54 protein-coding genes are annotated in these 56642 nt (G+C 64.0%); 35 read left to right on the top strand and 19 right to left on the bottom strand.

Features of this window, described 5'->3' with window-relative positions:
- Positions 1-172: 172 nt before the first annotated feature.
- From I6F35_RS35085 to I6F35_RS35095, 3 genes are all read right to left on the bottom strand, one after another.
- The gene (locus I6F35_RS35085) at positions 173-1114 is read right to left on the bottom strand and encodes an aldo/keto reductase (RefSeq protein ID WP_225122205.1); all 942 of its coding nucleotides are present in this window, start codon (positions 1112-1114) and stop codon (positions 173-175) included.
- 298 nt (positions 1115-1412) lie between these two features.
- A complete protein-coding gene (locus tag I6F35_RS35090) occupies positions 1413-1874 on the bottom strand; it encodes a GNAT family N-acetyltransferase (protein WP_225122206.1) in 462 nt (153 codons plus the stop codon).
- Positions 1875-1967: 93 nt separating this feature from the next.
- A complete protein-coding gene (locus tag I6F35_RS35095) occupies positions 1968-2792 on the bottom strand; it encodes a PAS-domain containing protein (protein ID WP_225122207.1) in 825 nt (274 codons plus the stop codon).
- Between the two features lie 227 nt (positions 2793-3019).
- On the opposite strand from I6F35_RS35095, the gene I6F35_RS35100 reads away from it, so the two are divergent.
- Together I6F35_RS35100 and I6F35_RS35105 are read left to right on the top strand one after the other, a co-directional pair.
- Entirely contained in the window at positions 3020-3373 is a 354-nt protein-coding gene (locus I6F35_RS35100; RefSeq protein WP_225122208.1) for a DMT family protein, read from the top strand.
- 239 nt (positions 3374-3612) lie between these two features.
- Entirely contained in the window at positions 3613-4053 is a 441-nt protein-coding gene (locus tag I6F35_RS35105; protein WP_225122209.1) for a hypothetical protein, read from the top strand.
- A gap of 50 nt (positions 4054-4103) precedes the next feature.
- Here the strand turns inward: I6F35_RS35105 and I6F35_RS35110 are convergent, their stop codons facing one another.
- The gene (locus I6F35_RS35110; RefSeq protein WP_225122210.1) at positions 4104-4757 is read right to left on the bottom strand and encodes a glutathione S-transferase family protein; all 654 of its coding nucleotides are present in this window, start codon (positions 4755-4757) and stop codon (positions 4104-4106) included.
- Between the two features lie 99 nt (positions 4758-4856).
- Here I6F35_RS35110 and I6F35_RS35115 point away from each other — a divergent pair, with 99 nt between their 5' ends.
- From I6F35_RS35115 to I6F35_RS35150, 8 genes are all read left to right on the top strand, one after another.
- Positions 4857-5054, top strand: coding sequence for a hypothetical protein (locus tag I6F35_RS35115; protein ID WP_225122211.1), 198 nt, complete (start codon positions 4857-4859; stop codon positions 5052-5054).
- 51 nt (positions 5055-5105) lie between these two features.
- The gene (locus I6F35_RS35120) at positions 5106-6308 is read left to right on the top strand and encodes a pyridoxal phosphate-dependent aminotransferase (RefSeq protein WP_225122212.1); all 1203 of its coding nucleotides are present in this window, start codon (positions 5106-5108) and stop codon (positions 6306-6308) included.
- A 676-nt stretch (positions 6309-6984) separates the two neighbouring features.
- Positions 6985-7467 carry a DUF992 domain-containing protein gene (locus tag I6F35_RS35125; protein WP_225122213.1) on the top strand — a complete coding sequence of 161 codons (483 nt, stop codon included), beginning with the start codon at positions 6985-6987 and terminating at the stop codon, positions 7465-7467.
- A 238-nt stretch (positions 7468-7705) separates the two neighbouring features.
- On the top strand, positions 7706-9754 hold the full coding sequence (locus I6F35_RS35130; RefSeq protein ID WP_225122214.1) for an elongation factor G: 2049 nt from the start codon (positions 7706-7708) through the stop codon (positions 9752-9754).
- 52 nt (positions 9755-9806) lie between these two features.
- A complete protein-coding gene (locus I6F35_RS35135; protein ID WP_225122215.1) occupies positions 9807-10595 on the top strand; it encodes a GNAT family N-acetyltransferase in 789 nt (262 codons plus the stop codon).
- 3 nt (positions 10596-10598) lie between these two features.
- Positions 10599-11231, top strand: a complete 633-nt coding sequence (locus I6F35_RS35140) for a YoaK family protein (RefSeq protein WP_225122216.1) — start codon at positions 10599-10601, stop codon at positions 11229-11231.
- A gap of 38 nt (positions 11232-11269) precedes the next feature.
- A complete protein-coding gene (locus tag I6F35_RS35145) occupies positions 11270-12112 on the top strand; it encodes a shikimate dehydrogenase (protein ID WP_225122217.1) in 843 nt (280 codons plus the stop codon).
- Positions 12113-12174: 62 nt separating this feature from the next.
- Complete coding sequence (locus I6F35_RS35150; RefSeq protein WP_225122218.1) at positions 12175-12801, top strand: hypothetical protein; 627 nt, start codon at positions 12175-12177, stop codon at positions 12799-12801.
- A gap of 78 nt (positions 12802-12879) precedes the next feature.
- On the opposite strand, the gene I6F35_RS35155 is transcribed toward I6F35_RS35150, so the two are convergent.
- Positions 12880-14016, bottom strand: a complete 1137-nt coding sequence (locus I6F35_RS35155) for an alpha-hydroxy acid oxidase (protein WP_225122219.1) — start codon at positions 14014-14016, stop codon at positions 12880-12882.
- A 105-nt stretch (positions 14017-14121) separates the two neighbouring features.
- Between I6F35_RS35155 and I6F35_RS35160 the strand changes: the two genes are divergently transcribed.
- The 12 genes from I6F35_RS35160 (at position 14122) to I6F35_RS35215 (ending at position 27815) form a co-directional block, all read left to right on the top strand.
- Positions 14122-14286 carry a hypothetical protein gene (locus I6F35_RS35160; RefSeq protein WP_225122220.1) on the top strand — a complete coding sequence of 55 codons (165 nt, stop codon included), beginning with the start codon at positions 14122-14124 and terminating at the stop codon, positions 14284-14286.
- A gap of 217 nt (positions 14287-14503) precedes the next feature.
- On the top strand, positions 14504-15856 hold the full coding sequence (gene glmM / locus I6F35_RS35165; protein ID WP_225122221.1) for a phosphoglucosamine mutase: 1353 nt from the start codon (positions 14504-14506) through the stop codon (positions 15854-15856).
- Between the two features lie 311 nt (positions 15857-16167).
- Entirely contained in the window at positions 16168-17415 is a 1248-nt protein-coding gene (locus I6F35_RS35170) for an MFS transporter (RefSeq protein ID WP_225122222.1), read from the top strand.
- Between the two features lie 278 nt (positions 17416-17693).
- A complete protein-coding gene (locus tag I6F35_RS35175; RefSeq protein ID WP_225122223.1) occupies positions 17694-18548 on the top strand; it encodes an outer membrane beta-barrel protein in 855 nt (284 codons plus the stop codon).
- Positions 18549-18734: 186 nt separating this feature from the next.
- The gene (locus I6F35_RS35180) at positions 18735-19562 is read left to right on the top strand and encodes an outer membrane beta-barrel protein (RefSeq protein ID WP_225122224.1); all 828 of its coding nucleotides are present in this window, start codon (positions 18735-18737) and stop codon (positions 19560-19562) included.
- A gap of 76 nt (positions 19563-19638) precedes the next feature.
- The gene (locus I6F35_RS35185; RefSeq protein ID WP_225122225.1) at positions 19639-20229 is read left to right on the top strand and encodes a glutathione S-transferase family protein; all 591 of its coding nucleotides are present in this window, start codon (positions 19639-19641) and stop codon (positions 20227-20229) included.
- Between the two features lie 108 nt (positions 20230-20337).
- Positions 20338-20808 (top strand): GNAT family N-acetyltransferase, encoded by a 471-nt coding sequence (locus I6F35_RS35190; protein WP_225122226.1) that lies wholly within the window; start codon positions 20338-20340, stop codon positions 20806-20808.
- Between the two features lie 237 nt (positions 20809-21045).
- Positions 21046-21240: a hypothetical protein gene (locus I6F35_RS35195; protein WP_225122227.1), complete on the top strand. Its 195-nt coding sequence runs from the start codon at positions 21046-21048 to the stop codon at positions 21238-21240.
- Positions 21241-21318: 78 nt separating this feature from the next.
- A complete protein-coding gene (locus I6F35_RS35200) occupies positions 21319-22491 on the top strand; it encodes a phosphoserine transaminase (RefSeq protein ID WP_225122228.1) in 1173 nt (390 codons plus the stop codon).
- A 209-nt stretch (positions 22492-22700) separates the two neighbouring features.
- On the top strand, positions 22701-24290 hold the full coding sequence (gene serA, locus I6F35_RS35205) for a phosphoglycerate dehydrogenase (RefSeq protein WP_225122229.1): 1590 nt from the start codon (positions 22701-22703) through the stop codon (positions 24288-24290).
- Between the two features lie 333 nt (positions 24291-24623).
- Positions 24624-25796 (top strand): acetyl-CoA C-acyltransferase, encoded by a 1173-nt coding sequence (locus I6F35_RS35210; protein WP_225122230.1) that lies wholly within the window; start codon positions 24624-24626, stop codon positions 25794-25796.
- A gap of 345 nt (positions 25797-26141) precedes the next feature.
- Entirely contained in the window at positions 26142-27815 is a 1674-nt protein-coding gene (locus tag I6F35_RS35215; protein ID WP_225122231.1) for a mucoidy inhibitor MuiA family protein, read from the top strand.
- Between the two features lie 134 nt (positions 27816-27949).
- Here the strand turns inward: I6F35_RS35215 and I6F35_RS35220 are convergent, their stop codons facing one another.
- The 5 genes from I6F35_RS35220 to I6F35_RS35240 all read right to left on the bottom strand — a co-directional run bounded on the left by I6F35_RS35220 (position 27950) and on the right by I6F35_RS35240 (position 32468).
- Positions 27950-29305: an esterase-like activity of phytase family protein gene (locus I6F35_RS35220; protein ID WP_225122232.1), complete on the bottom strand. Its 1356-nt coding sequence runs from the start codon at positions 29303-29305 to the stop codon at positions 27950-27952.
- A gap of 107 nt (positions 29306-29412) precedes the next feature.
- The gene (locus I6F35_RS35225; RefSeq protein ID WP_225122233.1) at positions 29413-30207 is read right to left on the bottom strand and encodes a heme ABC transporter ATP-binding protein; all 795 of its coding nucleotides are present in this window, start codon (positions 30205-30207) and stop codon (positions 29413-29415) included.
- Entirely contained in the window at positions 30204-31307 is a 1104-nt protein-coding gene (locus I6F35_RS35230; protein ID WP_225122234.1) for an iron chelate uptake ABC transporter family permease subunit, read from the bottom strand. The genes I6F35_RS35225 and I6F35_RS35230 overlap by 4 nt, the downstream gene beginning before the upstream one ends.
- On the bottom strand, positions 31304-32254 hold the full coding sequence (locus tag I6F35_RS35235; RefSeq protein ID WP_225122235.1) for a hemin ABC transporter substrate-binding protein: 951 nt from the start codon (positions 32252-32254) through the stop codon (positions 31304-31306). Before I6F35_RS35235 ends, I6F35_RS35230 begins: the two co-directional genes overlap by 4 nt.
- Positions 32255-32261: 7 nt before the next feature.
- On the bottom strand, positions 32262-32468 hold the full coding sequence (locus tag I6F35_RS35240; RefSeq protein WP_225122236.1) for a hemin uptake protein HemP: 207 nt from the start codon (positions 32466-32468) through the stop codon (positions 32262-32264).
- Between the two features lie 259 nt (positions 32469-32727).
- On the opposite strand from I6F35_RS35240, the gene I6F35_RS35245 reads away from it, so the two are divergent.
- From I6F35_RS35245 to I6F35_RS35270, 6 genes are all read left to right on the top strand, one after another.
- Positions 32728-35121, top strand: coding sequence for a TonB-dependent hemoglobin/transferrin/lactoferrin family receptor (locus I6F35_RS35245; RefSeq protein WP_225122237.1), 2394 nt, complete (start codon positions 32728-32730; stop codon positions 35119-35121).
- A 185-nt stretch (positions 35122-35306) separates the two neighbouring features.
- Positions 35307-35642, top strand: coding sequence for an antibiotic biosynthesis monooxygenase (locus tag I6F35_RS35250; protein WP_225122238.1), 336 nt, complete (start codon positions 35307-35309; stop codon positions 35640-35642).
- A 10-nt stretch (positions 35643-35652) separates the two neighbouring features.
- Positions 35653-36168: a heme utilization cystosolic carrier protein HutX gene (gene hutX, locus I6F35_RS35255; protein WP_225122239.1), complete on the top strand. Its 516-nt coding sequence runs from the start codon at positions 35653-35655 to the stop codon at positions 36166-36168.
- An 89-nt stretch (positions 36169-36257) separates the two neighbouring features.
- Entirely contained in the window at positions 36258-36989 is a 732-nt protein-coding gene (gene exbB / locus I6F35_RS35260) for a tonB-system energizer ExbB (RefSeq protein ID WP_225122255.1), read from the top strand.
- Between the two features lie 3 nt (positions 36990-36992).
- Positions 36993-37439 (top strand): TonB system transport protein ExbD, encoded by a 447-nt coding sequence (exbD, locus tag I6F35_RS35265; protein WP_225122240.1) that lies wholly within the window; start codon positions 36993-36995, stop codon positions 37437-37439.
- Between the two features lie 220 nt (positions 37440-37659).
- Positions 37660-38430: an energy transducer TonB gene (locus I6F35_RS35270; RefSeq protein WP_225122256.1), complete on the top strand. Its 771-nt coding sequence runs from the start codon at positions 37660-37662 to the stop codon at positions 38428-38430.
- A 3-nt stretch (positions 38431-38433) separates the two neighbouring features.
- Here the strand turns inward: I6F35_RS35270 and I6F35_RS35275 are convergent, their stop codons facing one another.
- From I6F35_RS35275 to I6F35_RS35290, 4 genes are all read right to left on the bottom strand, one after another.
- Positions 38434-39330 carry a carbohydrate ABC transporter permease gene (locus tag I6F35_RS35275; protein ID WP_225122241.1) on the bottom strand — a complete coding sequence of 299 codons (897 nt, stop codon included), beginning with the start codon at positions 39328-39330 and terminating at the stop codon, positions 38434-38436.
- The gene (locus I6F35_RS35280) at positions 39323-40279 is read right to left on the bottom strand and encodes a sugar ABC transporter permease (RefSeq protein ID WP_225122242.1); all 957 of its coding nucleotides are present in this window, start codon (positions 40277-40279) and stop codon (positions 39323-39325) included. The genes I6F35_RS35275 and I6F35_RS35280 overlap by 8 nt, the downstream gene beginning before the upstream one ends.
- A gap of 139 nt (positions 40280-40418) precedes the next feature.
- Positions 40419-41759, bottom strand: coding sequence for an extracellular solute-binding protein (locus I6F35_RS35285; protein ID WP_225122243.1), 1341 nt, complete (start codon positions 41757-41759; stop codon positions 40419-40421).
- Between the two features lie 141 nt (positions 41760-41900).
- Positions 41901-42944 carry a C-terminal binding protein gene (locus I6F35_RS35290; protein ID WP_225122244.1) on the bottom strand — a complete coding sequence of 348 codons (1044 nt, stop codon included), beginning with the start codon at positions 42942-42944 and terminating at the stop codon, positions 41901-41903.
- 243 nt (positions 42945-43187) lie between these two features.
- On the opposite strand from I6F35_RS35290, the gene I6F35_RS35295 reads away from it, so the two are divergent.
- Complete coding sequence (locus tag I6F35_RS35295) at positions 43188-44873, top strand: methyl-accepting chemotaxis protein (protein ID WP_225122245.1); 1686 nt, start codon at positions 43188-43190, stop codon at positions 44871-44873.
- 133 nt (positions 44874-45006) lie between these two features.
- Here I6F35_RS35295 and I6F35_RS35300 read toward each other — a convergent pair whose 3' ends face one another.
- Positions 45007-45942: a tripartite tricarboxylate transporter substrate binding protein gene (locus I6F35_RS35300; RefSeq protein ID WP_225122257.1), complete on the bottom strand. Its 936-nt coding sequence runs from the start codon at positions 45940-45942 to the stop codon at positions 45007-45009.
- Between the two features lie 136 nt (positions 45943-46078).
- Positions 46079-47029 (bottom strand): DMT family transporter, encoded by a 951-nt coding sequence (locus tag I6F35_RS35305; protein ID WP_225122246.1) that lies wholly within the window; start codon positions 47027-47029, stop codon positions 46079-46081.
- Between the two features lie 134 nt (positions 47030-47163).
- On the opposite strand from I6F35_RS35305, the gene I6F35_RS35310 reads away from it, so the two are divergent.
- Positions 47164-47565 carry a DUF1330 domain-containing protein gene (locus tag I6F35_RS35310; protein WP_225122247.1) on the top strand — a complete coding sequence of 134 codons (402 nt, stop codon included), beginning with the start codon at positions 47164-47166 and terminating at the stop codon, positions 47563-47565.
- Positions 47566-47668: 103 nt separating this feature from the next.
- Here the strand turns inward: I6F35_RS35310 and I6F35_RS35315 are convergent, their stop codons facing one another.
- Positions 47669-48886: an alpha-hydroxy acid oxidase gene (locus I6F35_RS35315; RefSeq protein WP_225122248.1), complete on the bottom strand. Its 1218-nt coding sequence runs from the start codon at positions 48884-48886 to the stop codon at positions 47669-47671.
- Between the two features lie 142 nt (positions 48887-49028).
- The gene (locus tag I6F35_RS35320) at positions 49029-49892 is read right to left on the bottom strand and encodes an MlaD family protein (protein WP_225122249.1); all 864 of its coding nucleotides are present in this window, start codon (positions 49890-49892) and stop codon (positions 49029-49031) included.
- A gap of 204 nt (positions 49893-50096) precedes the next feature.
- Here I6F35_RS35320 and I6F35_RS35325 point away from each other — a divergent pair, with 204 nt between their 5' ends.
- On the top strand, positions 50097-51737 hold the full coding sequence (locus I6F35_RS35325; RefSeq protein WP_225122258.1) for a GMC family oxidoreductase N-terminal domain-containing protein: 1641 nt from the start codon (positions 50097-50099) through the stop codon (positions 51735-51737).
- Between the two features lie 110 nt (positions 51738-51847).
- Positions 51848-53215: a squalene monooxygenase gene (locus I6F35_RS35330; protein ID WP_225122250.1), complete on the top strand. Its 1368-nt coding sequence runs from the start codon at positions 51848-51850 to the stop codon at positions 53213-53215.
- 180 nt (positions 53216-53395) lie between these two features.
- On the opposite strand, the gene I6F35_RS35335 is transcribed toward I6F35_RS35330, so the two are convergent.
- The gene (locus tag I6F35_RS35335; RefSeq protein ID WP_225122251.1) at positions 53396-53614 is read right to left on the bottom strand and encodes a hypothetical protein; all 219 of its coding nucleotides are present in this window, start codon (positions 53612-53614) and stop codon (positions 53396-53398) included.
- Between the two features lie 204 nt (positions 53615-53818).
- On the opposite strand from I6F35_RS35335, the gene I6F35_RS35340 reads away from it, so the two are divergent.
- The 3 genes from I6F35_RS35340 (at position 53819) to I6F35_RS35350 (ending at position 56545) form a co-directional block, all read left to right on the top strand.
- Positions 53819-54484 carry a sensor histidine kinase gene (locus I6F35_RS35340; protein WP_225122252.1) on the top strand — a complete coding sequence of 222 codons (666 nt, stop codon included), beginning with the start codon at positions 53819-53821 and terminating at the stop codon, positions 54482-54484.
- Positions 54466-55218, top strand: coding sequence for a Crp/Fnr family transcriptional regulator (locus tag I6F35_RS35345; RefSeq protein ID WP_225122253.1), 753 nt, complete (start codon positions 54466-54468; stop codon positions 55216-55218). The genes I6F35_RS35340 and I6F35_RS35345 overlap by 19 nt, the downstream gene beginning before the upstream one ends.
- Positions 55219-55456: 238 nt before the next feature.
- A complete protein-coding gene (locus I6F35_RS35350) occupies positions 55457-56545 on the top strand; it encodes a substrate-binding domain-containing protein (protein WP_225122254.1) in 1089 nt (362 codons plus the stop codon).
- Positions 56546-56642 lie beyond the last annotated feature (97 nt).

Here is a 56642-nt window from a genome sequence, read left to right on the forward strand (position 1 = left end):
CAAAGAGAAAATGGTCATTCGCATTGCCTTGGCGCGCAAGCTCCTCGTCAGACTCAATGCAAAAGCTCGCGATGCGCGAGCCCAATACGCCAATGCAACTTGACAATCCAGATAGTCGCTCACCCCACCCTCTCCCCGTGAAGGACGGGGAGAGGGAGTGAGAGAGTCCCGCTTACCCCTTCGTGATCTCGTCTATCTGCGCCAGCTCTTCCGCGCTCAGCGTCCAGCCGATGGCGTTGACGTTCTGCTCGACCTGCTTGACGCGGGTCGCGCCGGCGATCACGCTTGAGACCTGGGGGCGGGCGGCGAGCCAGGAGAAGGCGAGCTCGAGCAAGGTGTGGCCGCGGTCCCTGGCGAACGCGTGGAGCTTGTCGACGATGTCCTCGTTGCGTGGCGTGACGTAGCGGTCGCGCAGCGCCGGCATCTTGCCGAAGCGCGTGTCCGCCGGTGCCGTGGCGCCGCGCTGGTATTTGCCGGTCAACAATCCGCTTGCGAGCGGGAAGAACGGCAACAGCCCGAGATTGTATTCCTGCGCCGCCGGCAGCAGGTCCTTTTCGATGTCGCGCACCAAAAGGCTGTATTCGTCCTGGCAGGAGACGAAGCGGCTCACATTCAGCGCGCGCGCGACATATTCGGCTTCCGCGATACGCCAGGCGGGGAAATTCGAATTGCCGATGTAGCGCACCTTGCCCTGGCGCACGAGATCATCGAGCGCGCGCAGGGTTTCATCGATCGGCGTCAGCGGGTCGTAATCGTGCTGCTGGTAGAGATCGATGTAGTCGGTCTTCAATCGCTTCAAGCTCGCCTCGACCGCCGACATGATGTAGCGCCGCGAAGCGCCCTGCTTGGTGCCGTCGGTCGCCATCGGCTTGGAATATTTTGTCGCCAGCACGATGTCCTTGCGGCGATCGCCGAGCACGGTGCCGAGCACGGTTTCCGAGCCGCCCATGCCGGCATAGATGTCGGCGGTGTCGAACAAGGTGATGCCGAGGTCGAGCGCGCGGTGGATCACCTGGCGCGAGGTTTCGAGGTCGGTGCGCTGGCCGAAATTGTTGCAGCCGAGGCCGACGGCGGAAACGCGTAAGCCCGAGCCGCCAAGATTGCGAATTTGCATGAGACGATCCGAAAAAGAGAAAGACGCGCGCGCATTGTGGTCCGCGCGCATCAGCGTCGCAAGGCGGCGCTCGGCCTGCGCGCCATCATTCATTGCAGTGCAGCCATGAGCGGATGCGCACAAAAAAAGCGGCCCCGGTCAGACGCGGCGACTGACGGGGACCGCTCGGGGGGCGTGTGATCTGAGACGGGGGCCTGATCAAACGCACAAGAAAGCCTAGTCGTGCTTTGTAACGCCCCGGTGACAGGCAAGTTATCCACAGCCGGCCGCGTGACTGACAGCTCCACGCAGCGATCGATCAGAGCAGCTTGCGATAGACGATGAAGCCGGATTTCTCGGCGACCTTGTCGTAGAGCTGCATCGCGGTGTGATTGGTCTCGTGCGTCAGCCAATAGACACGCGCGGCGCCGGCGCGTCTCGCCTGCTCGTAGACAGCCGTGATGAGCGCGCGGCCGATGCCCTGGCCGCGCGCCGTCTCGCTGGTGAACAGATCCTGCAAGTAACAGACCGGCTCGATCGCCGTGGTCGAGCGATGAAACAGATAGTGCGTGAGGCCGCGCAGCGTGCCGTCCTGTTCGGCGACCAGCGCATGCACCGGCTCATAGGCATCGAAGAAGCGCGACCAGGTCATGCGGGTGATCTCAGGCGCCAGCGCCGTCGCGCCCGAGCGGCCATAGAACGCGTTGTAGCCGTCCCACAGCGGCAGCCACTGTTCGTAGTCCTGCCGGGTGACAAAGCGGATATTGACGTCGTCGGACATGAGGGAAGCCGTAACGAAGCGGGAGTTGGCGCAGCGATGAGCTGCATGGTGCACGTCGTTATTATCGGCAGCGTGGGGGCGGATCAATCGGTCCTATTCGGCGGCGCGCAAAGGCGAGCCGAGGCCGTGATGAAGGGCGCGACCGATGCCGCGCAGGGAGCGATAATAGTCGGCCTTCTCAGGGTCGTCGGTGCGGCGCACCAAGTCGGTCACCGGCGTGTAGCTCAGCATGCGGCCGCCGTCGGGCAGCGCGGTGCAACTGAAGCGCAGCACCTGGCCGTCGGCGAGGTTGATGTTGATCGGGGTGGAATCGCCGATCCGCATCAGCTCGATGCGCCGCGCGATGAAGTCGTTCAATTCGTCCTTTGGCAATTCATAGGCGCCGGTATCGCGGCCGTGATACATCAGCGCGATGAACGGCGGCCTGCTTTCGGCCTGCTCGTCCGACAGCGCGAAATAGTCGCGGAAGGCGCGGTTGATGAATTCTGCTCGCGTATCGGAATCCAGGAGCACGATGCCGATATCGACCTGGTCGAGCGCGGACTTCAGCCGCTCGGCGGTGGCATGGTGCTTCTGCTCCCAGGCGAAGGCATTGATCCACTTTCGCCTGAGCAGGCCAGTGATGATAGCGGTTGCCGCGGCGGTCGCCGCCAGCATCGCCATACGTGTCAGATCCGAAAGGTCGTAGCCCGGCGCCGCGCGATGGTTGAGGAAGAACATTGCCGAGCCCGCCACCGCAATGGTCGCGCTCAACAGGCCCGATGCGGTGCCGCCGATCGAGCTCGCCAGCGCGACGATGCAAACGAACAAGGGCGCCGGATTGGGCACGGCGGCGAGATGACGGTCGATGGCGAAGGCGGAGAGCGCGGTCGCCACCGTCAGGGCAGGGCCCAGAATTGTGCGCCAGTTGAACTGCATGATTGCGCCTCGTTGCAACCGAGGATAGTCGCGCAGTTTGACGCCTGATTTCAGTCACGCCGGGATTTCGCGCGTCACGCTTAAGACGAGTTTGATCGCGCGCGATAAGCTTTCGCATTGTTGGAATCAAATGCTATGCGAATTGGCTGGAACCAGTTCCGTGGCATGGATCGCTCGCGAGGATCTTGCTCGGTCATGCTGTCGCGGACCATTGCTAGAGGACGTCGATGCCCACCATTTCTCCCACGATCCTGCCGATCCTGATGCTGTTCGCCTCCAACGTCTTCATGACCTTCGCCTGGTACGGACATTTGAAGTTCAAGGCGAGTCCGCTGCCGGTGGTGATCATCGCGAGCTGGGGTATTGCGTTCTTTGAGTATTGGCTCGCCGTGCCGGCCAACCGATGGGGCAGCGCGGTCTATTCGGCGGCGCAGCTCAAGACCATGCAGGAGGTGATCACGCTGGTCGTGTTCGCGGGCTTTTCCGTGCTCTATCTGAAGGAGCCGCTCGCCTGGAACCACGCGCTCGGCTTCGCGCTGATCGCCGCCGGGGCGTTTCTGATCTTCCACAAGTTCGCGTAGTGGCGAGTGACCTGTGCTCGCTGCACCTCCCCTTGAAAAGGGGAGGTCGGTTTGCGCGCAAGCGCAAAGCGGGTGGAGTTCAACTCTCTCCACACGCACCTGCGCCCGCGGCAGACCCCCCTCCCAACCTTCTCCCTTTCAGGGGAAAGGAGCGCAGCGGGGCGCAAGCTGCGGCGCATCACCTCTCGTGAGAAGGCAGGACTCGCACCACGGGCGCACCATCCTCGCCACGAGTGCCCGTGACGATCAGCAGCGAGGCCGCGAGCAGGATCGCGACGGTCAGTCCGATCGTTACCAGTCCGACAGGTGTCTTCAACATGCTCTGGTCGCGATATCGGTCATCGCGCCTTGCGTGGGTGACGATTTTAAAAAAGAAACCACCGGATCAGGTCGAAAGCTGCATCGCCATCGTGACCTTGATCGGCGGCACTGCCAGCGCGATCACAACACACAGCGATAACGCGCCGATCGTGACCGAGGTGGCGGTCGCGCTCGCCAGTCGGGACGGGACTGCGGGCGCGGAGCGGCTGTCGAAGCCCGCCGTGCCGGGCGACCATGTCATGGTCCAAATCCTCGCATGCGCAGGCGAATCACCCACGTTGTCAGTCTGGAGGATTCGCAGTCGTCGCCGGCAATATTGCGGCCGCGATCGCGCGAAAAATGGCAAAACCGCGGCATAGCGAGGGGTTTTGCCCGTAATTCTACGGGCTATGCCCGCAATTCCCGCTGTTCAGGCCCCTGCGGCGAAGCCGGCGGCATCGTCGAATTCGGCTTCCGGCCGCCAGTCCATCGCGATGAACCCGGGGGTCTGCTCGACCCGCCTGAGCCAGGCGCGGATCGCGGGAAAGGTGGTGAGGTCGAAGTCGCAGCGGTCGGCGAGGTGGGTGTAGCCGTAGAGCGCGATGTCGGCGACCGTGAGCTGGTCGGCGGCGAAGAAGCGCGCGATCTTGAGATGGTTTTCCATCACCTGCAGCGCGGCATAGCCCCGCTCCATCCAGTCCTCCAGTGCGTGCGTCTGGAGGTCGCGGCCGCCCTTCACCAGCGACAGCCAGAAATAGGCGGCGCCGATATTGGGCTCCAGCGCATGCTGTTCGAAGAACATCCACTGCAGCGCTTCGGCCCGCTCGATTTCCGACTGCGGCGCGAGCGGCGTACCGCCGGCAACATACCAGAGGATGGCGTTGGATTCGGCGAGATAGCGTCCTTCCTCGACTTCGAGCAGCGGCACCTGGCCGCTCGGGTTCTTGGCCAGAAACTCCGGCGTGCGGCTCTCGCCGCGCAGGATGTCGACCTCGACCGCCTCATAGGGCGTGTTGAGCAGTGCCAGCGCAAGGCGAACCTTGTAGCTGTTGCCGGAGCGCTGCATCGAATAGAGCTTGTACATCTGCCCAAGTTCACCAAACCGAAGGACGTTAGCGGCAATTGGCGCCGCAAACGCAACCCCACAATGATGCCGATGAGGGTGCGTCGCAAGACCTGCGGGATGGAAAAAGTCGAAAACCGCTCCCGCACCGCACGCGTGCAGAATGATTCCATTGGCGCAAGCACGATCACGCCTCTGCTATCCGGTGATCGCGGCGCGATCCCCTGGGACACGATCGAGTGCGAACAAAGTGAAGCTGCGGCAAAAGTGCCGAGGAAACCCTGCTTTTCGCTTGCCGCTGCACCGCAACAGTCCTAGAAACAGGCGTGCGCCGTTGTGCGTTCTTTCCATCAAAATCCGGAGACGATGATGTCCTTCCTGTCCGCTGCGCTTGACCGTGTGAAGCCGTCCGCGACGATCGCGGTCACGGATAAAGCACGCGCGCTGAAAGCGGCGGGCCGCAACGTCATCGGCCTCGGCGCCGGCGAGCCGGATTTCGATACGCCCGCCAACATCAAGCTGGCGGCGATCCATGCGATCGAAGCCGGCAAGACCAAGTACACCGATGTCGGCGGCATTCCCGAGCTGAAGGAGGCGATCATCGCCAAGTTCCAGCGCGAGAACGGCCTCACCTACAAGCCGAACCAGGTGATCGTCGGCACCGGCGGCAAGCAGGTGCTCTACAACGCGCTGATGGCGACCATCAATCCGGGCGACGAGGTCATCATTCCCGCGCCCTATTGGGTGAGCTATCCGGAAATGGTCGCGCTCGCCGGCGGTGAATCGGTGCCGGTGGTGTGCACGGCCGAGCGCGGCTTCAAGCTCAGCGCGGAGGATCTGGAAAAGGCGATCACGCCGAAGACCAAATGGATCATCCTCAACTCGCCGTCGAACCCGACCGGCGCCGCCTATACCCGCGCCGAACTGAAGGCGATCACGGACGTGCTGGTGAAGCATCCGCATGTCTGGGTGATGACCGACGACATGTACGAGCATCTGGTCTATGACGACTTCGCCTTCACGACGCCGGCGCAGATCGAGCCGAAACTCTACGATCGCACGCTGACGGTGAACGGCGTCTCCAAGGCCTATTGCATGACCGGCTGGCGCATCGGCTATGCCGGCGGCCCTGCGCAGCTCATCAAGGCGATGGCGACGATCCAGTCGCAGTCGACCTCGAACCCGTCGTCGATCTCGCAGTGGGCCGCCGTTGAAGCGCTCAACGGCCCGCAGGATTTCATCCCCGTGAACAACAAGGTGTTCAAGGAGCGGCGCGATCTCGTGGTTTCGATGCTGAACCAGGCCACCGGCATCGACTGCCCGCGGCCGGAGGGTGCGTTCTACGTCTATCCGTCCTGCGCCGGCACCATCGGCAAGACATCGCCGGGCGGCAAGGTGATCGAGAACGACGAGGACTTCGTCACCGAGCTCCTGGAGAGCGAGGGCGTCGCGGTCGTGCACGGCTCCGCCTTCGGCCTCGGCCCGGCGTTCCGTATCTCCTACGCCACCAAGACCTCCGATCTCGAAGATGCCTGCAAGCGCATCCAGCGCTTTTGCGGCAATCTGCGCTAGTCAATTTGGTCGAGCGAGAATGCGAGAGGCCCGCGCAAGCGGGCTTTTTTCTTGGAGCATGTCCGATGAGGTCGAGTTGCAGCCGCGATCGATGCGGCGCTCCCTCGCCCGCTTGCGGGAGAGGGCTCTCTCCACGACGGGACTCTTGGTGCGGAGAGAGCCCTCACCCGGCGCTGTGCGCCGACCTCTCCCGCAAGCGGGCGAGGTGACTCTCAAGGCCCCTCCGCGGCGAGATTGCCGAGCGGGAGATGTTCTCCCTCTCCCGCTTGCGGGAGAGGGCTGGGGAGAGGGTTCTCTCCACGACGGGGCTCTTGGTGCGGAGAGAGCCCTCACCCGGCGCTGCGCGCCGACCTCTCCCGCAAGCGGGCGAGGTGACTCTCAAGGCCGCTCCGCGGCGAGATTGCCGAGCGGGAGATGTTCTCCCTCTTCCGCTTGCGGGAGAGGGCAGGGGAGAGGGCTCTCTCCACAATGGGACTCTTGGTGCCAAGAGAGCGCTCGTCTCACGCGTGAGAGATGAAGTTGCTGTTGCATGGAGATCACGTTGCAAACGCGGGCATCGTTGCGCACCAAGCTGGTACTGCCGTGAAGCTTGTGGCATAGACGAGCACGCGCCACGGGCAGGGCGCGGTTCTTCCGTCTCACTTCTCGTCACAACTTTTCAGTCGGAGATATCTTCATGCGTCGCTTCGTCCTTCGCGCCGGCACGACCATCGTCATGCTCGCATCAGTCATCGCCGGCGCCAACGCGCAACAGCCGGAGCGCGTGCGAGTTGGCGTTCTGGAATGCCGCGGCGGCGCCAGCGTCGGCTTCATCGTGGGGTCGGTCACCCATCTCGGCTGCGTGCTGCGCGCCGAGGGCGTGCCGGAAGACCGCTACATCGCAACCATCCAGAAAGTGGGCCTCGATATCGGCATCACCGAGGAGACGGCGCTGGCCTGGGGCGTCTACGCGCCAGTCTCGCGGATCGGGCCTGGCGACCTCGCCGGCAACTACGCCGGCGCGCAGGGCAGCGCGACGCTCGGCGTCGGTGTCGGCGGCAATGTGCTGGTCGGCGGCTCCAACAACTCGATCGCGTTGCAGCCGCTGAGTCTGCAAGGCCAGGTCGGCCTCAATGTCGCTGCGGGCCTCGCGAGCCTGGAACTCCGGCCGGGTCGGTAACGGACCAGTTTTTCGTCATTGCGGCCCAGGCGAAGCAATCCACATCGCCGTGAGTGGCAAGAATGGATTGCTTCGTCGCTACCGCTCCTCGCAATGACGGCACGGCGAAGCTCTGCCTGCTTCATTACATTACATCGCAACGCAGCGACGTTTTCCCGCTTGCCAAATCCACGGGACGGGCGGAGCATCAGAGATTGCCGACCCAATCAAGGGCCGAGCTCCAGACGAGGAGACGGCAATGGGACAAGACGTCAGAAGTCCCCGAGGTCCACGGTGCATTGCACTGGTGGGCCCTTTCCAAAGCGGTAAGACCACACTTCTCGAAGCGATCCTGGCGCGAACCGGTGCGATCCGCACAGCCGGCAGCGTCGATGCCGGAACTTCCGTCGGCGACGCCAGTTCCGAAGCACGCAATCACAAGATGAGCGTCGGGCTTACCGCTGCCACCACGACCTTCATGGGCGACAGCTACACCTTCCTCGATTGTCCCGGCTCGGTCGAATTCGCGCATGACATGCGCATGGCGCTTCCCGCCGTCGACGCCGCGGTCGTGGTCTGCGAGGCCGATGAGAAGAAGCTGCCGCAATTGCAGCTCATCCTCCGCGAACTGGAAGAGCTCAACATTCCCCGTTTCCTGTTCCTGAACAAGATCGATCGCGCGAGCAAGCGCGTCCGCGAGACGCTCGCGACGCTACAGCCAGCCTCGCGCGTGCCGCTGGTGCTGCGGCAAATTCCGATCTGGAACGGCGACCTGATCGAGGGTTTCGTCGATCTGGCGCTGGAACGCGCCTTCGTCTATCGCGAGCACAAGCCGTCGGAGGTGGTCGCGCTCGAAGGCGGCAATCTCGATCGCGAGAAGGAAGCGCGCTTCTCCATGCTGGAGAAGCTCGCCGATCATGACGACGCGCTGATGGAGCAGTTGCTCGAGGACATCCAGCCGCCGCGCGATGCCGTGTTCGACGATCTCGCCCGCGAGCTGCGCGAAGGCGTGATCTGCCCGGTGCTGCTCGGCTCGGCGCTGCGCGAGAACGGTGTGCTGCGCCTGATGAAGGCGCTGCGCCATGAATCGCCGGGAATCGCCGAGACCGCCAGGCGGCTCGGCGCGCCCGCAACGAAGGATGCGCTCGCCTATGTGTTCAAAACCGTGCATTTGCAGCACGGCGGCAAACTCTCGCTGGCGCGGCTGCTCGCCGGCCACCTCGAGGATGGCGCGACGCTGACCTCTTCCTCCGGCGAGACCGGCCGTGTCTCGGGCATCCTCGCCGTGAACGGCGCGTTCGACACCAAGCGCCCTGTCGCGGAAGCTGGCGATACGGTTGCGCTCGGCAAGCTCGATGCGATCAAGACCGCCGATACCATCGCGAGCGGCAAGACCGCGCCGCCTTCGCTGGTGAAGGTCGAGCCGACGTCGCCGGTGCTCGCGATGTCGGTCGCGGCCGTCGACCGCAAGGACGACGTCAAGCTCGGCCAGGCGCTGTTGCGACTGAACGAGGAGGATCCCTCGCTGACCCAGGTCCAGAACCCACGTACCCACGACACCGTGCTGTGGGGCCAGGGCGAGATGCACCTGCGCGTTGCCGTGGAACGGCTGCGCGACCGCTTCGGCGTCAACGTCAGATCGCAGGCGCCGGCGATCGGCTATCAGGAAACCATCCGGAAACCGATCACCCAGCGCGGCCGGCACAAGAAGCAGTCCGGCGGCCACGGCCAGTTCGGCGACGTGGTGCTGGAAATAAAGCCGTTGCCGCGCGGCACCGGCTTCACCTTCGATGAGACCGTGGTCGGCGGCGCCGTGCCGCGGAACTATATCGGCGCGGTGGAAGAGGGGGTGGTCGACGGCCTGCAGAAGGGCCCGCTCGGTTTTCCCGTGGTCGATGTCCATGTGCGCCTGACCGACGGTTCCTACCACAGCGTCGATTCCTCCGATCTCGCATTCCGCACCGCGGCACGGATCGGCGTCAGCGAGGCGCTGCCCAACTGCCAGCCGGTGCTGTTGGAACCGATCCATATGGTCGAAATCGTCTGTCCGACCGACGCCACCGCCAAAATCAACGCGATTCTGTCGGCGCGGCGCGGCCAGATCCTCGGTTTCGACACCCGCGATGGGTGGAGCGGCTGGGATTGCGTCCGCGCCACCATGCCGGAAGCCGAAATCGGCGACCTGATCGTGGAACTCCGTTCCGCGACCGCCGGCGCCGGCAGCTTCACCCGGCAGTTCGACCGCATGGCTGAGGTAACCGGGCGCGCTGCCGATCAAATTATTGCGGCGCATCGCGTGGCGGCATAAGTGTTGCTAGGATCATGATCCCGGGTCGGAGGGTCATGATCCCCGCATCGCCATGGAAGTTGTCGATCTCTCCTTGAAAATGCGGCGGCTGACGCAATGGCTGGACGGCCGTTGTCAGCCCTATCGCCTTGTGCGCCGCCAGTTCGACGGTCCGCCGTTCGGTCAGTGCTACGTCACGATCGATCCCGAGCGCCAGGCGCCGTTTCCATCCGCCAATCTCAATCGCGTCTATCTCTGCGGCGCCGATCCCGCGATGACGGACGATGCGGTCGTGCGCTTCATCGATCTGTTCACGGCGGAGGGTGTGAAAAGATTCTTTGTCTGGCTGAGCCCGGGTCCCGACATGGACGTGATGCGGGCGCGGCTCGAGGCGGCCGGGCTGTCGCGCGCGCGCCGCACCGGCTATCCGACCCTGTGGCGCACGGCATATTCGCCGCTTCACTTCAGGACCGATCTCAACATCCGCGAAGTGACCACCGATGAGATCGACGCCGCGCGCGATCAGCTCGGCGACACCCTGTGGCCGGAATATGCACGCTCGGCCGGCCGCAGGGGTTTCGTCCACTACATGGCGTTCGACGGCGATCAGCCGGTGGCGATCGCCGCACTCTGCCTGTTCGAGGACATCGGCTATCTCCTGGCCGCGACCACCGCCGAAAGCCACCGCAAGCGCGGCGCGCAGCAGGCGCTCATTGCAAAGCGGGTCGAACGCGCCGAACAGATGGGCTGCCGGGTGCAGGTCTCCGAGACCATGTATATGCTGGAACATTCCTACCGCAATCTGTGGCGCGCCGGTTTCACCGAAGCCTACGAGAAAGAGGTCTACGAGTGGACGGCGTGACGCATGCTTGATTCGCGCCGCAACATGACGCTGGCCTGCGCGCTGAGCGCGCTCGCCGGTTATCTCGACGGCATCGGTTATCTGCATCTCGGCGGCCTGTTCGTCTCCTTCATGAGCGGCAACTCGACGCGGCTCGGCGTCGACTTGACCGAGGCGAACTGGTTCGCCGCGGCGCAAACCATCGGCATCATCGTGACCTTCGTGTTCGGCGCGGCCGCCGGCAGCCTGATCGCGCTTGGTCGCGGCGGCCGTCGCCAGACCTGGCTCTTGCTGACGGAAAGCCTGCTGCTCATCGGCGCTGCGCTGGCCTATGCGTTCGGCTGGCCGACGGTTGCGGTCGGCGCGATCGTGTTCGCGATGGGGCTGGAGAACGCGGTGTTCGAGGTTGGCGGCGGCTCCTCGCTCGGCCTCACCTATGTCACCGGCGCGCTGGTCAAGGCCGGCCAGCTCCTTGGCGCGGCGCTGACGGGCGGTGCGCGCTGGGCCTGGCTGCCGAACCTGGTGCTTTGGGGCTCGCTGGTGCTGGGCTCGACCGTCGGCGCGCTCGCTTATCTCCGCCTCAATCTTTCCGCGGTCTGGTTTGCCGCCGGAGCAGCCGTGTTGCTCACTGCCATCGTTGCGGTGCGTGATAAGTGAGGATTGACACTCGTCACCGCTTGTCCGATTGGACTGAAATGACCGAACCGACCAAAGCCCGAGCCGCATGCCTGATCGGATGGCCGGCGGCGCATTCGCGCTCGCCGCTGATCCATCACTACTGGCTGCGGAAGCTCGGCATCGAGGGCGGCTACAACATCGAGGCGATCCCGCCGGAGGGCTTTGCCGAGTTCGTGTTGCATCTCGCGTCACACGGTTTCGTCGGCGCCAATGTCACGATCCCGCACAAGGAGCGCGCGCTGGCGCTGACGTTGCCTGATGAGCGCGCCCGCGCGGTCGGCGCCGCCAATACGCTGTGGTACGAAGCCGGCGAGCTGCGCTCGACCAACACCGACGTCGAAGGCTTCATCAACAATCTCGACGCCTCCGCGCCCGGCTGGGACCAGGCGAGCGACGCGCTGGTGCTGGGCGCCGGCGGCTCGGCGCGCGCGGTGGTGTTTGGATTGCTCGATCGCGGCATCAAGCGCATTCATCTCGTCAATCGCAGCACCGAGCGCGCCCGCGCGCTTGCCGATCAGTTCGGTGCTCGCGTCGAGCCGGCCACCTGGGATGCGCTTACCGAGTTGTTGCCGCGCGCCGGGCTGCTGGTGAACACCACCTCGCTCGGCATGCACGGCCAGCCGGCGCTTGCGCTTGACGTCGGCTTGCTGCCGCCAAATGCCGTTGTCGCCGACCTCGTCTATGTTCCCTTGAGGACGCCGCTGCTTGTGGCCGCCGAGGCCCGCGGATTGAAGACGGCCGACGGGCTCGGCATGCTCCTGCATCAGGCGGTGCGCGGCTTCGAATTGTGGTTCGGCCAGCGCCCGCAGGTGACGCCGGAACTGCGGGCGCTGGTCGAGGACGATCTCACAAAGGCTTGAGCGCGCGAAATATCGCCGCGCGCGTGGGGTCTCTGCACAGGTGATCCACCCGGAGCTCCCCGATGCGCCCTTATCGTTCCACGCTCGTCCGCCCGCTGTTCGCCGCCGCCATGGTTGCGGCATCGACACTCTATGCGATCGCGCAGCAGCCGCCGGTGCCGTCGCGCCTGCGCGGCACCATCGAAAGCGTCGATGGCGACACGCTCGCGGTGAAGTCACGCAGCGGTGAGGAGGTCAAGCTGCATCTGACGGGCGACGCGCGCGTCGCCGGCATCGTCAAGATCGCGCTCTCCGACATCAAGGTCGGTTCCTTCATCGGCGCCACCACCGTGCCGGGTTCCGACGGCACGCCGAAAGCAGTGGAAGTCCATGTCTTCTCCGAGGAGATGCGCGGCACGGGCGAGGGTTCGCGACCCTGGGACACGCGCCCCAACAGCAGCATGACCAATGCAACGGTCGCCGAATCCGTGGTGAGCAATGATGGCCACACGCTGCTGGTCAAATACAAGGACGGCGAGAAGAAAGTGCTGGTCTCCCCCGACACGCCTGTCGTGACCTACGTCCCCGGCGACAAGTCCGAGCTCAAGGCCGGCGCCAAGATCATCGCATTCACGAAGAAGTCGCCCGACGGCTCGCTCGAGACCAACCGCATCAGCGTCGGCCGCGATGGCATCACGCCGCCGATGTAAGTGCTCGTTGCCGATGCCGGAGCTGCCCTCTCCCACAAGGGGCGAGGGCACATCAATCGGCATCGCGTCTGTGTTGACCTAAACCGCCAGCACCTTGTCGTCGATCTCGGCGATCGTGTTGACGCCGCACAGGCCCATGGTGGTGAGTAGCTCCTTCGCCAGTACGTTGATCGCTTCGGTGACGCCGGCCTGTCCGCCGGCGCCGAGACCGTAGGCGTAGGCGCGGCCGATCATGCAGGATTTCGCGCCGAGCGCGAGCGCGCGCATCACGTCCATGCCGGTGCGGATGCCGCCGTCGAACATGACTTCGACCTGCGAGCCGACCGCGTCCACGATCTCCGGCAGCACCTCGATCGAGGAGGGCGCGCCGTCGAGCTGGCGGCCGCCATGGTTAGAGACCACGATCGCCTGCGCCCCGGTCTTGGCCGCGATCTCCGCGTCCTCGACGTCGAGGATGCCTTTGAGGATCAGCTTGCCCGGCCAGATGCTGCGGATCCAGTCGATGTCCTTCCAGTTCAGCGAAGTGTCGAACTGCGAATTGATCCAGGTCGATAGCGAGGTGATGTCCTGGTCGACCTTCAGATGGCCGGCGAGATTGCCGAAGGTGCGGCGCTTGCCGCGCAGCACGCCGGAGACCCAGGCCGGCTTGGTGGCGAAATCGATCAGCTTCGACAGCGACCATTCCGGCGGCACGGTCATGCCGTTCTTGATGTCCTGGTGCCGCTGGCCGATCACCTGCAGGTCGACGGTCAGGACCAGCGCGCTGCACTTGGCCGCGATCGCGCGTTCGATCAGTGCCTTGATGAAGCCGCGGTCCTTCATGACGTAGAGCTGGAACCAGAACGGTTTTGTCACCGCCGCCGCGATATCTTCGATCGAGCAGATCGACATCGTGCTCTGCGTGAATGGGATTCCCGCCGCCTGCGCGGCGCGGCAGGCGTGGATCTCGCCGTCGCCATGCTGCATGCCGAGCAGGCCGACAGGGGCGAGGATCAGCGGCATCGCCGCAGGCTCGCCCAGGATCGTGGTCTTGAGGTCGCGCTTGGAGACGTCGACCAGGATGCGCTGGCGGAATTTGATCTGCTGAAGATCCTCCGAGTTGGCGCGCAGCGTGTCCTCGGTATAGGAGCCGCGGTCGGCATAGTCGAAAAATGCCTTCGGCACGCGGCGCTTGTGCAGCTGGCGCAGATCTTCGATGCAGGTGATGTGCTTCATGGACGCTCCCGGCCCGTCTTGTATTTCGCGAATGCGCCGTCATCTAGCATGGTTGGATCATCTGCCAAATCGCTGCCGCGACATCCGCCCGACAGGAGGCCACCCATGACCGGATCGACCCCCAAGCCGAAGGACGCCGACGCCGAAAAGCGCGCGCTTGAACAGTCCCTGGAGGAGGGGCTTGAGGAAACCTTTCCGGCGTCCGACCCGGTCAACGTGACCCAGCCGCCGCCTTCCAAGGACGACAACCACGTCCTCCGCAAACGCTAGAATCGAGCAGGGCCGCAGCCCGTTAAACTACGGTCCCTAAGAATTATACATTATTTTACAATATATTAACCTAGACTCTTGCCATCGCGCGGCGGTAATGATTCATCATATATTTTGAAGCTGCCTTGGCGGCTGAAGCATTATAAGGCCTGCATCGATGGCGTTTCGGGTTTCTCGCCAACGTGGTTGGAGAAGCCCTTGCCTAGCTGGGGGTGATATGAGCCGTAAATATTTCGGGACCGACGGGATCCGTGGCCGTGCCAACGGTCTGATTACGCCGGAACTCGCGCTCAAGGTGGGGCAGGCCGCCGGCCTGGTGTTTCAGCGCGGCGATCATCGCCATCGCGTGGTGATCGGCAAGGATACCCGCCTCTCCGGCTACATGATCGAATACGCCATGGTCGCCGGCTTTACCTCGGTCGGCATGGACGTGCTGCTGCTCGGCCCGATGCCGACGCCGGCGGTCGCGATGCTCACCAAATCGATGCGCGCCGATCTCGGCGTGATGATCTCCGCCTCCCACAATCTGTTCGAGGACAACGGCATCAAGCTGTTCGGGCCGCAGGGCTTCAAGCTGTCCGACGACGTCGAGAAGCAGATCGAGCAACTGCTCGACGAACCGATCGAGCGCCGGCTTGCGCAGAGCGCGAGCCTCGGCCGCGCCCGCCGCATCGACGGCGTCCATGACCGCTACATCGAATTCGCCAAGCGCACGTTGCCGCGCGAATTGAGCCTCGACGGCCTGCGCGTGGTGATCGATTGCGCCAACGGCGCAGCCTACAAGGTGGTGCCGGAAGCGCTGTGGGAGCTTGGCGCCGACGTGGTGCCGATCGGGGTCGAGCCCGACGGCTTCAACATCAACAAGGAATGCGGCTCCACCGCGCCGGAAGCGCTGGCCAAGAAGGTGCGCGAGATGCGCGCCGATATCGGTATTGCCCTCGATGGCGACGCCGACCGCGTGATCCTGGTCGACGAGCGCGGCCATCTGGTCGATGGCGACCAACTCCTCGCCGTCATCGCGCAGAGCTGGAAGGAAGAGGGCCGGCTCGCCAAGCCCGGCATCGTCACCACGGTGATGTCCAATCTCGGGCTCGAACGGTTCCTGCAGGGCATCGGGCTCGACATGGTGCGCACGCCGGTCGGCGACCGCTATGTGCTCGAGCGGATGCTGAGCGACGGTTACAATCTCGGCGGCGAGCCGTCCGGCCATATCATCCTCTCCGACTATGCCACTACGGGCGACGGCTTCGTTGCCGCGCTGCAGGTGCTTGCCGTTGTGCAAAAGCTCCGCCGCCCGGTGTCGGAAGTCTGCCACCGCTTCGATCCGCTGCCGCAGATCCTGAAGAACGTGCGCTATCGCAGCGGCAAGCCGCTTGACGATGCCGAGGTCAAGTCCGCCATCGTCGACGGCGAGAAACGGCTCAACGGCCACGGCCGCCTCCTGGTTCGCTCATCCGGCACCGAGCCGGTGATCCGCGTGATGGGCGAGGGCGACGATCGCCTGCTGGTCGAGGAAGTCGTCGACCACATCGTCTCGGCACTCGGCCACGCTGCGGCCGCGGCTGCGTAACGCGCGATATTTTGTTGTCCTCAAGAAGCGGACCTTGTGCACCTCTCCCGCTTGCGGGAGAGGTCGGCGCGTAGCGCCGGGTGAGGGCTCTCGCCACTTGGGGGAATCCCGATGCGGAGATACCCTCACCCCAACCCTCTCCCGCAAGCAGGAGAGGGAGCGCAGCTTCGCCAAGCCTTGCATTTCAACCTGATTGCTCCAGCGCGCGCCGGTTGCATCGCAGCCATTATCTAATCGCGCTGGTCGCGATGGCTCATGCGGCGTAAGCACGGCTTATTGCCGCTTTCGCGAATCCCGCCGGGAATTCTCTCTTGAACAAGGCCGCTGCCGTCTCGGAAGAAGCGCTGGGTGAACCGGTGCTGGTGAAGGATGTCGCGCCGCGCACGGCCGCGATGGGGCCGGCCTATATCGTGCTTGCGGGCATCAGCTTCTCGCACTTCCTCAACGACACCATGCAGTCGTTGATCGCCTCGGTCTATCCGATCCTGAAGGATGCCTACGCGCTGGACTACGGGCAGATCGGCATGATCACGCTGGCGTTCCAGTTCACCGCATCGCTGCTGCAGCCGCTGGTCGGGCATTTCACCGACAAGAAGGCGCAGCCGTTCTCGCTCGCGATCGGCATGGGCTTCACCTTCTTCGGCCTGCTGCTGCTCTCCGGCGCGCATCACTACGGCATCATCCTGATTGCGGCGGCGCTGGTCGGCCTCGGCTCGGCGGTGTTCCATCCGGAATCGGCGCGGATCGCGCGGCTCGCCTCGGGCGGTCGTTACGGCTTTGCGCTATCGGTGTTCCAGCTTGGCGGCAGCTTCGGCACCTCGATGGGCCCGGTGCTCGCGGCCTTGATCGTGGTGCCGTTCGGCCAGCCCTCGATCGCATGGTTCTCCTCGATCGCGGGCCTTGCGATCCTGATCTTGTGGCGCATCGGCGACTGGTACAAGCCGCAGATCGTCACCAGGAAGACCGCGGTCGTCGAGCGGCATCCGGACGCGCCGGCCGGGCGGCGGGTGATGACCGCGCTCATCGTGCTGGTTGCGCTGCTGTTCTCCAAGCAGCTCTACGTCTCGAGCCTGTCGAGCTACTACATCTTCTATCTGATTGAGCGGTTCGACGTCTCGACGCAGGCGGCCCAGTTCTATCTCTTCATCTTCCTTGCGGCGAACGCGGTCGGTGCGTTCCTGGGCGGACCGCTCGGCGATCGCTTCGGCCGCAAATACGTGATCTGGTTCTCGATCGTCGGCGCGCTGCCGTTCACGCTGGCGCTGCCCTATGCCGGTCTCGTCACCAGCGCCGTGCTCAGCGTGTTCATCGGCCTGATCATCTCGTCGGCGACCGCTTCGATCATCGTGTTCGCGCAGGAACTGATGCCGCATCGTTTCGGCATGATCTCCGGCCTGTTCTTCGGCTTCGCCTTCGGCATCGGCGGTCTCGGCGCGGCGGTGCTCGGCAAGCTTGCCGACCACACCGACATCGCCTTCGTCTATCAGCTCTGCGCGTTCCTGCCGGCGATCGGGCTGCTCGCGGTGTTCCTGCCGAAAATGCCGAACCACGCGCGCTGAAGCGTTTTCGAACGAAGTGGACTCAGGTTCGCGTAAAGAAACGCCTCAAGACAAGGCTGGGACTTTGTCAACGCATCGTTAGCATTTGTGGCGTGACCGCTATCTGTTCGATAGCGGGAATAGCGCAATACCCGCGAGCTTTCGGAAAAATCGTCAGACGTCGTCAACCTTAATAATTAGGGTTAAGCGCCGCTTAAGCATTTAGTGCCATCGTCCGGCCGTGGGTTTTCAGACGTGAGGCTTCCCTGCTCGCCTCACTGGCCAAAAGGACGAAGCCAATGCGTAGCGTTAAGCCTTTCATTGCCGCTGGTGCGGCCTCCCTGATTTCCTCGGCGGTGTTCGCCGCCGATTTGCCGATCGCGCCGCCACCGAGCTACGCACCGCCGCCGGTGGAAGATTTCGGCGGCTGGTATCTGCGCGGCGACATCGGCTTCAGCAATCAGAGCGTGAAGGAAGTGCGCAACGGCAACGAAGCCCTGTACGCGCCGCTGCTCTCCTTGAATCAGCAGACCGGGTTCGATACCGGCGGCATCTTCGGTCTCGGCGTCGGTTACCAGTTCAACAGCTGGTTCCGCGGCGACATCACCGGCCAGTACCGCGGCAGGACGAACTTTCACGGACAGGATCTCATAACCTATCCGCTTGGCGGCGGCCTTGTTGGCGCCGGCGTCGACAACTACACCGCAAGCAAGTCGGAATGGCTTGTCCTTGCCAACGCCTATGTCGATCTTGGAACCTGGTGGTGCGTGACGCCATTCATCGGCGCCGGTGTGGGTGCAGCGCGCGTGACCGTCTCCAATTTCACCGATCAGGGTCTTGCGGACGTTTCTCCGGGCGTGATCGGGCCCGGCTTTGCGACCGCCACGTCGGCCTCCAAGTGGAATTTCGCGTGGGCGGCGCATGCGGGTCTCGCTTACAAGGTCAATCCGAACCTGACGCTAGAAGTCGCCTATAGCTACGTCGACCTCGGTTCGGGGCTGACCGGACCAGTGACCACGTTCCAGGGCTTCACGACCAACAATCCGATGAACTTCAAGGATATCACCTCGCATGATCTGAAGATCGGTGTGCGCTGGAATCTCGACAGCCCGCAGCCGGTCTACGCACCGCCGCCGCTGGTGCGCAAAGGTTAATACGAACCTTCATTGGTTAACGCTTGCGACGGCGCGGGATGGTCCCGCGCCGTTTCCTTTTTCGGCAAGCATGGTGCTCATCACGCAGAAGATTGTGGCGAACGCGACACGCGACAACCATTGGTTAAGGTTAACGAGCGATGATCGTCACCGGGTTTGGTTAAGTCGATTTGGGGGCGTGGGGCGATGCGCAGGTTTCTGCTGGCGGTAGTGATGTGTGGCGCAGTGACGAACGCGCGGGCCGCCGATCTTCCCGATCTGCCAATCCTTCGCGGCAGTTTCACCGATGGGCTGAGCACTTCCCGAACGTATTGGGACGGTCTCTACATTGGCGGCCAAGCCGGTTACGGATCATCCGACGAGAATTTCGACAGCAAGCCGTCACCTTTGATCGCCTCGCTGATTTCCGACAACGTCATCCAGCAGATGGGCGTCGACCAGTGGAATCTCGGTCTCGGAAAGCAGTCGGCGCGTTCGTCCGCATACGGGGCGTTCGTCGGATATAACTGGCAGTGGACCGACGTCGTGCTTGGCCTGGAGGCGAGCTACATGCACGGCAGCTTTGGCGGCTCGGCCAGCGCCAGCAAGGAGCTTGTGAGTGGTTCGCCTCTCTCTGACGGCAACTACCACGATGTCGCAGTCACCAAGACATCCTCGATCTCGATCTCGGACATGGCGACGTTCCGGGGACGCGCAGCTTATGCATTCGGATGTTTCCTGCCTTATGCGTTTGGCGGCTTCGCGCTCGGCAAGGCCAATATTTCGCATACTGCAACGATCACGGACGCTGTGAGCAATGTCTCCTCGCTTGGGCCTTTTACTCCGCTGATGCCATTGAGTGCGACGGATGCCGTGCACAATCATCTGATTTACGGCTACACGGCAGGCCTTGGCATCGACATCAACCTGGTCGGTGGCCTCTTCGTGCGTGCCGAATGGGAATATATCCGCTTTACCACGACCGTTGACACCAGCATCAATACGGTGCGCGCCGGCTTAGGTTACAAATTCTAGGCGCGCGTATCCGATCTGTTGACAAGGTCGGTTGCGGCTGCTGCTTTGTCGCGCGGGAACAAAACAGTGGTCAGCCATGAAAATCTACGGCGACGACAAGTCGGGAAATTGCTTGAAGGTGAAATGGGTGTGCGACCATCTCGCGCTGCCCTATACCTGGATCGATGTCGACATCCTCAAGCAGGAGACGCGCAGTGCGGACTTCCTGAGGATGAACAGCGCGGGTCAGGTGCCGACGGTCGTGCTCGACGATGGCCGCGCCCTGGCGCAGTCCAATGCGATCATCCGCTATCTCGCCCGCGGCAGCGATCTCATTCCATCCGACGACTTCGCTGCCGCGAAGATGGATGAGTGGCTGTTCTGGGAGCAGTACAGCCACGAGCCTTATATTGCGGTGTGCCGGTTCCAGATGCGCTATCTCGGCAAATCGGCGTCCGAGCTCGATCCGGAGAAGGTCAGGCGCGGCCATGCCGCCCTGGCGCGGATGGAGCAGCAACTTGCGCTGACGCCATTCCTGGTCGGCGAGGCGCTCTCGCTGGCCGACGTGGCGCTGCTCGCCTACACGCGGCTCGCGCATGAGGGCGGCTTTGACCTCCGCGGCTATCCGGCGATTGGCCGCTGGATCAATGAGGCCGAGCGCTCACTTGGCCTGGCGCCTGCACGTTAGAGCGTGATGATTTCATCATCCCGCTCTATCTTTTTGTTTGAGCATGACCTTTTCGGAAAACCGGTATCCACTTTTCCGGATCATGCTCTAGTTCTTTCGGAACATATCATGGCAACTGCGTCCTCGATCACCATCCGCCGCGCCCGCCGCGACGACGTCCCCATCATCGTCGGCATGCTCGCGGACGATCGCCTCGGCAGTGCGCGCGAACGGATCGAGGATCCCTTGCCCCAATCCTATTTCGCCGCGTTCGAGAAGGTCGACCGCGATCCGAATTTCAAGCTCGTGGTCGCCGAGGATACTGGCGGCGCCGTGGTCGGCTGTCTGCAGTTATGCATCCTGCCGGGCATAAGCTCGCAGGGCGCATCGCGCGGTTTGATCGAGGATGTGAGCGTTGCGACCCACTGCCGCAGCCGCGGCATCGGCGAACAGATGATGCAATGGGCGATTGCGGAAGCGCGCGCCAACGGTTGCATTCTCGTCGAACTGCTCACGCATCACACGCGCGTCGACGCGCAGCGCTTCTACGAACGGCTTGGATTTCAACGCAGTCACGTCGGCATGACGATTCGCTTCTGAGTTGCGCCAAGTTGCGCAGTTGTCACCGCTGATCGCAGTGGTAGTCGTCGCTCTGCGTTCCGGTTAACAAGCGATAAACTACACCGGCCTCCGTAATTTTACGGCCGGGAACGCGGCTGCTAGTTACGCGTCTCCCAGCGGCGCAACATGATCCGCAAGAGATCATGATGAAGCAAAAAACGAACGCGATGCCGGTCCAAAGTCATCGCGTTTTGGGACAGCTTGGGGATATTTCAGATGAAGCGATATTCGATCGTCAGGGCGGGCAACGAATACATCGTGCGGGTCGATGAGAAGAGCATCATGAAGGTCTCCAGCCGGCGAAAGGCCGTGAGGCTGGTGAACACTGCGACCGGACTGCTCGATCAGGCGCCGGCTCCGCCGCTCGACGAGCCCCTATCAATCGCCTGTGATCCTCCTGAAGTTCCTTGACGATCCTTTACCCTTCCACTATCTCCGACGGCGGGAAACCTCTCCCCACCGAGAGGCAGCTATCTGGAAGGGTAGATCATGACTGCAGCGAAGCCTGCTTCGCGGCCGAACGTGCCGCATTTTTCCTCCGGCCCCTGCGCCAAGCGCCCCGGCTGGAATCCGCAAAATCTCAAGGACGCCGCCCTTGGCCGCTCGCATCGCGCCAAGATCGGCAAAGCCAAGCTCAAGCAAGCCATTGAGCTGACGCGCGAAGTCCTGGAAGTGCCGGCCGACTACAAGATCGGCATCGTGCCGGCCTCCGACACCGGCGCGGTCGAGATGGCGCTGTGGTCGCTGCTCGGTGCGCGACCCGTCACCACGCTCGCCTGGGAATCCTTCGGCGAGGGCTGGGTCAGCGACATCGTCAAGGAATTGAAGCTGAAGGACGTCACCAGGCTCAACGCCGGTTATGGCGAGATTCCCGATCTCTCCAAGGTCGACCCGGCAAGCGACGTCGTCTTCACCTGGAACGGCACCACCTCGGGCGTGCGCGTGCCGAACGCGGACTGGATCAGCGCGACACGCGAAGGCCTTACCATCTGCGACGCGACCTCCGCGGCGTTTGCGCAGCCGCTGGATTGGCCGAAGCTCGACGTCATCACCTTCTCCTGGCAGAAGGCGCTCGGTGGCGAAGCCGCGCATGGCATGCTGATCCTCTCGCCGCGCGCGGTGGAGCGGCTCGAGACCTACAAGCCGGCCTGGCCGCTGCCGAAGATCTTCCGCATGACCAAGGGCGGCAAGCTCAACCAGGGCATCTTCGAGGGCGAGACCATCAACACGCCGTCGATGCTCTGCGTCGAGGACTATCTCGACGCGCTCGATTGGGCGAAATCGATCGGTGGCCTGAAGGCGCTGATCGCACGCGCCGATGCCAACACCAAGGTGCTCGCCGACTGGAAGGCGAAGACGCCGTGGATCGATTTTCTGGCCAAGGATCCCGCGATCCGCTCCAACACCTCGGTGTGCCTGAAGATCACCGATCCCGCGATCACCTCGCTGACGCCGGACCTGCAGGCGGATTTCTGCAAGAAGCTGGTGGCCCTGGTCGAGAAGGAGAATGCGGGCTTCGACTTCGCGCACTATCGCGATGCGCCGGCAGGCCTGCGCATCTGGTGCGGCGCTACCGTGGAAGCCAGGGACGTCGAGCTGCTGACGCAGTGGATCGACTGGGCGTTCGCCGAGACCAAGGCCTCGTTGCCGAAGGCTGCGTAGCTTTCACCTCTCCCCGTTCTTCACGGGGGAGAGGTTGGCGCGGAGTGCCGGGTGAGGGGCTCTCTCCGCTTGCACCTCGCCCGTGGCTGACCTCACCCCAATCCTCTCCCCGCAAGAACGGGGAGAGGGAGAAGAAGTCGCTCCGAGACATTCACTTAATCCGGCCCGAAGGCCGTCCCTTCCTTCAGGGAAGGTGGAGGACCACTCCCATGAGCAAACCGAAAGTTCTCATTTCCGACGCTCTTTCTCCCGCGGCCGTGCAGATCTTCAAGGATCGCGGCGTCGAGGTCGACTTCCAGCCCAATCTCGGCAAGGACAAGGAAAAGCTCGCCGAGATCATCGGCAACTATGATGGCCTCGCGATCCGCTCGGCGACCAAGGCGACCGCCAAGATCATCGAGAAAGCGACGAGGCTGAAGGTGATCGGCCGCGCCGGCATCGGCGTCGACAATGTCGAGATCCCCGCGGCGACGGCGAAGGGCATCATCGTGATGAACACGCCGTTCGGCAATTCGATCACCACCGCCGAGCACGCGATCACGCTGATGCTGGCGCTCGCCCGCGAGATCCCGCAGGCCGATATCTCGACACAGGCCGGCAAGTGGGAGAAGAACCGCTTCATGGGGGTGGAGATCACCAACAAGACGCTGGGCGTGGTCGGCTGCGGCAATATCGGCTCGATCGTCTGCGACCGCGCGCTCGGCCTGCGCATGAAAGTGATCGCCTTCGATCCGTTCCTGTCGCCGGAACGTGCCAAGGACATCGGGGTCGAGAAGGTCGAGCTCGACGAGCTCTTCAGGCGCGCTGATTTCATCACCCTGCACACGCCGCTCACCGACAAGACCCGCAACATCATCGACGCCGCGGCGATTGCGAAGATGAAGAAGGGCGTGCGCATCGTCAATTGCGCCCGCGGCGGCCTGGTCGACGAGCAGGCGCTGGTGGAGGCGCTCAATTCCAAGCATGTCGCGGGCGCCGCCTTCGACGTATTCTCCGAGGAGCCGGCAACCTCGAACGTGCTGTTCGGCCACCCCAACGTGATCTGCACCCCGCATCTCGGCGCCTCTACCACGGAAGCGCAGGAGAACGTCGCGCTGCAGATTGCCGAGCAGATGTCGGACTATCTGCTGACCGGCGCGATCTCCAATGCCCTCAACTTCCCCTCGATCACGGCCGAAGAGGCGCCGAAGCTGAAGCCGTTCATCGAGCTCGCCGAGAAGCTCGGCTCGTTTGCCGGCCAGCTCACCGAGAGCGGCATCATCAAGACAGAGATCACCTATGAGGGCCATGTCGCCGAGATGAAGATCAAGGCGCTGACCTCGGCGGTGCTGTCCGGCCTGCTGCGGCCGATGCTGGGCGAGGTCAACGTCGTTTCTGCGCCAATCGTGGCGAAGGAGCGCGGCATGGTGGTCGACGAGGTGACGCGGGCCGCGCAGAGCGACTATGAGAGCCTGATCACCGTGACGGTGACGACGGAGCGGCAGGAACGCTCGGTGTCCGGCACCGTCTATCACGACGGCAAACCGCGGCTGGTCGACATCAAGGGCATCCGCGTCGATGCGGAGTTCGGCAAGTCGATGATCTATGTGACCAACGAGGACAAGCCGGGCTTCATCGGCAAGTTCGCGAGCCTGCTCGGCGATGCCAAGATCAACATCGCAACCTTCCATCTCGGCCGCGTTGCCCAGGGTGGCGACGCGATCGCGCTGGTCGAGGTCGACGGCCCGGTGCCGGCGGATGTCCTCGCCAAGGTGCAGGCGCTGCCGCAGGTCAAACAGGCCAAGGCGCTGGTGTTCTGAGCGCGTGACTTGAATTAGCTGCGAATCGTCTTCACCTCTCCCGCTTGCGGGAGAGGTCGCTGCGCCCATGGCGCAGCGGGTGAGGGCTCTCTCCCCACGGAGAGTCCCATCGCGGAGACACCCTCACCCCGGCTCTCTCCCGCAAGCGGGAGAGGGAGAGCAGCTTCATCGCGGCTCGAACTCCATCTGATTGGGCCCACATATTCCGATCTGCGGAACATGACGCCGCCTCCGCCACCGGAGGCGGCGTTTGTCGTTTGGCACTCGACAAAATCCGTGTACGAATGGGCCAAGACCGGTCATATCAGGCCGTCCGAAAAGGGAGAAAACACAATGCGTGAAGCCGTTATCGTTTCCTATGCGCGCACGGGGCTGGCGAAGTCCGCCCGCGGTGGATTCAACATCACTCCGCCGATGTCGCTGGCGGCGCACGCCATCAAGCATGCCGTCGAGCGCGCCGGCGTCGACAAGGACTATGTCGAGGACTGCTATCTCGGCAATTGCGCCCATGGCGCGCCCAATATCGGCCGCCAGGCCGCGCTGCTTGCCGGCCTGCCGAAGTCGACCGCCGGCGTCTCCGTGAACCGCTTCTGCTCCTCGGGCCTGCAGACCATCGCGATGGCCGCCAACTCGATCCGTTCCGACGGCGCCGAATGCATCGTCGCCGGCGGCGTCGAGAGTATCTCGATTCCAGGCGGCGGCACGCCGAAGGAGTCGGTGGATCCCGAGCTGCTCAAGACCGCGCCCGACATCTTCATGGCGATGATCGATACCGCCGACATCGTCGCCGACCGCTACAAGATCAGCCGCGAATACCAGGACGAGTTCTCGCTGGAGTCGCAGCGCCGCATGGCCGCCGCGCAGCAGGCCAATAAGTTCAAGGACGAGATCGTCCCGATGAAGACCCAGATGAAAGTGGTCGACAAGGTGACGAAGGAAGAGAGCATCAAGGACTATGTCGTCGATCGCGACGAGTGCAATCGTCCCGATACCACGATCGAGGGCCTCGCGAAGCTCGAGCCGGTGAAGGGGCCGGGCAAGTACATCACCGCCGGCAATGCCAGCCAGCTCTCCGACGGCGCCGCGGCCGTGGTGCTGATGGAAGCCAAGGACGCCGAGAAGCGCGGCCTGGAGCCGCTGGGCCGCTTCGTCGCCTGGGCGACCGCCGGCTGCGAGCCTGACGAGATGGGCATCGGTCCGGTCTTTGCGGTGCCGAAGCTCCTGAAGCGGCATGGCCTCAAGATCGACGACATCGACCTCTGGGAGCTCAACGAAGCCTTCGCCAGCCAGTGCCTGTACTGCCGCGATCAGCTCGGCATCGATCCCGAGAAGTACAACGTCAACGGCGGTTCGATCGCGATCGGTCACCCCTTCGGCATGACCGGCGCGCGCCTCACTGGCCACCTCCTGCAGGAAGGTCGCCGTCGCAAGGCCAAGTGGGGCGTGGTGACGATGTGCATCGGCGGCGGCCAGGGCGGCGCCGGGCTGTTCGAGATCTATAGCTGAACCTTCTCGGCTGAACGTCACATGAACGAAGCACGGCGCTCCCAGCGCCGTGCTTTTTTTGCCTCCCCTCCGCTGTCGTCGTCCGCGAAGGCGGACGATCCAGTATTCCAGAGACGGCAGCGTTTTGCTGAGAGGCTGCGGCGTATTGGATGCCCCGCCTGCGCGGGGCATGACGACGGTGGATGTGTCTGCGCAATCCGATACCGCAGGTTCGCTGTTGCCACCTTCATCGCTCCGCAATCGAACCCGTTCTTTTCTCGCTGCGTCTCACCACCGATGGGGGTGTGACATCAGCCATTGTGCCCGACAGGGTGGAGTTTGCGCGCAATGCAGGAAAGGGATCCGATGCGTTTGATTGCCAATTGTCTTGTCACCACCAGCCTGGTGCTGGTCACCGCGCTTGCCGCTTTGCCGGCGCGTGCGGCTGACGTCGATGCCTCATCGACGGTGGATGCGGTGACCGTCTATCCCGATGGTGCGAGCGTCACCCGCCTCATCACGCTCGATCTGCCGTCCGGCGACAGCACGCTGGTCGCCAAGGATTTCCCGCTGTCGCTCGATCCATCCTCGCTGCGTGTCGAGGGCGAGGCGGGCGCCAGGCTCACGATCGGCGCGATCGACGCGCGGCCGCCGCGTGCGGCGCCGCCGGTCAATCTGCCCGAGCTCGACAAACGCATCGAGGCGCTGAAGGACGAGCGCGCCAATCTGCAAGGGGCGATCGATGCCGCCAAGGCGCGCCGCCAGTTCGCCGCGCGTTTTGCGGAGGCTGCTCCGGTCGGCATCGGTGACAAGGGCGAGGCGCGGCCGCTGTCCGAATGGCGCGCCGCCTTCGCCGGGGTTTCCGAGGAGATCGCGATCGCCGATACCACGGTCCGCGAGGCCGAGCGCAAGCAGCGCGACATCGACCGCGAGATCGCGCGGCTGGAATCCGACCGCGCGGCCAAGCCGCCGAGCAGGCTCGAGGTTCGCATTGATCTTGCCGCCGCGGCCGCGACGACAGCCACCCTGCGCGTCACCTATTCGGTGCGCAATGCGCGCTGGACGCCGATCTACGACGCGCGGCTCGATACCGGCGCCAAAGATCGAAAACCCTCGCTCGAACTGGTGCGCCGTGCCGAGATCACGCAGTCGACCGGCGAGGACTGGTCGAATGTCGCGCTCGGCGTCTCCACGGTGCGCATTGCCCGCGGCGGCAGCGCGCCGGAGCTGAATTCGCTGCTTGTGCAGTATCCGCCCCCGCCGCGTCCGCTGCCGATGCCGGGCGCTGTGTCGGAGTTGGCGCGGCCCGCACCCGCACTGCGTTCGGCACCGGCTGCAAAGGCCGCCGACGCGTTCGATCAGCGTGAGCGCGCCGACGAGCAGCAGGCGGTGGCCGAGATCGGCGACTTCCAGGCCACCTTCAAGATTCCCGGTCGCGTCAGCCTCGGTGCCAGCGAAGGTGCGAAGAGCTTGCGCATCACCAGCAGTGTGATCGCACCCGAACTGACAATCCGCTCGGCGCCAGTGCTCGACCCGACGGCGTTCCTTGAGGCGAGCTTCAAGCAAGCCGAGGACGCGCCGCTGCTACCCGGCCGCGTCGCGATCTATCGCGACGGCACGTTCGTCGGCCGGGGCAAGATCGCCTCCGCCGGCAAGGACGAAATCGTGCGGCTCGGCTTCGGCGCCGACGACAAGATCAAGATCGAGCGCTCGGTGGTCAGGCGTAACGAAGGCTCGGCCGGCCTGATCGTGACGACGTCGAAGACCGACGAACGCTCGTTCAAGACCAGCGTGCGCAATGGCCATGATTTCCCGATCCGTGTCGCAATCGAGGATCAGCTCCCGGTCAGCGAGAACGAGGAGATCGTCGTCGAGATGCTGCCGCAGACCACGGCGCCGACCGCGACCAATCTGCGCGACAGGCGCGGCGTGCTGCAATGGACGTTCGATGCGAAACCTGGCGAGCTCAAGGACATCAACTTCGCCTGGCGCATCCGCTGGCCCAAGGACAAGGGCGTCGTGATGACGCCGGCGGGGTGAAGGCCGCAATTCCGCCGTCATGCCCCGCGCAGGCGGGGCATCCAGTAAGCCGCGGGCGGCGGTTGTCTTGCACAACGACAGCGGCGGGATACTGGATCGCCCGGCCAAGCCGGGCGATGACGGCGAGGAGACAGTTACTTCGCCTTCAGGAAGTCAGCGACTTCCAGCAGCACGAACTCGTTGTCGTCGGCCTTGTTGGGGTCGCGGCTCGAGGAGAACGGCAGGTTGTTGTCGTTGCCGACGATGATGTGGGTGTCGTCAACCTTGTCGACGTTCTCGATGGTGAAGAACGGGAAGGTCAGCACGCCGTCATTCAGCGGCTTCTTCGCCTTCTTGTCGGGATCGCGGATCTTCATCAGGTCAATATAGGCGACCTTGCGCACGGGCTTGCCGACATTGGCGTCGGAGAGCTCGATCTTGTAGACGCGCTTGAACTTGGCCAGATCCGGGAAGCAGTTCTCGCCGCGCTGTCCCTGCGGGCAGGCCTTGTCCGCGGTGCCTTCGCCATTGTCGCGCTCGATGATCAGGCCGGCGGTGCCGTCGATCATGTTGAAGTCGCCGATGGCGTTGCCGTTCTGCTCGAACACATATTGCCAGTAGCGGCCGGTGAACTTCTCGTTCGCGACGTCGAATTCGAGGATGCGCGAGGCTTCCTTGCCGTCGACCTTCTCCCAGTCCTTCTTCTCGGCGTCCCATAGCGGACCCTCGAGCAGGCCATACAGGAACTTGCCGTCCTTCGAGGACGCAAAGCCCTCATAGCCCTTGGAGCGGCGCAGGTTGACGGTGGTGTAGCTCGCGCCCGGCGCGCCCGGCGACTGCACCGACCAGTGATCGGGCGAGCGCACCGGCTTGCCGTCGGCGACGCTGTCGAACACCGCCAGCACCTTGCCGGTCTTGTCGGCCTTGATCACGTAGGGCCCGAACTCGTCGCCGATCCAGAAGGTATCGCCGACGATCTGGAAGCCTTCGGTGTCGAAATCGGCGCCGGTGAGATAGCGCTTCGCAGTGTCCTCATGCACGATGCGGAACGGCACCTTCTTGTCGGGATCGTGCAGGAAGATCGTCTCCTGACGTTCGATCTTGCCGCTCGCCCAGTCGATCTTGTGCCGGTTCAGGTACAGCATCGAATCGGCCGAGTTGTAGCGTGAGCCCATGCCGTTGTCGGTGAGCACCCAGAACGTGCCGTCCGCCATCACCTTGACGCCGGAATGGCCCTGCAGCGGCTGGCCCTTGAACGGCAGCGAGACGCCGGTCGGCCGCTCGTAGGACTTGCCCATCACGGTGCCGGCGGCGTCGACGCGGCGGCCGGTGGTGTATTTGCCGGAGGTCTTGAGATCGTTCGGTGCATCGGCGGGCGCCTCGATGAAGCTTTCGGCCGGAAGCACGGCGTGGCCCTTGAGGGTCGCCGGATATTCGCCTTCGCCTTGCGCGAACGCGGCTCCCGAGAGCAGCACGATCGACGCGACGGAGCAGAGCAGTGATTTGCGCATGTTGATCTCCCCTGAAGATAAACGCCGCGGAGTTCTGGGAGGCGCGTGTTACATGGCGCTGACAGTTTCGTGACGGTGGGCGATTGGCGCTGGATATGCCTGCGACGTTACGTCACCGGTCGCATCGTCTGCGGCAGCAGGAAAGGAATGCCGCCGTCGGTATAGGCTATCGCAGCATCGACCTCGAAGATGGTGCGGATCATCTCGGCGGTCATCGCTTCGCTGCGGCCGCCGTCGACGGCGAGCCGGCCGCGATGCAGGAGAACGAGCCGATCGGCAAAGCGCACCGCGAGGTTGAGGTCGTGCAGGATCGCGATCACGGCGGTGCCGTTCTGCGCACGCCGGCGCGCGGTCTCGACCAGATCGATCTGGTGGCGGAGGTCGAGGCTCGAAGTCGGCTCGTCCAGCAGCAACAGGCCGGGGCCGTTGAGCGCTTCGCCGCAGGCGAGCTGCACCAGCACGCGGGCGAAATGCGCGCGCTGCTGTTCGCCGCCGGACAACGTCGGCAATTGCCGATGGCGGAAACCCCTCAGTCCGACTTCGTCCAGCGCGGACTCGACCAGCGGTGCCGCCGTCGCGCGCGAACTGTCGCCCGCGCCCATGTAGACGATTTCCTCCACCGTGAACGGGAAGGTGACGTTGACGTGCTGCGACAGCATGGCGCGATGCCGCGCCAGTTCGCGCGGCGGATAGGCGCGGAGCGCGCGCTGCTTCAGTTCGACGGTGCCGCGCGTCGGCGTGATGTCGCCGGACAGCATGCGCAAGAGCGTCGACTTGCCGGCGCCGTTCGGCCCGACGACCGCGATCATCTCGCCCGGATTGACGCTGATATCGACGGCATCGACCAGCGTGGCGCCGCCGATCACCACCGAGACCGATCTCGCCTGCAGCACCGGTGTCATAGCGAAACCAGGCTGCGCTGCCGCAGCAGGATGGCGAGGAAGAACGGCGCGCCTACCGCTGCCGTCAGGATGCCGATCGGCATTTCCGCGGGCGCCACGATCGTGCGCGCCATCGTGTCGGCGCCGACCAGGAGCACAGCGCCCAGCAGCACGGACGCCGGCAGCAGCAGCCGGTGCGCCGGCCCGATCACGAGCCGCAACAGATGCGGCACCACGATGCCGACAAAGCCGACGACGCCGCACACGGAGACCGCGACGCCGGTCATGGCCGAAACCAGGATGATGGAGATCCGCTTCAATCGCTCGACGTCGACGCCGCTGTGAAACGCCTCGGCCTCGCCGAGCACCAGCACATCGAGCCCGCGCGCGATCGACAGGCATGCGACCAGCGCAACGGCGAGCACCGGCGCGAGCGTGGCAATCTTGCTCCAGGTCGCGCCGCTCATCGAGCCCAGCATCCAGAACGTAATGTCGCGGAGCTGGCGGTCATCGGCGATGAACACCAGAAGCCCGATGCCGGCATTCGCAATTGCTGCGATCGCAATTCCTGCCAGCAGGAAGATCGCAATCGACGTCCGCCCGGCGCGGCTCGCGATGCTGTAGAGGATGATGGTCGTCACCAGCGAGCCGGCGAACGCCGCCAGCGGCAGCAATTGGTGCTGCATGAAGCGAACGCTCTCGCCGATGCGGCTGTCGGTGAAGACGATCGCGGCGGCGGCTGCAAAGGCGCCGCCGCTGGAGACGCCGACCAGCGCGGGGTCGGCGAGGGGATTGCGGAACAAGCCCTGCATGATCGCGCCAGACGCCGCCAACAGGCCGCCGACCATCGCGGCGGCGACGATCCGCGGAATCCGGATCGACCACAGCACGAGCTGGTCGCGCGCAATCAGCGGGCTCGTCGCGCCATCGCTCCACAGGAGGCCGAGCGCGGCAGGAAGGCGGGCGAGGGGGATGCCGGCGGCACCCAATGTCACTGCAATGAGCGCGGTGACGACGAGAGCGGCGCAAAGGCAGAGCAGCGTCAGCGATGCCGACGGGCGCAGCGAGCGCTTGCCGTGACGATCGGAAGTCCCGCCACGCGCGTCCGCCAAGGCGCTCATTGCCGGCAATTCGCCGTCAGCGCCGCGGGCACGAATTTCTCCGCTTGCGGCGCCAGCGCCGGATAGAGCTTCGTCGAGAGGTCGCGCGCTGCGGCCGCGGTGCGCGGCCCGAAGCCGAGCAGATAAAGCCCTTCCATCGAGATGAAGCTCTTGTTCGCCGCAACCGGCGTCAGCGCGAAGGCCGGATGCAGGTAGATCGCTTCGGCCTCCAGCGAATCCTTGCCGCGCTGGATCGACAGCACGACGTCGGGCTTGGCGGCGACGATCGCCTCGTCGCTGATGATCTTGTAGCCGTCATAGCCTTCGACCGCATTGATGCCGCCGGCGAGCTGGATGATCTCGTTCGCCGCGGTCTTCTGGCCCGCCGCCATGGCGCGGCCGTTGAGCAGGGACATCACGAACATCACCCGCACCGGCTTCGTCACCTTGGCGCGCAATTCGCGCAGTTGCGCGAGGTCATGCGCGACGGCGGTGGACAGGCATTCGGCGCGCGGATCGGCATCCATGGCGTGGCCGACCAGCTTGATCTTGTCGAGCAATCCCTGCTCGGAGAATGTCTCGGGCACCAGCACCAGCGGCACCTTGGCGGCTTCCAGCACGTCCATGGTCTCCTTTGGCCCCGAGCCCTGCACCGCCAGCACCAGCGAGGGGTTGAGTCCGAGCACACCTTCGGGCGAGAGCTGACGCATATAGCCGACATTGGGTTTGTCGCGCAGCGCGGCGGCCGGATAGAGGCTGGTGGCATCGACGCCGGCAACGCGGTCCTCGAAGCCGAGCGCATAGAGGATTTCGGTGATCGCCCCGCCGATCGAGACGATCCGCGAAGGATTGTCGATGATGACGTCGCGGTCGCGCGCATCGTGGACGGTGGTGCTCGCGGCAGGTGCCGTCTCGATAGGCAGGAGGCTGGCGATCAGCAGGACTGCGAGCGTGCGACAAATTGCCATCAAGGGATCACTTGGTCAGGATCAGCTTGTTCTGCGAGGTCAGCCGCAGCCGGTAGATCTCTTCGCCATGCGCGATCATGATCTCCCGCTCGCTCTGGAACAGATCGCGGCTGTCGATCCGGTTGCCGGTCATAGAGAGGCTTCTCACGGCAGGCGAGGCACTTCCCGCGCGCCCTCCGGCGCCTTCGATACTGTCTCCGGAAGTTGCCGCCATATCCTCTTTGCTGCGCCCCGAACGTTTTCTGATGGCTGTTTGTATAGTTGGCCCATGCTGCAATCCAATCGCCGCAGTTTACAATCGATATAAACTGCTTCGTGCCGTTATTGACCACTTTGTTACCGCAACGTAACGAAGATGAACGTGATGCGGGCGGGGGCCCGCGCTGTGTATTTTGGTAGCCAGCAAGCCGCTCGCATCATTTGGTGAGCGCACGCCAGCCAGACCCAAAAGCAGATCTTTGGATTGGGGCAGTATGGCTGACGGGGCTAGGATTTCGCGCGCCCTCATTTTGGGCGCGTCGGTGATTTCGATCGGGTTGTTGCTTTCGGACTCCGGGTTCGCCCAGACTGCGGACGCTCAGCCGGCTGGTCGCGCGTCGGAGCGCGCCGAGCAGGCGAAGCGCAAGCCGGCGAAGCCCAAAGTCGAACAGCAGGTGGCTGCGCCTGTGATGAACGCGCGTGCGCAGATCGGTGGCACGCCGGTGCAGTCGCTCGATACCCTCACGGTCACCGCATCCAGGACGGAAGAGCGCGCGATCGACGCGCTCGCCCCGGTCAGCGTCGTCACGCTCGAGCAGATCCAGGGCCGCCAGCCCTCAACGATCGGCGATCTCCTCTACAATCTGCCCGGCGTCTGGGTGCAGGACCGCGGCGACGAGCCGTCGACGTCGATCAACATCCGCGGCCTGCAGGATTTCGGCCGCGTCGCCGTTGTAGTCGATGGTGCCCGGCAGAATTATCAGCGCACCGGTCACTTCGCGAACGGCTCGTTCTTTCTCAATCCGGAGCTGATCAGCAGCATCGACATCGTGCGTGGCCCGACGGCGAACATCTATGGCTCCGGCGCGATCGGCGGCGTGGCCTCGTTCCGCACCAAGGACATCGAGGACGTGGTGCGTCCCGGTGAGCGCTGGGGCGTTGACTACAAGAATGTGTTCGGCAGCAATGAGGGGCGCTGGCTCACCTCGGTTTTCGGCGGCGTTCACGTCAATCCCAATGTCGACGTGTTCGCGGGCGGCACCTACAGCACGCAGGAGAACTACAAGGACGGCACCGGGTTTGAAGTCGCCAATACCGGCAACCGGCTCTCCAGTGGCATCGCCAAGCTGACGGTGCGCCCGGCCGACGGACACGAAGTCAAGCTCGGCACCATCTTCCAGGAAGACATCTACAGCGTCGGTCAGCCGGCGCGCCGCGCAGGCGATCCCAACTCGACCAACCCGAACGGCACCAACAATCTTTCCGGCACGTCGATCTACGCGAGCAACGTGAAGAATTACACGACGACGCTAGGCTGGACTTATTCGCAGCCTGACGACCGGTTGTTCGACTGGGATGCGAAGGTCTACTGGAATCGTACCGAGAACGACCAGATCAAGACCGCGCACACCAGCGCGACGCCGTCGGCGTTCTGCGGCGGCGTGCCCGGCAACGCCGTCTCCGGCTGCATCGGCAGCAATCGCGGCTATCTGTTGGATACGTTCGGCGTCGACGTTCACAACACCTCACGTTTCGACCTGATGGATTGGCATCATGCCATCACCTACGGCTTTGACGCGTTCCAGGACGAGGTGAGCACGAACGACAGGACCGGCACGGCGGAGGTGACGACCCCGGGCGGCCGGCGCACGGTGTCCGGCGGCTTCGTGCAGTGGAAGGCCAATTACCAGAACCTGGTCGAGACCATCTCGGCGCTGCGTTACGACAATTACCAGCTGGAATCGGGGACGACGTCCTCGAGCGGCGACCGCCTGTCGCCGAAGATCACGGTCGGGCTGCTGCCCGCCGCGATGCTGACGCCCTATGCCAGCTATGCGGAAGGCTATCGCGCGCCGTCGATCACCGAGACGCTCGTCAACGGCCCGCATTCCGGCGCCACCATCAACGACTCGTTCTTCCGCTGTCCGTCGGGCACGCCCGGACCCGGCGCCGATTCGACATTCTGCTTCGTGCCCAATCCGAACCTGAAGCCCGAGGTCGGCAAGAACAAGGAGATCGGCTTCAACCTCAAGAAGAACGATCTGTTCGTGCCCGGCGACAGCATCCGCGGCAAGTTCAACGTCTTCCGCAACGATATCGAGGACTACATCGATCTGGTGTCGTACGGACCTCCGTTGGTGGTTCCGACCGGTCCGCCGCCTGCACCGCGCATCACCGTGCTGCCCTTCGTGCAGTACCAGAACATCGCCGAGGCCCGAATCCAGGGTTTCGAAGCCGAGACCATGTATGATGCCAGAACCTGGTTCGTCGGCATTGCCGGGAGCTATCTGCAGGGCAAGAACCTCCAGACCGGCCTTGGGCTCTACAGCATCCCGCCGCAGAAGATCACCACGACGGCCGGTGTACGCCTGTTCGACAACACGCTGGTGATCTCCGCGATGTGGACGTCGGCCCAGGCCAATAACAATATTCCGCCGAACTTCACCCCGGCGACGTCTTACGATCTCGTGAACCTCTATGTGGCCTACACGCCGACGCGCGATCTGGTGCTCAACTTCTCGGTCGAAAACCTCCTGGATCAATATTACCGGCCCTATGCCATTCCGGTCGGCTCAACGGGCGATACGCAGAACGACGTCAAATGGGCCAGCGCAGGACCGGGCATCGTGTTCAAGGGCGGCCTCAGATACCACTTCGGAGGAACCTGATCGAGGAACCGGAAGCCGTGACGGGAGGGCCGTCACCATCATTCGCGCTACCGGCCGTGCTGATGCCCCAGCGCGGCTCGGCGCGTTCTTGTTTTCAGCCGACTTAACCGGCAGGCTGCGTACGGCGCAGCGCCGAAAACCTGACAAGCGGCACAGCGCCGCGAACCTAAAAGGAGAATTCGACAATGTTTATCGCCATGAACCGTTTCCAGGTGAAGAAGGGTGCCGAGCAGGCGTTCGAGACCGTCTGGGCCACCCGGGAATCCTATCTCGGCAACCTGCCGGGCTTTGTCGAATTCCACCTGCTGAAGGGGCCGGAGGCCGAGGATCACACGCTCTATTCGTCGCACACCACCTGGGTCGACAAGGCCGCCTTCGAAGCCTGGACGCGTTCGGAGGAATTCCGTCGCGCGCATGCCCGTGCCGACAACAAGACCGGCGAGAGCCTCTATCTCGGTCATCCCAAGTTCGAAGGCTTCGAGGTGATCCAGACCGAACGCAAGGCGAGCGCTGCGGCGTAAGGAGGCCGCCATGTCGAGTACGGAGCTCTCCGATCTCAGAACGTATATGGCCGCCAATCCCGGCGCCGTCATCGAGGACATCGCGCGCGAGCGAAAAGTCTCGCCGCGCGCGGTGATCGAGGCGCTGCCGGGCGAGATGGTGCGGATCGGTGCGGGCGGCGAATTCGCCACCGCCATGCAGGACATCGCTGGTTGGGGCGAGGTGACGCTGATCGTCCACACCGACGATGCCATCTTCGAATTCACAGGCTCGATACCGGCCGGCGAAATCGGCCGCGGCTATTTCAACCTGATGCAGCCGAAGGGCCTGCACGGCCATCTCCGCCACGACCGTTGCGGGGCGATCGCATTCGTCGAACGCCCCTTCATGGGCAAGTCGTCGGCCTTCATCGCCTTCATCAATGTCGACGGTGGCATCATGTTCAAGGTGTTCGTCGGCCGCGACGAGGCCCGCGCGCTGCGTGGCGACCAGCTCCAGCGCTTCCGCAGCCTCGCGGACCGGATCGCGCCCAAGGGCGCGGCCTGAGGAAGCAACGCCGGGAGGCGATCATGCAAACATGGCTCGATGGACTTCGCCGGCGCCCGATCCCCACGGCGCTGATCGCTTCCGGCGCAATGCTGTGGCCGGCCGCTTGCTTCGCCGCCGACGACAACGCACTGTTGCCACGCAACCTGTCGCCCTGGGGCATGTTCCAAAGCGCCGACATCGTCGTGAAGGCGGTGATGGTCGGGCTGGCCTTTGCTTCGCTGGTGACCTGGACGATCTGGCTGGCGAAGACCATCGAGATCCGGCGCAAGACGGCGTTGGCACGAGAGCGCCTGCGCCTGCTCGAGAAGGATACGGTGCTTGCCGAGGTGGAGCAGGCAAGCCGCGGCAGCGACGACGCGGTGGCGCAGATCATCCAGTCTGCGGCGCGCGAGGCGAGCCTTTCCGGCGGGGTGTTCGACGACGGCTTCAAGGAGCGCACAGCGCTTCGGCTGGAGCGGGTGGAGGCCGCGATGTCCAGGCAGATCGCGCGCGGCACCGGCGTGCTCGCGACCATCGGCGCCACCGCGCCCTTTGTCGGCCTGTTCGGCACGGTCTGGGGCATCATGAATTCCTTCATCGGCATCTCCGAGGCGCACACGACCAACCTTGCCGTGGTCGCGCCGGGCATTGCCGAAGCGCTGCTCGCGACTGCGCTGGGCCTCGTGGCCGCGATTCCCGCGGTCGTGATCTACAATCACCTGACGCGGTCGATCGCCGCCCATCGCGCGCTGCTCGGCGATGCCTGCGCCATGGTGCTGCTCCTGGTCAGCCGCGAGGGCGACCGCGGCCTGTTTCGGCTCGCCCGCGCCGCGGAGTGAATGATGGGCGCGAGACTCGGAGCGGGCAGTGCTGGGGGCGGACGGTTTCGCGCTGAGGACGATCTCGTCGAGGCGCATGAGATCAACGTCACACCCTTCATCGACGTCATGCTGGTGCTCCTCATCATCTTCATGGTCGCAGCCCCGCTTGCGACCGTCGACCTCGGCGTCGACCTGCCTGCGAGCACCGCCGAGCCGCAGCCGCGTCCGGACAAGCCGGTGTTCGTCACCGTGAAACCCGACCTCTCGGTCGCCGTCGGCGAGGACATCGTCGCACGCGACGCACTCACTACGACCATCGACAGCGCCACCAAGGGCCGCAAGGACGAGCGCATCTTCGTGCGTGCCGACAAGGCGGTGAGCTATGGTGAATTGATGGAGGTGATGAACCTGCTCCGCAACGCCGGCTATCTCAAGATCGCGCTGGTCGGCCTCGACGGCCGCAACTGAACATGACGAGATCGGGTCGGACGCATCCGTGGGAGTTGCGCTCCCTCTCCCGCTTGCGGGAGAGGGTTGGGGTGAGGGTGTCTCCGCATTGGGACTTCCCGAGTGGAGAGAGCCCCGATCCGGTGCTTGCGCGCCGACCGCCCCCCGCAAGCGGTAGGGTGAAGTGAACGCGTTCGCGCTCCATGACGTCACAGACGATTCCACGCTGCGGCGCTGGGGAATATCCGCGTTGGCGATCCTTGCCGCGCACGCGGCGCTGATTACGCTCGGCATCAACTGGCATCGCGCGCCGCCGCCCGGCGTGACCACGCCCGCGATCATGGTGGATATGGCGCCAGCCACCTCCGCACCGCAACCGACCCCGCTGGACCTCGCACCGGGCCCGGTGATGCAGACAGCCGACGCCTCGCCGCCCGAACCGGTGCAGCAACAGGCAGTGGAAGAGCTGATCCCACCGACGCCACTGCAAGAGAAAGCGGACGTCGTGGCGCCGCCGGAGCAAAAGATACAGCCGACGCCGCCGACGCCCGAGCCTGGTAAAGCCGTCCCTGAACACAAGCCGGCGCCGGTCAAGCCGAAGGTGGTCCGCCCTGACGCCAAGAAGCCGACAGAGGCGCCGCCGGCGCCGCGCACCACCGCATCACCACGGGTCGAGCGCCAGGGCCCGACCGCCTCCGCCGTCAGCAGCGGAGCTTCGGCAGCGGCGATCGCCTCCTACAATCGGCTGGTGGAGGCGCATCTGAGGCGCTTTAAGCAGTATCCGCCGGATGCCAAGGCGGCGAGCCATCAAGGTGTTGCCCGATTGACTTTCACTCTCGGGCGCAACGGCCAAGTGCTCGCGAGCAGGCTGACTGGATCTTCCGGCCATGCGGCGCTCGACGCGGAGAGTTTGGCAACGATTCGCCGCGCCCAACCGTTTCCTCCCTTCCCTCCCGACATGAAGCAGGCTTCGATGAGCTTCAACATGCCAGTGTCGTTCGGACTGAGATGAACCCTATTCCTTCACCGCGCCGGTGAGCGAAGACACGTAGTAGTCCACGAACAGCGAGTAGAAGATCGCGACCGGCAACGAGCCGAGCAGCGACCCCGCCATCAGCGCACCCCATTGATAGACGTCGCCGGAGACGAGCTCGGTCAGGATCGCGACCGGCACGGTCTTGTTGGCGCTGCTCTGGATGAAGGCGAGCGCGTAGATGAACTCGTTCCACGACAGCGTGAACGAGAAGATGCCGGCGGAGATCAGGCCGGGCACCGCGAGCGGCAGCGTGATCCGGCGCAGGATCTGCAGCCGCGTCGCACCGTCGACCAGCGCGCATTCCTCGAGCTCATAGGGAATCGACTTGAAATAGCCGATCAGAAGCCAGGTGCAGAACGGCACCAGGAAGGTGGGATAGACCAGGATCAGCGCGAGCGGGCTGTCGAACAGGCCGAACTGCACCACGACGGTGGCGAGCGGAATGAACAGGATCGACGGCGGCACTAGGTAGGCGAGATAGATGCCGAGTCCTACATAGGGGCTGCCGCGGAAGCGCAGCCGCTCGATGGCGTAGGCCGCGAGCGTGCTCGCGAGCAGCGACAGGAAGGTGGAGCCGATCGCGACCAGCATCGTCGTCTTCAGCCAGCGCGGATAGGCGGTGTTGAACAGGAGGTGCTGGATGTGCGCCAGCGTCGGCGAGGAGATCCAGAACGGGTTGTGCTCCTTGAAGTTCAGGAGCTCGGCGTTCGGTTTGAACGCGGTCACCGCCATCCAGTAGAACGGGAACAGCAGGATGATGACGAAGCAGGCGAGCGGCAGGTAGATCATCATCATCCGCCGCGCGCGGGAGTCCCAGGCCATGGTGTCGGGGGTTGCGCTTGCGACCTTGGTTGGTTGCGCGACGGCGTCAGTCATCGCTCTCTCCCTGCTGCCATTTGCGCCGGGCCAGGCCGAAATAGCTGAACAGTGTCGCGAACACCAGGAACGGCACCATCGACACCGCGATCGCCGCGCCCTCGCCGAGTTCGCCGCCGGCGATGCCGCGCTGGAACGCCAGCGTCGCGAGCAGGTGCGTGGAGTTCACCGGCCCGCCGCGGGTGATGGCGTAGACGAGCTGGAAATCGGTGAAGGTGAAGATGATCGAGAACGTCATCACGATAGCCAATATCGGCATCATCATCGGGAAGGTGATGTAGCGGAAGCGCTGCCAGGCCGAGGCGCCGTCCAGCATCGCTGCCTCGTAGAGCGAGGGCGAGATGGTCTGCAGGCCGGCCAGCAGCGAGATCGCGACGAACGGGATGCCGCGCCAGATATTGGCTGCGATCAGCGAGAACCGCGCCGGCCAGGCCGAGCCGAGGAAGTCGACATTGGTCGTGCGCAGGTGCAGCACGTCGACCAGCAGATAGGAGATGATCGAGAATTGCGGATCGTAGATCCACCAGAACGCCAGCGCCGACAGCACGGTCGGCACGATCCATGGCAACAGCACGATGGCGCGGAGCAGGCTCTTGAACGGAAAGTGGTTGTTGAGCAGGAGCGCCAGCCAGAAGCCGAGTGCGAATTTCCCGAAGGTCGCGACGCCCGTGTAGAACACGCTGTAGAACACCGCGCCCCACCACAGCGGATCGCTGAGCAGATATTGGAAGTTCTCCAGCCCGACATAGATGCCGCGCCGCCCGATCGTGGTGTCGGTGAAGGCGAGCCAGACGCCGAGCCCGAGCGGATAGGTGAGGAACACGGTCAGGAGCCCGATCGCCGGTGCGAGGCACACGATGATGAGGAACGGCTTGTAGTCGAGCAGGCGCGCGAACCAGTTCGGCTGCCGCAGGGCGACGCCTCGGGGAGACAGTGTGGTCACGGACATCAGGGACTTGTCCTCCACAGTGTCAGTTACTTGACGACGTCATTCCGGGGCGATGCGCAGCATCGAGCCCGGAATCTCGAGATTCCGGGTCTGGTGCTTACGCACCATCCCGGAATGACAGAGAGCGGCCAAAGCACGATCACCGGCGGAAGTACCGCTTGCAGCGCCGCTCGGCTTCCGCGGCGGCAGCCTCCGGCGTGGCTGCGTCGGTGGCGACCGACGCACACATCTGCACCAGCACGTAGTCGGCATTGACGGCGCCGGTCGCGGTCGAGATCGGGCCCTTGTAGCCGGCGTAGTACTGGCTCTTCATGGTGTCCTTGAAGATCTTGACCTTGGGATCGCCGGACCACACGGCTGCATCGGCATAGGCCGCGAGCGGCTGCGCCCAGTAGCCGCTGTTGGCGTTCAGCCAGGGCTCGTACTGTTCCTTCTCCATCATGAACTGCAGGAAGGCCTTGGCGGCGTTCGGATAGGGGCTGTGCTTGAACACCATGGCGTTCAGCGTCAGGCCGGCCATCGGCGTGGAGCTTGCGAGGCCCTTCGGCAGGAACTGATGCTCGGTATCCTCGGCGATCGCGACGGTCGCCGGGTCGTTTTTCAGCGAGAAATACAGCGAGACGCCGTTGGCGGTCAGCGCGATTTCCTGCGACGAGTAGGCGCGGTTATTGGAGACGTCGTTCCAGGACGGCGTGCCCGCGATGAAGGTCGGATACAGTTCCTTCAGATATTTGAGCGCGGCCACCGTCTCCTTGCTGTTGATGGTGACATTGCCTTCCTCGTCGAGCAGGCATGCATTGTGCGACCACAGGATCCAGTTGGCAAAGCCGTTGCCGTCGCCGACGGCGTTGCCCAGCGCGAAGCCCGCGGGCTTGCCTGCCTTCTGCAGCTTGCGGCAGACATCCAGCACGCCGGCATGGTCTTCCGGCACCTTGTCGTAGCCGACCGATTGCAGCACCGACTTGCGATAGACCAGCGGTCCGCTGCTGGCGCCGAACGGCAATCCGATCCATGAATTGCTCTTGGCGCGCTTGCCATATTTCTGGGCCAGCGTCTGCCAGCCGCCATAGCGCTTGCCGAGATATTCGGCGACATCGCTGAGCTCGATCAGCTTGTCGACATAGATATGCGGCGCGTCCATGAAGCCGATGATGATGTCGGGGCCGGCGCCGGAATTCGCGGTCACCGCGGTCTGCTGGTTGATGTCCTCCCAGCCGACGAAATCGACCTTGATCTCGACGCCCACCTTCTCGGTGAACTTGGCGGCGTTGGCGCGGAACACGTCTTCGTCGGTCTTGACGAAGCGGACCGGCCGCAGCATCCGCAGGCTCGCGCCCTTCTCGATCGGCAGCGACGGTGCGGCGACGTCGGCCGCCTTGACTTTGGACTCGGTTGATTGCGCCGAGGCGCCGGTCGCCGCCAGCGCCGCGGCCGAGAGGCCGAGCGCCAACGCGTCACGACGAGTGAGGTCGTTCCCCATAGTCTCCTCCCTTGTTTTGACGTTCCCGGCGTTATTCACCGGTGAACGTGAGCTCCGGTCCCTGACGGGACCGAAACGATCGCTTCGAGACTTTTGCCCCGCGCAGCTCCCGCATTGCGGGAAACGCGCGTTCCCGGCCGGCTAGCTGTTCGGGCCGCGATCCATGCTGACAGGCTGCCAGCGCCGGAGCGAGGTGTTCTGCAGCACCGACGGATTGACGCAGCTTACCGGCCACAGCCCGGAAAGCACCAGTGACAATTCGTAGCCCACGCGCCGCTTGCGCGCCTCGTCGAAACGTGCCGATGCGGAGGCGACATGCGCGGTCAGCGTGACGTTGTCCATGCGGAGCAGGGGATTGTTGTGCGACGGCGGCTCCTTCTCCAGCACGTCGAGCGCGGCATGCGCGATCCAGCCCTCCTGCAGCGCCTTGATCAGCCCTTCCTCGTCGACCGTGGCGCCGCGTCCGGTGTTGATGAAGATCGCGCTCTTCTTCATCTGCCGGAAGTGTTTCTCGGTGAGCATGTGATGCACCTCGGGCCGCGCCGGCGCATGCATCGAGACGAAGTCGGATTGCGACAGCACCTCCGACAGCGTCGCCGGCAGCACATTGTGTTCCGACATCAGCGTTTCCTGGATGAACGGATCATAGGCGATCATCCTGAGGCCGAACGGAGCGGCGCGCCTCGCCACCGCGCGCGCCACGCGACCGAACGAGATGAAGCCAAGCGTCTGCCCCATCAGGCGCGGAATCTTCAATAGCGCCGGACGTCCCTCGGCCCAGCGCCCCTCGCGCACCATCTTGTCCTGCTCGACCAGGCGGCGGAAGCCGGCGAGCAGCAGCATCATCGCGTGGTCGGCGACCTCCTCGATGAAGGTGTCGGGGATGTTGGTGACGGGGATGCCGCGGGCGGTTGCCGCCTTGACGTCGACGCTGTCGACGCCGACGCTGCCGAGCGTGATCACCTTGCAGTTCTCGAGCGCATCGATGACCGCTTTGGTGATCGGCATGCCCTTGGCGTAGATCGCGTCCGCCGTCCTGGCGGCGGCGATGAACTCGGTCTCGTTGGCGGGGGCCTCGATGATCTCGGCGCCGATCGGATCGAGCGCTTCCTTCTCATAGTCGTAGCCGCCGCCGGCCACCGTGAAGCTTGCGCCCTTCGGCGTCACCACCCTGAACTTCGACATCTCCTGCTCCCGATTTGAGTCTTCGGTTGTTGATTCTTCGGCCGTCTGTCGGCCGCGACAAGTCGTCGCTGCCGCGTCTTTACGCGCTGAAGCTCGCTCCGCACCCGTTCCCGGCTGCCTTGAAGCGCAGCTTTCCCGGGCTTTTACGGAGAGGCTTCGTAACCTGACGCTAAAGGCTCTCACATTACGCTGGACCGAATCAATCCGCCAATCATGCAAGTGCGCCATTCCCGGAGACGCCCTGTGAAGCTGACCAACCTCAAGATCACCCCCAAACTCGGCATTTTGGTGGGGGTGACCATTCTTGGCCTCTGCGCCGCCGGCGTCCTCGCGGGCCATCTGATGCAGCGCGAAATGATGAATGCGCGCATCGACCAGACCAAGGCGATGGTCGAGATGGCTAAAAACATGGCGGCAGGCCTGAAGAAGGAGGTCGATGCCGGGCGGATGACCAAGGAGGCGGCGCTGGCCGAACTCGGCAAGCGCGGCAACTCCATGACCTATGACAATGGCTCCGGCTACCTGTTCGGCACCTCCTATGATGGCATCACCATCCTTGCGCCCGATCCCAAGCAGATCGGCACCAACCGCATGGACGTGGTCACCAACGGCCGCAAGCTGTCCCGCGAATTGATGGATGGCGTGAAGGCGAACGGCGAGATCCTCCTCACCTACGAATATGTGCGGCCCGGCGAGCAGAAGCCGATCCGCAAGATCGGCTATGCGGTCGCCGTTCCCGGCTTCGACATGTATCTCGGCACCGGCGCCTATATCGACGATATCGACGCCAAACTGGCGCCGATCGCCTGGCTGCTCGCCCTCTCGATCGTCGGCATCGCCATCATCTCCGGCTCGATCGCCTGGCTGATCGGCCGCAGCATCACCAGGCCGCTCGGCCAGCTCGGCACCAGGATGCAGGAACTCGCCGACGGCAAGCTCGACGGCGACATCCCCGGTGTCGGCCGCGGCGACGAGATCGGCGCCATGGCGGCGACCGTGCAGATCTTCAAGGACAATGCGGTGCGGATCCGCAGTCTCGAGCAGGCGGAAGCGGAGACGCAGTCGCGTGCCGCAGCCGAGCGCCGTGCCGCGATGGAGAATATCGCCAACGATTTCGAGCGCAGCATCACCGGCGTCGTCCGTTCGGTCGCCACCGCTGCGGCCGGCATGCAGACGACGGCGCAATCGATGACGTCGACCGCAAGCGACGCCAGCGCGCGGGCTGCGACCGTCAGCGCGGCCTCCGAGAGCGCCTCGAACAATGTCGGCACGGTTGCCGCCGCGGCCGAGGAACTGTCGAGCTCTGTCACCGAGATTTCCCGCCAGGTCGCGCGCTCCAGCGAGATCGCCAGCAGGGCCGTGGCCGATGCCGAGCGCACCAACGCCACCGTGCAGGCGCTCTCCACCGGCGCGGAGAAGATCGGCGAGGTGGTGAAGCTGATCCACTCGATCGCTGCGCAGACCAACCTGCTCGCGCTCAATGCCACGATCGAAGCCGCCCGCGCCGGCGAATCCGGCCGCGGCTTTGCGGTGGTCGCCTCCGAAGTGAAGGCGCTTGCCAACCAGACCGCGAAAGCGACCGAGGAGATCTCCGCCCAGGTCGCCGCCATGCAGGCCTCCACCACGGAGGCGGTCGCCTCGATCGGCGGCATCACCGAGACCATCGCGCAGATGAGCGAGATCACCGCCAGCATCTCGACCTCGGTCGACCAGCAGGGCGATGCGACGCGCGAGATCGCGCGCAACATCCAGCAGGTCGCGGCGGGCTCGAGCGAGATTTCCACCCATATCGGCGGCGTCACCACGGCCGCCGCCGCCACCGGCACCGCGGCCTCCGACGTGCTGTCGAACGCCCGCGAGCTCGACACCCAGTCCGGCATGCTCCGCAACGCGGTCGACGAGTTCCTGGCAAAGGTGCGGGCGGCGTAATCTTGGTGCGTTATCTCCGCGTCATTGCGAGCGAAGCGAAGCAATCCATCTCACCGCTTGTGGAGGCATGGATTGCTTCGTCGCTGCGCTCCTCGCAATGACGAGCTGAGCGAGCTTTGCCCAGCCTTCGCAGCTACTGTTTCTCGATTCCGGCGTCGGTGATCAGCCGTTCCCAGAGCACGAGCTGCTCTTTCAGGAATGCGTCGAATTCCTCCGATGTACCCGAAAACGCCTCCATGCCGCGTTCGGCGAGCTGGCTCTTGATGTCGGGCCGCTCGATCACCTTGCGGATCTCGGCGTTCAGCTTGACCACGATATCCCTGGGCATGTTGGCCGGGCCGAGATAGCCCTGCCACGAGGTGATATCGAAGCCCTTCACCGTATCGTCCATGGTCGGCAATTCCGGCAGCAGCGCCGAGCGCCGCTTCGTGGTGACTGCCAGCGCCTTCAGGGCTTTGGCATTGACATGCGGCAGGCCGGTCGGCACGTCGACGAACATCATGGAGACACGGCCGGCGATCACGTCGGTGAGCGCGGGCGGCGAGCTCTTGTAGGGGACATGCAACAGATCGATGCCGGCGAGGCGGGCAAAGGTCGCGCCCGATACGATGGCCGACGAGCTGCCGCTGGCGTAGGAGTATTTCCCCGGCTCCTTCTTGGCGAGCGCGATCAGTTCGGCGACTGAATTGGCCGGGATGTCCGGATTGATCACCAGCATGAACGGCAGATCGCCGGTGCGCGCGATCGGCGTGAAGTCCTTGATCGGGTCGTAGCTCATGCTCTTGAGCAGATAGGGATTGGCCGAGTGCGTCGTGTTGGTCGTCACGAACAGCGTATAGCCGTCAGGTGCGGAGCGGGCGACATAGTTCGCGGCGATCGAGCCGTTGGCGCCGGCCTTGTTCTCGATCACCATGGGGACGCCGAGCGCAACGCCGAGCTCCTTCGAGATCAGTCGCGTGGTGGTGTCGGTGCCGCTGCCGGCCGCAAACGGCAGCACCAGCGTGATGTTGCGGTTCGGATAGCCCGGCGCCTGCGCCGCGGCCGCGCCGGATAGCAGCGCGAGTCCCATGGATGCCGCCGCAACGCGCCAATGGTGTTTCAGTCCCGAGATCATGCCGTCGTTTCCTCGTTGTGGTTCTGGGTCGTTGGTTGCCGCGGAAACTACCCGGTCGCGGCTCAAAGCGGAAGGCGTTGCGAGGCCGCATTCACCGTTTCGCCGAGCCAGTCCGTGAGGCGATCACGACGCCGGCCAGCACCAGCGCATAGCCGATGAGGTGGAACGGTTGCAGCGTCTCGCCGAGCAGGAAGATCGCCATCGCCGAGCCGAACACCGGTACCAAGTGGAAGAACGGCGCAGCCCGGTTCGGTCCGATCAGCACGATGCCGCGGTTGAAGAACAGATAGGCCAGCGCCGACGGGAAGATCAGGACATAGGCCAGCGTTCCCAGCGTCAGCGCGTCGAACTTGAGCGTGGCGCCCGTCAGATATTCCCAGATCGAGAATGGCACCAGCATCAAGGCGCCGCAGCCGGTGGTGAACGTGATCAGCGAGATCGGGTGCGTCACGGGGCGCCGCATCATCAGCGCGGAATACAGTCCGAATGACAATAGCGCGGAGGCGAGCATCACATCGCCGCGGTTGAAGCTGATGGAGGCCAGCGCGCCGAGATCGCCGCGCAGGATGATGGTGAGCACGCCCGCCAGCGAGAGGGTGATGCCGGCAAACTGCGCGGCGGTCAGCCGCACGCCGAACAGCACCAGGGCCCACAGCGCCACGAACAGCGGCCCCGCCGACTGGATCAGGAGCGCGTTCAGCGCCTGGGTGTACTGCAGTCCCCAGTAGGAGATCGCATTGTTGAAGGCGAAGCCGGTCAGCGAGAGCAACAGCAGCAGCGGCAGGCGGGCACGCAGCGCCGGCCAGTCATGCCTCAGATGCGGCCAGGCAAAGGGCAGCAGGATGAGGAAGGTGCCGGACCAGCGCAGGCAGGACAGCGTCAGCGGCGGCAGGTGATTGCCGACATAGCGCGCGATCACGATGTTGCCGGCCCAGAACAGCGATGTCAGGCTGAGCAGCAGATAGGGTTGGTTATTGAGCCAGGCGATCGCGGAGCGGCGTTGAGGAGCGGATGCGGACGGCAAGGCGCGGAGGTCGGACATGCTGCCCGACCTTGTGCCGGATTCTCGCGCCGCGACAAGACGCTCCGGAAGAATGCTGCCATGCACGCTGCCGCCAGCGCGTCATGGACCCGACATATGCGATGCTGAACTGCAAGAAATCATTGGAGAGACGCATGGGCGTGGACCTCTTGAACATCGAAGGCCTGGCAAAGCTCGCGCCGCAGGAGCCGGTCGTGATGGTGAACCTGATGCGCTTTCGCGAACGTTCGCTCGACGGCGACGGCTCGGGCTGGGATGCCTATCTGCGCTACAGTGCGCTGACGGTACCGATGATCAAGGCGCGCGGCGGCACGCTGCTCTGGACCGGCAATGCCTCGACGGTCGCGCTCGGCCGGTCCGACGGCAACCAGTGGGACTACCTGGCGCTGGTCTATTATCCCACCGTCACGGCCTTCATCGACATGATGACCTCGGCCGACTACGAAAATCTCTGCGATCCGCACCGTCGCGACGGCTGCGCCGAGCACGTGATCATCGCGACGAGAGAAGCGTACAGCAAGTTCAAGGTCGGTTAGGCGCCGTCATTGCGAGGAGCGCAGCGACGAAGCAATCCATTCCCGCCGCTTGCGGAGAGATGGATTGCTTCGCTCCGCTCGCAATGACGCCTGAGGCTGCCGATCAAAACTTCCGCACCAGGTCCGGCGTGATCTCGCTGACAGAGCGGATGCCGAGCAGGGCGAGATCGCGGTCGATCTCTTCGCGCAACAGCGTGATGGCGCGCGTAACGCCAGCTTCGCCGGCGGCCACCGCGGCATAGAGAAATGGTCGCCCGACCCATACGAAGTCGGCGCCGAGCGCCAGGGCCTTGATGATATCGGTGCCGCGGCGGATGCCGCCGTCGACCATCACGGTCATGCCGTTGGCCTTGGCCGCGATCTCCGGCAGCGTGCGCAGCGCGGAGACCGTGTAGTCGAGCTGGCGGCCGCCATGGTTGGAGAGCATCACGCCGTCGACGCCGCTCTCGCGCGCGATGTGCGCATCCTCCGGCGATACCAGGCCCTTGACCACCAGCCTGCCCTTCCAGCGCTTGCGGATCAGCTCGACATGCTTCCAGGCGAGTTGGTCGCGGGCGCCGATGTTGCGGATCAAGTTTTTCGAAAGCACCGGCGGGCCGCGCTGGGCGTCCATGTTCTCGAAATGCGGCATGCCGTGATTGAGGACCGTGCGCGCCCAGGTGTTGAGCAGCCAGTCCGGATGCGTGATCGTGTCCCAGAACACGCGCGGCGTGATCGCAAGCGGCACCTGAAAGCCGTTGCGGATGTTGTTCTCGCGGTTGGGCGCCACCGGCACGTCGGCGGTGACGACGAAGGTGTCGTAGCCGGCAGCAGCGACACGGTCGACGAGGGGTTCGATGCGCGCGTCGACGCCGGCGAGATAGGCCTGGTACCACGCGGCCTGGTTCTCGCGGCGAACATCTTCCAGCGTGATCAGGGAGGAGGCGGAGAGGATCATCGGCACGTTCGCCGCCGCCGCCGCCCGCGCCAGCACGATGTCGCCGCGATAGGCGCAGAGCGCGGACGAGCCCATCGGCGGAATGCCGAACGGCGCGGCGTAGCTCTTGCCGAACAAGGTCGTGGTCTGGTCGCGGCCGGAGACGTCCTTGAGCACGCGCGGCACGAAACCGTATTCCTCGAAAGCCCTGCGGTTGTCGCGCTTGGCTGCATCGGTCTCGGCGCCGCCGTCGATATAGCCGAACAGGAATTTCGGCAGCAGCCGGCGCGCGGCCGGCTCGAAATCATCAAGCGTGAGATAGCGCCGCAGATGCCGCGGCACTGCGCTTTGGGCGCGGGTCACGGTCGGCGGCGGCGCGGTCGGGCTGATCGTCTTGTCGTGCACAGCAGGCGTTTCCGTTCTTATCGTGATGAGCTGTGCACTCTAGAGCGTTTTCGAGCGAAGTGGATACCGGTTCGCGCGAAGAAAACACATCAAAACAAGAATCTAGAGCTTCGGTTCTGATTCAATCAGAACCGAAAATGCTCTAGCGGCCGCCGCTGGTTCCGCCAAATTTCCGGTTCGCCTGGTTCACGGACTGGCTGATGTCGCCGAGCAGTTTTCGGGTGTCGGCCATCAGCGCACCGGACTTCTTGTCGAAGCTCTCGACCAGCTCGCGCAGCGAGATGACGGTCGGCAGCAATTCGCCGCCATATTTGTCGCTGCCGAGGCTCTTCAGGAACGCCTCGGTCCGGCCCATGCCGTCATCCATGGCATTGACGCCCGCTTCAGCGGTGCTGATGAGGCTGCTGATCTTCTCGCCATTGCTCGACAGCGAGGCGGTGAAAGTCTCGAAACCCCGCAGCGTGTCCTTGATCGCCCCCTCGTTGTCCTTGACCACCGTGTCGACATTGCGCAGCACGGCGCGGATCTTTTCCTGGATGCCCATGGTGCCCAGGGGATCGGCGGTGAGTTCGGCAATGCCGTCAAGGCCGGTCGGTGGAGGCGGTGCAGCGTCGGTGCCGCCGGTGAAGGAGATCGCGGCAATGCCGGTCAGGCCCTGGAATTCGAGGCCGACCTGAGTGTCCTTCTTGATCGGCGCGGTTTTCTCGATCCACGTCATCGCGATCACGCGGTGACGGTCGAGCCTGATCGATTCCACCTCGCCGATGCGCACGCCGGCGAAATTCACGCTGCCGCCCCGGCGCAGGCCCGAGGCCGGGCCTTCGAAGATCACGCGGAACGGCACCTGCAGCTGGATTCCGGCATATTTGCGGTAGCCGAGCCAGCCGCCGAGCGAGCCGGCGATCAACGCCAGCGCCAATGTCCCGATCATTACGTTGCTGGCGCGCACCATGTTTCGACCTTCGAAGTGGCCGGCAAAAATAGCGGATTTGCGGCGGTCAGTCACCGTCGTGGTCGAACCTTCGGCAGGATCGTCGTGACGCTTTCATCTGCCTTTGTCGGGGGACATCATCAGCCGATCGCCCAATGTGTTACGCCCGTAGCCACTTTGCCGCGAGATGAAAGAAGAGCGTAAAAGGAACAGCGTAACGGAGCGGCAATCTGTGAAGGTCGATTGGAGAGTAAGGGGAGGGGGCGACCAATGACCGGCATGATCTCCGGCGATCGCAGAGGCGGCTTCAATCGCCGCAAAGCCCTGGCGGCAACGGTCGGCGGCGGACTGGCGCTGTCGAGCCTGGCTCGGCACGCCGGGGCAGGCGCCGGCGCCGCATCCGGCGTCCGCACGCTCCGATCACCTGACGAACTTCGTTCGTCCTACGACTACGTCATTGTCGGTGCGGGCTCATCGGGCTGCGTCGTGGCGCATCGGCTCGGTCTGGCCGGACGACGGGTTCTCCTGCTCGAGGCCGGCGGCCAAGCGACACTGGCAGCCATCAGGAATCCGCCGGAATGGCCCAAGCTGCAGGGCAGTGAGTTTGACTGGCGCTATTTGACCGTCCCTCAAGCAGGGTTGGGAGGGCGCATGATCCGCTGTCCGCGCGGCAAGGTCGTGGGTGGTTCAAGCACGATCAATGCGCTCGCCTATCAGCGCGGCCATCCGGCCGCCTATGATCGCTGGCCCGAGGGATGGCGCGTCGCCGACCTCCTGCCGTATTTCAAGCGCGCCGAGACGTTTTCCGGCGGCGCCGGCGCATGGCGGGGCGGCAGTGGTCCGCTCCACGTCCTCTCGCTTGCGGATGTCCGGGATCGCAATCCGGTGGCATCCGCCTTCGTCAAGGCATCGCAAGACCTCGGGTACCCGATGACATCGGATATCGGAGGCGAGCTCACGACGGGCGTCGGCTGGAATCAACTCAATATCAAGGACGGCGCTCGCCACGACGCGGCGACGGCGTATCTCGGAAGCCTCAAGAGCGACACCGTCGATCTGCTGGTGGACACCGAAGTGCTGGGTCTGGTGATCGAAGGTGGACGGTGCAGCGGCGTACGGCTCGCCGAACGCTCGGTGCGGGCTGAGCGCGAGGTGCTGCTTTGTGCCGGTGCGATCGATTCGCCGCGCCTGCTCATGCTGTCGGGGATCGGCCCGGCCGACCAACTGCGATCGTTCAATATTCCCGTTGTCGTGGATTTGCCGGATGTCGGCCGCCATCTCGAGGACCATCTGTTGGTTGCGGGCGTGGCGTACGCCGCACGGCGCGAGGTGCCGCGCTCGCACTACAACCATGCCGACGCTGTCCTCTACGTGCCGCGCACCAACCCAAATGACAGCCCGGAACATCTTGTGATGTGCCTGTCCCTGCCGTTCGTTCTGTCGGGCGTCGGCCCGTTGCCCGCACCGGCTTATGTTCTCGTTTCCTGCCTGATGCGACCCCGCAGCCGCGGCAGCGTGAAACTCGCCTCCGGCCATCCGCGCGCGCCGGCGCTGATCGATCCAAATTATCTGTCAGAGCCGGCCGATCTGGACCTTCTTGTCGAAGGCGTTTCTCTCGCTCGCGAGATCGGTGCCAGCGCCGCCTTTGCCGACTGGCGCACGCAGGAAGTCTATCCGGGGCCCAAGGCGAAGACGACCGGCGACATACGCAAGTTCGTTGTTCACGCCACGGATTCATTCCATCACCCTGTCGGCACGTGCCGCATCGGCGCCGTCGTCGATCAAGCCTTGCGCGTGAAAGGCGTGGCGGGTCTGCGTGTCATCGACGCCTCGGTGTTCCCCGGAATCCCGCAGGCGATGACCAATGCCGCCGCCATCGCCGTCGCCGAGAAGGCGAGCGATCTGGTGCTCGCAGGGTAACGCCGCTCAAGGCGCTACGATCGTAACGCGCTTCTTCGGAGCTGAAATCACGCTGTAACCGGTTTGTCCCCTCATGATGCGATACCGCCGCGTAGAGGAGGAGAGCTGCGATGCTAGGCAAGACGATCGGCAAACACGCCGTGGTGATCGGCGCGGGCATGGCCGGCTTGGCCGCAGCGGGCGCGCTGGCCAACTACTTCGAACGGGTGATCGTGCTGGAGCGCGACCGCCTGCCGAGTCAGGCGGTGCCGCGACCGGGCACGCCGCAATCCCGGCATCTGCACGCTCTGCTGCCCGGCGGCCACCGTGCGCTGACCGATCTGTTCCCGCATTTCGAGCGGGATCTGGCCGAGGCCGGGTCGGTGCTGCTTCGAATGCCACGCGATTTTCGTGTGGAGATCCCGCGCATCGGTCAGCTCCCGTCGCGCGATTTTGGCTGGTTCTTCTACGGCGCATCCCGGCCGCTGGTAGAACTGACGACGCGCCGGCAAGTCGAGAGGCTGCCTAATCTGACGATGCGCCCGGGATGCCGCGCGCTCGAGATCACCGCTACGCCGGATGGCGGCATGATCACAGGCGTCATCTGTGAAGATGCCGATGGGCGGCAGGAAACCCTCGCGGCCGATCTCGTTGTCGACGCGTCCGGACGCGCCGCGCCAACCCTGACATTGCTGCGTTCGTTCGGCCAGCCGGTGCCGGATGAAATCGTCATTGGCGTCGATCTCCATTATACGACGACGACCTTCGCCATTCCCGAGGATGCGCCCACCGACTGGAGGGGCATCGCCACTCACCCTCATGCGCCGGAACGCAGCCGCGCCGGCTATATGCTGCCGGCCGAAGGCAGGCGCTGGGTTGTCACGCTCGCGGGGCGGCTTGGCGAACGGCCGCCGGCTGATCTGGACGGCTTCATGGATTATGCCCGGCGGCTCGAGACCCAGACGATTTATGATGCCATCAAGCATGCCGAGCGCCAGGGTGGCTTCGAGCGCTATGCCTTCCCGGCCAGCGCGTGGCGCCGTTTCGATCGGCTCGGCGCATTTCCGCGCGGCCTCTTGCCGATCGGCGATTCGATCTGCCGCTTCAACCCGGTCCACGGCCAGGGCATGAGCGTGGCGGCGCAGGAAGCTCGCCTTCTGAAGCAACTCCTGAAGAGCCGGGCGACCAAGGCCGATCCGCTTGCCGGACTGGCGCTGGCGTTCTTTTCCGAAAGCCTGCCGCTGGTCGAGGCGCCGTGGAACATGTCGGCGATCCCGGATCTGGTCTATCCCGAGACGCGCGGCGAACGTCCGCCGGATTTCGAGAGCCGGCTCCAACACAACGCAGCCCTGCTTCGGGCCGCGATACGCGATCCCGCCGTTCACCGGCTGATGGCGGAAGTTCAGCAATTGCTCAAGCCGCCAAGCGTGCTCCAGGATCCGGCCGTCGAACGGCTGGTTCAGCTCGAGCTGTCCCAAATGTCGGCCGAACAGGTCTGAAAAAAGGGCGAGCTCCGTAGCGGCACGACCGCCGTCAATGAAGCTCGAACGCGGACATATCTGCGAGTCGGCGTGTGATCTGCGAGGGATAACCGCTGCGGTGCCGCGACCATAAGAAGCGCGTGAAAGAGGTGCCAGTCAGCTCAAGGCTCACAATGAATATTGGGGTCCAAGCCAGCGCTACTCGGCAGCCTTGTCCGGCAGAACGGAAAAATCCTTCGACCTCTGGCCGTCATCGGCCTCCGTAAATCCCTCGGCAGCTAAACCGCGTTTGAGCAATTCCCGGATTGCGGCAGCCCTGCTCGGCATCCGCTTGGCAAACCGCCACGTATCAATGATCCGCAATTCCGTTGGGCTCAGCATGATCTGGAGCCGCTCGCCCCTGTTGAGCTCACCCATCTAACTCTCCTCTGCGAGGCATGCTCCGTTAACGCAAGAGACCGATAATGAGTTCCTTACTAATTATACTCATTAATGCCCAGCGAGGGATTAGGCAACGAGAGCCACAAAGGCTCCTCTTTAGTCAGCAACTTCTTGAACTCACTATCATTTTGTTGATTTGCGACGTTCTTAGGCGCACGCTGTCCTTTGGAGGACGCGAACATGTCAACTTTGATCGACCGCAGGTTCGTCGGGATGGCTGAGGCGGATCACCGGATAGCAAACAACCTGGCCAGTCTGAGCGCGGTTATTCGCCTTCAGCGCAATGCCATCTGCAAGAGCGGCGAGACGTTCACGACTGAGCAGGTTTCCATGCTGCTCGACGACATCCGCGCGCGCATTCAGGTCACGGCGAGACTCCACAAATCATTGGCGTTGGCCACCAGTGGCAACGGAGTAAAACTAGGTGATTTCTTGCGAGAAATTTCCGAGATGATCGCAACGCTCGGCTCAGAAGGAAAGATGTACCTCAGCTTCGAGAATGGCTGCGACGGATACATCGACCCGCGTCATGCGCTTCACGCCGGGCTCATCACCGCCGAGCTGCTCACGAATGCCAGCAAGTATGCGCATCCGTCGGGCTTGGTCGTGAAGGTCAACGTCCGGTGCGAAGCGAGAGACGATGGCTCGTTCATGGTGGAGGTGACGGACGATGGCGTCGGTTTCCCGGAGAATTTCGATCCGGCCACTGATGGAGGACTTGGCTTTCAGCTGATGCGATCCTTGGCAAACGGGCTCAATGCAGAACTTCAGTTTGAGCACGACGACCTTGGTGTTCGCGCTCGGCTCGCCAAGCCAAAGCGTGCACAATGCCTGCCCAAAAACTAATCGAGCGGCTGCATTGCCTGGTCGGTTTGTCCGTGGACGACCGAACCAGGCTCGCGAACATGCCGAACTCGGTGAGGACATTCGCTGACGACGAGCATGTCTGGCGCGAAGGCGACCGGGCATTCCACTGCGCGATCGTGATGAGCGGATTTCTTGTTGGTCAGAAGATTGTGGGCGGCCGAAACCAGATATTATCGGTTCATGTGCCGGGCGATATGCCGGATTTGCACATGTTGCATCTGCTGCACATGGACCATGACCTATGCAGTGCCGGCCCATCTACCATCGCCTTTGTACCGCACACTTTTCTGAATCACCTCCTGGTCGATTCTCCGACGCTGACGCATGCTTTCTGGCGTAAGACATTGGTCGATGCCGCAATCTGCCGCCAAGCGGTCGCCAACTTGGGATCGCGCGACGCGCTGGCCAGAGTGGCGCATTTTTTCTGCGAGCTTGCGGCCCGACTCGAAGTCGTGGGGCTGTTGCACGAGGACCAGTTTCGCCTTCCGTTCACTCAGCAAAATCTAGCGGATGTTTGCGGCCTTTCGACTGTGCACATCAACCGCACCGTACAGGAGCTCAGGCGCTGCGGCCTGATCGAATGGAAGGCCGGCGTTGTGACGCTGTTCCACCGCGACGAGCTCGCGTGCGTGGCCGACTTCACGCCGGAGTATCTTCACCTGTCCGAAGGCAAGCGACCTGAAATCCACCCGCTGCCCGTCGACGCATTCTAAGGCCGACTTCCGCAACTGTCATAGCTGGTATCGTGGCCGCGCTGGACGTCCAGTCCACGGCGGCCTTGGTTTTGGGCGCGCTATGTCCCCTCCCAGCATGTCGCGTCCGGCTCCCCCGTCACCGGTAGATCACGCTGGCGTCGGCTGGGCCTTTGAGGTAGGTCCGGGTGAGAGGCTGGCCGCGGAAGTCATCTTGCCCTGCCTCCATCGAATTGCAATCCAAGGGAGTAGTCACATCATGAAACGCCGTACGTTTCTCACAGGCAGCGCCGTGGCCGGCGCGACGACCCTGGTCGCGGCACCGGCGATCGCGCAGTCGATGCCCGAGATCAAATGGCGTTTGACGTCGAGCTTTCCGAAATCGCTCGATACGATCTACGGCACGGCGCAGACCTTTGCGAAATACGTCGCAGAGGCCACGGACAACAAGTTTCAGATCCAGACTTTCGCGGCGGGCGAGATCGTGCCCGGCTTGCAGGCGCTCGATGCCGTGAGCGTCGCGTCCGTCGAGATCGCGCAGACGCCGCTTTATTTCTACGTCGGCAAGGAGCCGGCGCTTGCCTATGCGACGGGCGCGCCGTTTGGCATGAACCATCGCCATCAACATTCCTGGTGGACGTTCGGCGGAGGCGCCGAACTCTGCAACGAAGCCCTGAAGCCTTTCAAGGCGCGTGCGATCCTGTGCGGCAACTCCGGCACGCAGATGGGTGGCTGGTTTCGCAAGGAGATCAAGACGGTCGATGATCTCAACGGCCTCAAGTTCCGCATCGCGGGCATGGGCGGCCATGTGCTGGCAAGGCTTGGCGTGGTGCCGCAGCAGATCGCTGGCGGTGATGTCTATTCATCGCTGGAGAAGGGGGCGATCGATGCCGCGGAGTTCGTCGGCCCCTATGACGATGAGAAGCTCGGCTTCTACAAGGTGGCGAAGTACTACTACTTCCCCGGCTGGTGGGAAGGAGGCGCCATGTTGCACATGGTCGTCAACGAAGAGAAGTGGAACGGCCTTCCCAAGCAGTACCAGTCGATCCTCACCCAGGCCGGTTCGGCGGCAGGCGCCTGGATGATCGAGAAGTACGACAGCGTGAACCCTCTCGCCCTGAAACGACTCATTGCCAACGGGACGGAGCTGCGCGCGTTTCCGCAACCGGTCATGGAGGCGAGCTACAAAGCCACCCAGGACTATCTGAACGAGATTGCCGAGAAGAGCCCGCTGTTCAAGAAAACAAAAGAGAGCCACGACGCGTACATGAAGGACGTGCTGTTCTACACGCAGATCGCGGAAAATTATTACGACAACTATCTGCTCAGCAAAGCGCGCAAGAGCTGATTTCGTCCGATCCGGAGAGTGGGAATAGCCGGCGGCTCAGGCGACTATCTCGTCGATCCACCAAGGATGATGACGCCGGCATCGTCGTGGGTGGGTT

Source organism: Bradyrhizobium sp. BRP22, from assembly GCF_020194175.1.
In the GTDB taxonomy this organism is placed as follows: Bacteria; Pseudomonadota; Alphaproteobacteria; order Rhizobiales; family Xanthobacteraceae; genus Bradyrhizobium.

Coding starts and splice junctions, on each gene's coding strand:
- I6F35_RS35085 (WP_225122205.1), bottom strand. CDS start 1,114: ATGCAAATTCGCAATCTTGGCGGCTCGGGCTTACGCGTTTCCGCCGTC.
- I6F35_RS35090 (WP_225122206.1), bottom strand. CDS start 1,874: ATGTCCGACGACGTCAATATCCGCTTTGTCACCCGGCAGGACTACGAA.
- I6F35_RS35095 (WP_225122207.1), bottom strand. CDS start 2,792: ATGCAGTTCAACTGGCGCACAATTCTGGGCCCTGCCCTGACGGTGGCG.
- I6F35_RS35100 (WP_225122208.1), top strand. CDS start 3,020: ATGCCCACCATTTCTCCCACGATCCTGCCGATCCTGATGCTGTTCGCC.
- I6F35_RS35110 (WP_225122210.1), bottom strand. CDS start 4,757: ATGTACAAGCTCTATTCGATGCAGCGCTCCGGCAACAGCTACAAGGTT.
- I6F35_RS35115 (WP_225122211.1), top strand. CDS start 4,857: ATGGAAAAAGTCGAAAACCGCTCCCGCACCGCACGCGTGCAGAATGAT.
- I6F35_RS35120 (WP_225122212.1), top strand. CDS start 5,106: ATGTCCTTCCTGTCCGCTGCGCTTGACCGTGTGAAGCCGTCCGCGACG.
- I6F35_RS35125 (WP_225122213.1), top strand. CDS start 6,985: ATGCGTCGCTTCGTCCTTCGCGCCGGCACGACCATCGTCATGCTCGCA.
- I6F35_RS35130 (WP_225122214.1), top strand. CDS start 7,706: ATGGGACAAGACGTCAGAAGTCCCCGAGGTCCACGGTGCATTGCACTG.
- I6F35_RS35135 (WP_225122215.1), top strand. CDS start 9,807: ATGGAAGTTGTCGATCTCTCCTTGAAAATGCGGCGGCTGACGCAATGG.
- I6F35_RS35140 (WP_225122216.1), top strand. CDS start 10,599: ATGCTTGATTCGCGCCGCAACATGACGCTGGCCTGCGCGCTGAGCGCG.
- I6F35_RS35145 (WP_225122217.1), top strand. CDS start 11,270: ATGACCGAACCGACCAAAGCCCGAGCCGCATGCCTGATCGGATGGCCG.
- I6F35_RS35150 (WP_225122218.1), top strand. CDS start 12,175: ATGCGCCCTTATCGTTCCACGCTCGTCCGCCCGCTGTTCGCCGCCGCC.
- I6F35_RS35155 (WP_225122219.1), bottom strand. CDS start 14,016: ATGAAGCACATCACCTGCATCGAAGATCTGCGCCAGCTGCACAAGCGC.
- I6F35_RS35160 (WP_225122220.1), top strand. CDS start 14,122: ATGACCGGATCGACCCCCAAGCCGAAGGACGCCGACGCCGAAAAGCGC.
- glmM (WP_225122221.1), top strand. CDS start 14,504: ATGAGCCGTAAATATTTCGGGACCGACGGGATCCGTGGCCGTGCCAAC.
- I6F35_RS35175 (WP_225122223.1), top strand. CDS start 17,694: ATGCGTAGCGTTAAGCCTTTCATTGCCGCTGGTGCGGCCTCCCTGATT.
- I6F35_RS35180 (WP_225122224.1), top strand. CDS start 18,735: ATGCGCAGGTTTCTGCTGGCGGTAGTGATGTGTGGCGCAGTGACGAAC.
- I6F35_RS35185 (WP_225122225.1), top strand. CDS start 19,639: ATGAAAATCTACGGCGACGACAAGTCGGGAAATTGCTTGAAGGTGAAA.
- I6F35_RS35190 (WP_225122226.1), top strand. CDS start 20,338: ATGGCAACTGCGTCCTCGATCACCATCCGCCGCGCCCGCCGCGACGAC.
- I6F35_RS35195 (WP_225122227.1), top strand. CDS start 21,046: ATGAAGCGATATTCGATCGTCAGGGCGGGCAACGAATACATCGTGCGG.
- I6F35_RS35200 (WP_225122228.1), top strand. CDS start 21,319: ATGACTGCAGCGAAGCCTGCTTCGCGGCCGAACGTGCCGCATTTTTCC.
- serA (WP_225122229.1), top strand. CDS start 22,701: ATGAGCAAACCGAAAGTTCTCATTTCCGACGCTCTTTCTCCCGCGGCC.
- I6F35_RS35210 (WP_225122230.1), top strand. CDS start 24,624: ATGCGTGAAGCCGTTATCGTTTCCTATGCGCGCACGGGGCTGGCGAAG.
- I6F35_RS35215 (WP_225122231.1), top strand. CDS start 26,142: ATGCGTTTGATTGCCAATTGTCTTGTCACCACCAGCCTGGTGCTGGTC.
- I6F35_RS35220 (WP_225122232.1), bottom strand. CDS start 29,305: ATGCGCAAATCACTGCTCTGCTCCGTCGCGTCGATCGTGCTGCTCTCG.
- I6F35_RS35225 (WP_225122233.1), bottom strand. CDS start 30,207: ATGACACCGGTGCTGCAGGCGAGATCGGTCTCGGTGGTGATCGGCGGC.
- I6F35_RS35230 (WP_225122234.1), bottom strand. CDS start 31,307: ATGAGCGCCTTGGCGGACGCGCGTGGCGGGACTTCCGATCGTCACGGC.
- I6F35_RS35235 (WP_225122235.1), bottom strand. CDS start 32,254: ATGGCAATTTGTCGCACGCTCGCAGTCCTGCTGATCGCCAGCCTCCTG.
- I6F35_RS35240 (WP_225122236.1), bottom strand. CDS start 32,468: ATGGCGGCAACTTCCGGAGACAGTATCGAAGGCGCCGGAGGGCGCGCG.
- I6F35_RS35245 (WP_225122237.1), top strand. CDS start 32,728: ATGGCTGACGGGGCTAGGATTTCGCGCGCCCTCATTTTGGGCGCGTCG.
- I6F35_RS35250 (WP_225122238.1), top strand. CDS start 35,307: ATGTTTATCGCCATGAACCGTTTCCAGGTGAAGAAGGGTGCCGAGCAG.
- hutX (WP_225122239.1), top strand. CDS start 35,653: ATGTCGAGTACGGAGCTCTCCGATCTCAGAACGTATATGGCCGCCAAT.
- exbB (WP_225122255.1), top strand. CDS start 36,258: ATGCTGTGGCCGGCCGCTTGCTTCGCCGCCGACGACAACGCACTGTTG.
- exbD (WP_225122240.1), top strand. CDS start 36,993: ATGGGCGCGAGACTCGGAGCGGGCAGTGCTGGGGGCGGACGGTTTCGC.
- I6F35_RS35275 (WP_225122241.1), bottom strand. CDS start 39,330: ATGACTGACGCCGTCGCGCAACCAACCAAGGTCGCAAGCGCAACCCCC.
- I6F35_RS35280 (WP_225122242.1), bottom strand. CDS start 40,279: ATGTCCGTGACCACACTGTCTCCCCGAGGCGTCGCCCTGCGGCAGCCG.
- I6F35_RS35285 (WP_225122243.1), bottom strand. CDS start 41,759: ATGGGGAACGACCTCACTCGTCGTGACGCGTTGGCGCTCGGCCTCTCG.
- I6F35_RS35290 (WP_225122244.1), bottom strand. CDS start 42,944: ATGTCGAAGTTCAGGGTGGTGACGCCGAAGGGCGCAAGCTTCACGGTG.
- I6F35_RS35300 (WP_225122257.1), bottom strand. CDS start 45,942: ATGGGACTCGCGCTGCTATCCGGCGCGGCCGCGGCGCAGGCGCCGGGC.
- I6F35_RS35305 (WP_225122246.1), bottom strand. CDS start 47,029: ATGTCCGACCTCCGCGCCTTGCCGTCCGCATCCGCTCCTCAACGCCGC.
- I6F35_RS35310 (WP_225122247.1), top strand. CDS start 47,164: ATGGGCGTGGACCTCTTGAACATCGAAGGCCTGGCAAAGCTCGCGCCG.
- I6F35_RS35325 (WP_225122258.1), top strand. CDS start 50,097: ATGATCTCCGGCGATCGCAGAGGCGGCTTCAATCGCCGCAAAGCCCTG.
- I6F35_RS35330 (WP_225122250.1), top strand. CDS start 51,848: ATGCTAGGCAAGACGATCGGCAAACACGCCGTGGTGATCGGCGCGGGC.
- I6F35_RS35335 (WP_225122251.1), bottom strand. CDS start 53,614: ATGGGTGAGCTCAACAGGGGCGAGCGGCTCCAGATCATGCTGAGCCCA.
- I6F35_RS35340 (WP_225122252.1), top strand. CDS start 53,819: ATGTCAACTTTGATCGACCGCAGGTTCGTCGGGATGGCTGAGGCGGAT.
- I6F35_RS35345 (WP_225122253.1), top strand. CDS start 54,466: ATGCCTGCCCAAAAACTAATCGAGCGGCTGCATTGCCTGGTCGGTTTG.
- I6F35_RS35350 (WP_225122254.1), top strand. CDS start 55,457: ATGAAACGCCGTACGTTTCTCACAGGCAGCGCCGTGGCCGGCGCGACG.